This is a genomic window from Georgenia soli (genome assembly GCF_002563695.1).
GTDB lineage: Bacteria > Actinomycetota > Actinomycetes > Actinomycetales > Actinomycetaceae > Georgenia > Georgenia soli.
This window is the reverse complement of sequence record NZ_PDJI01000004.1, coordinates 3,245,208-3,301,882: the sequence shown is the minus strand read 5'-3', so window position 1 is coordinate 3,301,882 and position 56,675 is coordinate 3,245,208. Positions and strand designations below refer to the sequence as shown.

General features: G+C 73.8%; 47 protein-coding genes and 1 tRNA gene (2 of these 48 cut by a window edge). 29 read left to right on the top strand and 19 right to left on the bottom strand.

Annotated elements, in window-relative coordinates:
* From ATJ97_RS16220 to ATJ97_RS16195, 6 genes are all read left to right on the top strand, one after another.
* Nucleotides 1-1,853, top strand: the 3' portion of a protein-coding gene (locus ATJ97_RS16220; protein ID WP_098484620.1) for an ABC transporter ATP-binding protein. Its footprint begins 4 nt before the window's first position; 1,853 of the gene's 1,857 nt are visible here — the last part of the coding sequence; its start codon lies off the left edge, out of view; the stop codon is at nucleotides 1,851-1,853.
* Nucleotides 1,854-1,950: 97 nt separating this feature from the next.
* Nucleotides 1,951-3,204, top strand: a complete 1,254-nt coding sequence (locus tag ATJ97_RS16215; protein ID WP_245862653.1) for a sensor histidine kinase — start codon at nucleotides 1,951-1,953, stop codon at nucleotides 3,202-3,204.
* Entirely contained in the window at nucleotides 3,201-3,893 is a 693-nt protein-coding gene (locus tag ATJ97_RS16210; RefSeq protein WP_098484619.1) for a response regulator, read from the top strand. The genes ATJ97_RS16215 and ATJ97_RS16210 overlap by 4 nt, the downstream gene beginning before the upstream one ends.
* 161 nt (nucleotides 3,894-4,054) lie before the next feature.
* Nucleotides 4,055-4,804, top strand: coding sequence for an ABC transporter ATP-binding protein (locus ATJ97_RS16205; protein WP_098484618.1), 750 nt, complete (start codon nucleotides 4,055-4,057; stop codon nucleotides 4,802-4,804).
* Nucleotides 4,801-7,413, top strand: a complete 2,613-nt coding sequence (locus ATJ97_RS20605; RefSeq protein ID WP_098484617.1) for an FtsX-like permease family protein — start codon at nucleotides 4,801-4,803, stop codon at nucleotides 7,411-7,413. Before ATJ97_RS16205 ends, ATJ97_RS20605 begins: the two co-directional genes overlap by 4 nt.
* An 82-nt stretch (nucleotides 7,414-7,495) precedes the next feature.
* Nucleotides 7,496-11,104 carry a type VII secretion EssC family protein gene (locus ATJ97_RS16195; RefSeq protein ID WP_098484616.1) on the top strand — a complete coding sequence of 1,203 codons (3,609 nt, stop codon included), beginning with the start codon at nucleotides 7,496-7,498 and terminating at the stop codon, nucleotides 11,102-11,104.
* Here the strand turns inward: ATJ97_RS16195 and ATJ97_RS16190 are convergent.
* Complete coding sequence (locus ATJ97_RS16190; protein ID WP_143427050.1) at nucleotides 11,065-11,505, bottom strand: hypothetical protein; 441 nt, start codon at nucleotides 11,503-11,505, stop codon at nucleotides 11,065-11,067. The two genes, ATJ97_RS16195 and ATJ97_RS16190, sit on opposite strands and share 40 nt — an antisense overlap.
* Nucleotides 11,506-11,742: 237 nt before the next feature.
* Between ATJ97_RS16190 and ATJ97_RS16185 the strand changes: the two genes are divergently transcribed.
* Entirely contained in the window at nucleotides 11,743-11,991 is a 249-nt protein-coding gene (locus ATJ97_RS16185; protein WP_098484614.1) for a WhiB family transcriptional regulator, read from the top strand.
* A gap of 103 nt (nucleotides 11,992-12,094) precedes the next feature.
* Here the strand turns inward: ATJ97_RS16185 and ATJ97_RS16180 are convergent, their stop codons facing one another.
* Nucleotides 12,095-13,561, bottom strand: coding sequence for a sensor histidine kinase (locus ATJ97_RS16180; protein ID WP_098485549.1), 1,467 nt, complete (start codon nucleotides 13,559-13,561; stop codon nucleotides 12,095-12,097).
* 142 nt (nucleotides 13,562-13,703) lie between these two features.
* Here ATJ97_RS16180 and ATJ97_RS16175 point away from each other — a divergent pair, with 142 nt between their 5' ends.
* Nucleotides 13,704-14,201, top strand: coding sequence for a DUF2505 domain-containing protein (locus tag ATJ97_RS16175; RefSeq protein ID WP_170037520.1), 498 nt, complete (start codon nucleotides 13,704-13,706; stop codon nucleotides 14,199-14,201).
* Nucleotides 14,202-14,313: 112 nt separating this feature from the next.
* On the opposite strand, the gene ATJ97_RS16170 is transcribed toward ATJ97_RS16175, so the two are convergent.
* Complete coding sequence (locus ATJ97_RS16170; RefSeq protein WP_245862650.1) at nucleotides 14,314-15,750, bottom strand: glucose-6-phosphate dehydrogenase; 1,437 nt, start codon at nucleotides 15,748-15,750, stop codon at nucleotides 14,314-14,316.
* 74 nt (nucleotides 15,751-15,824) lie between these two features.
* Between ATJ97_RS16170 and ATJ97_RS16165 the strand changes: the two genes are divergently transcribed.
* Genes ATJ97_RS16165 through ATJ97_RS16155 form a run of 3 tightly spaced genes read left to right on the top strand, consistent with a single transcriptional unit; the run spans nucleotide 15,825 to nucleotide 17,808 of the window.
* Nucleotides 15,825-16,292 carry an OsmC family protein gene (locus ATJ97_RS16165; RefSeq protein WP_098484613.1) on the top strand — a complete coding sequence of 156 codons (468 nt, stop codon included), beginning with the start codon at nucleotides 15,825-15,827 and terminating at the stop codon, nucleotides 16,290-16,292.
* Entirely contained in the window at nucleotides 16,289-17,026 is a 738-nt protein-coding gene (locus ATJ97_RS16160; RefSeq protein WP_098484612.1) for a hypothetical protein, read from the top strand. The genes ATJ97_RS16165 and ATJ97_RS16160 overlap by 4 nt, the downstream gene beginning before the upstream one ends.
* Nucleotides 17,023-17,808 (top strand): aldo/keto reductase, encoded by a 786-nt coding sequence (locus ATJ97_RS16155; RefSeq protein ID WP_245862648.1) that lies wholly within the window; start codon nucleotides 17,023-17,025, stop codon nucleotides 17,806-17,808. Before ATJ97_RS16160 ends, ATJ97_RS16155 begins: the two co-directional genes overlap by 4 nt.
* A 38-nt stretch (nucleotides 17,809-17,846) precedes the next feature.
* Here ATJ97_RS16155 and ATJ97_RS16150 read toward each other — a convergent pair whose 3' ends face one another.
* Nucleotides 17,847-18,395 carry a flavodoxin domain-containing protein gene (locus ATJ97_RS16150; protein ID WP_170037517.1) on the bottom strand — a complete coding sequence of 183 codons (549 nt, stop codon included), beginning with the start codon at nucleotides 18,393-18,395 and terminating at the stop codon, nucleotides 17,847-17,849.
* A 381-nt stretch (nucleotides 18,396-18,776) separates the two neighbouring features.
* Here ATJ97_RS16150 and ATJ97_RS16145 point away from each other — a divergent pair, with 381 nt between their 5' ends.
* From ATJ97_RS16145 to ATJ97_RS16125, 6 genes are all read left to right on the top strand, one after another.
* Entirely contained in the window at nucleotides 18,777-19,223 is a 447-nt protein-coding gene (locus tag ATJ97_RS16145; RefSeq protein WP_098484610.1) for an Hsp20/alpha crystallin family protein, read from the top strand.
* A gap of 106 nt (nucleotides 19,224-19,329) precedes the next feature.
* Entirely contained in the window at nucleotides 19,330-19,797 is a 468-nt protein-coding gene (locus tag ATJ97_RS16140; RefSeq protein WP_098485545.1) for an Hsp20/alpha crystallin family protein, read from the top strand.
* Between the two features lie 74 nt (nucleotides 19,798-19,871).
* Nucleotides 19,872-20,750: a thymidylate synthase gene (locus tag ATJ97_RS16135; protein ID WP_098484609.1), complete on the top strand. Its 879-nt coding sequence runs from the start codon at nucleotides 19,872-19,874 to the stop codon at nucleotides 20,748-20,750.
* Nucleotides 20,750-21,268: a dihydrofolate reductase gene (locus ATJ97_RS16130; RefSeq protein WP_098484608.1), complete on the top strand. Its 519-nt coding sequence runs from the start codon at nucleotides 20,750-20,752 to the stop codon at nucleotides 21,266-21,268. The genes ATJ97_RS16135 and ATJ97_RS16130 overlap by 1 nt, the downstream gene beginning before the upstream one ends.
* Nucleotides 21,269-21,377: 109 nt before the next feature.
* A complete protein-coding gene (locus ATJ97_RS19890) occupies nucleotides 21,378-22,001 on the top strand; it encodes a hypothetical protein (protein WP_170037514.1) in 624 nt (207 codons plus the stop codon).
* Complete coding sequence (locus ATJ97_RS16125; protein WP_170037511.1) at nucleotides 21,998-22,630, top strand: OmpA family protein; 633 nt, start codon at nucleotides 21,998-22,000, stop codon at nucleotides 22,628-22,630. The genes ATJ97_RS19890 and ATJ97_RS16125 overlap by 4 nt, the downstream gene beginning before the upstream one ends.
* Before the next feature lie 15 nt (nucleotides 22,631-22,645).
* On the opposite strand, the gene ATJ97_RS16120 is transcribed toward ATJ97_RS16125, so the two are convergent.
* From ATJ97_RS16120 to ATJ97_RS16110, 3 genes are all read right to left on the bottom strand, one after another.
* Nucleotides 22,646-23,587, bottom strand: coding sequence for a VOC family protein (locus ATJ97_RS16120; RefSeq protein ID WP_245862644.1), 942 nt, complete (start codon nucleotides 23,585-23,587; stop codon nucleotides 22,646-22,648).
* 372 nt (nucleotides 23,588-23,959) lie between these two features.
* Nucleotides 23,960-24,036 (bottom strand) — tRNA-Met (locus ATJ97_RS16115).
* 431 nt (nucleotides 24,037-24,467) lie between these two features.
* Nucleotides 24,468-27,503, bottom strand: coding sequence for a UPF0182 family membrane protein (locus ATJ97_RS16110; RefSeq protein WP_245862642.1), 3,036 nt, complete (start codon nucleotides 27,501-27,503; stop codon nucleotides 24,468-24,470).
* Between the two features lie 278 nt (nucleotides 27,504-27,781).
* Here ATJ97_RS16110 and ATJ97_RS16105 point away from each other — a divergent pair, with 278 nt between their 5' ends.
* Nucleotides 27,782-28,348, top strand: a complete 567-nt coding sequence (locus ATJ97_RS16105) for a PPA1309 family protein (protein WP_211287268.1) — start codon at nucleotides 27,782-27,784, stop codon at nucleotides 28,346-28,348.
* An 83-nt stretch (nucleotides 28,349-28,431) separates the two neighbouring features.
* On the opposite strand, the gene ATJ97_RS16100 is transcribed toward ATJ97_RS16105, so the two are convergent.
* Nucleotides 28,432-29,661 carry a YlbL family protein gene (locus ATJ97_RS16100; RefSeq protein ID WP_245862638.1) on the bottom strand — a complete coding sequence of 410 codons (1,230 nt, stop codon included), beginning with the start codon at nucleotides 29,659-29,661 and terminating at the stop codon, nucleotides 28,432-28,434.
* Nucleotides 29,662-29,876: 215 nt separating this feature from the next.
* Between ATJ97_RS16100 and ATJ97_RS16095 the strand changes: the two genes are divergently transcribed.
* The gene (locus ATJ97_RS16095; protein ID WP_098484604.1) at nucleotides 29,877-31,415 is read left to right on the top strand and encodes a zinc-dependent metalloprotease; all 1,539 of its coding nucleotides are present in this window, start codon (nucleotides 29,877-29,879) and stop codon (nucleotides 31,413-31,415) included.
* A gap of 182 nt (nucleotides 31,416-31,597) precedes the next feature.
* On the top strand, nucleotides 31,598-32,710 hold the full coding sequence (locus ATJ97_RS16090; protein WP_143427049.1) for a ThiF family adenylyltransferase: 1,113 nt from the start codon (nucleotides 31,598-31,600) through the stop codon (nucleotides 32,708-32,710).
* 248 nt (nucleotides 32,711-32,958) lie between these two features.
* On the opposite strand, the gene ATJ97_RS20600 is transcribed toward ATJ97_RS16090, so the two are convergent.
* The 3 genes from ATJ97_RS20600 to ATJ97_RS16080 form a co-directional block, all read right to left on the bottom strand.
* Entirely contained in the window at nucleotides 32,959-33,339 is a 381-nt protein-coding gene (locus ATJ97_RS20600; RefSeq protein ID WP_281254971.1) for a WhiB family transcriptional regulator, read from the bottom strand.
* Between the two features lie 116 nt (nucleotides 33,340-33,455).
* Nucleotides 33,456-33,611 (bottom strand): hypothetical protein, encoded by a 156-nt coding sequence (locus ATJ97_RS19885; RefSeq protein WP_170037508.1) that lies wholly within the window; start codon nucleotides 33,609-33,611, stop codon nucleotides 33,456-33,458.
* A gap of 184 nt (nucleotides 33,612-33,795) precedes the next feature.
* Nucleotides 33,796-35,838, bottom strand: a complete 2,043-nt coding sequence (locus ATJ97_RS16080; protein ID WP_098484601.1) for an ATP-dependent DNA helicase UvrD2 — start codon at nucleotides 35,836-35,838, stop codon at nucleotides 33,796-33,798.
* A 278-nt stretch (nucleotides 35,839-36,116) separates the two neighbouring features.
* On the opposite strand from ATJ97_RS16080, the gene ATJ97_RS16075 reads away from it, so the two are divergent.
* A complete protein-coding gene (locus ATJ97_RS16075; RefSeq protein ID WP_098484600.1) occupies nucleotides 36,117-36,377 on the top strand; it encodes a mycoredoxin in 261 nt (86 codons plus the stop codon).
* A gap of 105 nt (nucleotides 36,378-36,482) precedes the next feature.
* On the opposite strand, the gene ATJ97_RS16070 is transcribed toward ATJ97_RS16075, so the two are convergent.
* From ATJ97_RS16070 to ATJ97_RS16060, 3 genes are all read right to left on the bottom strand, one after another.
* Nucleotides 36,483-37,067 carry a hypothetical protein gene (locus ATJ97_RS16070; RefSeq protein ID WP_098484599.1) on the bottom strand — a complete coding sequence of 195 codons (585 nt, stop codon included), beginning with the start codon at nucleotides 37,065-37,067 and terminating at the stop codon, nucleotides 36,483-36,485.
* A 106-nt stretch (nucleotides 37,068-37,173) separates the two neighbouring features.
* Nucleotides 37,174-38,142: an NAD(+) diphosphatase gene (gene nudC / locus ATJ97_RS16065; protein ID WP_098484598.1), complete on the bottom strand. Its 969-nt coding sequence runs from the start codon at nucleotides 38,140-38,142 to the stop codon at nucleotides 37,174-37,176.
* A gap of 102 nt (nucleotides 38,143-38,244) precedes the next feature.
* Nucleotides 38,245-39,825 (bottom strand): HNH endonuclease signature motif containing protein, encoded by a 1,581-nt coding sequence (locus tag ATJ97_RS16060; RefSeq protein ID WP_170037505.1) that lies wholly within the window; start codon nucleotides 39,823-39,825, stop codon nucleotides 38,245-38,247.
* A gap of 179 nt (nucleotides 39,826-40,004) precedes the next feature.
* Here ATJ97_RS16060 and ATJ97_RS19560 point away from each other — a divergent pair, with 179 nt between their 5' ends.
* Both ATJ97_RS19560 and ATJ97_RS16055 read left to right on the top strand, forming a co-directional pair.
* Nucleotides 40,005-40,487 (top strand): hypothetical protein, encoded by a 483-nt coding sequence (locus ATJ97_RS19560; RefSeq protein WP_143427048.1) that lies wholly within the window; start codon nucleotides 40,005-40,007, stop codon nucleotides 40,485-40,487.
* Nucleotides 40,488-40,664: 177 nt separating this feature from the next.
* Complete coding sequence (locus tag ATJ97_RS16055) at nucleotides 40,665-41,042, top strand: nuclear transport factor 2 family protein (protein ID WP_245862634.1); 378 nt, start codon at nucleotides 40,665-40,667, stop codon at nucleotides 41,040-41,042.
* A 108-nt stretch (nucleotides 41,043-41,150) separates the two neighbouring features.
* On the opposite strand, the gene mnmA is transcribed toward ATJ97_RS16055, so the two are convergent.
* On the bottom strand, nucleotides 41,151-42,305 hold the full coding sequence (gene mnmA / locus ATJ97_RS16050) for a tRNA 2-thiouridine(34) synthase MnmA (protein WP_098484595.1): 1,155 nt from the start codon (nucleotides 42,303-42,305) through the stop codon (nucleotides 41,151-41,153).
* A complete protein-coding gene (locus ATJ97_RS16045) occupies nucleotides 42,305-43,609 on the bottom strand; it encodes a cysteine desulfurase family protein (protein WP_098484594.1) in 1,305 nt (434 codons plus the stop codon). The genes mnmA and ATJ97_RS16045 overlap by 1 nt, the downstream gene beginning before the upstream one ends.
* Before the next feature lie 111 nt (nucleotides 43,610-43,720).
* Here ATJ97_RS16045 and ATJ97_RS16040 point away from each other — a divergent pair, with 111 nt between their 5' ends.
* Together ATJ97_RS16040 and ATJ97_RS16035 are read left to right on the top strand one after the other, a co-directional pair.
* Entirely contained in the window at nucleotides 43,721-45,307 is a 1,587-nt protein-coding gene (locus ATJ97_RS16040; protein ID WP_098484593.1) for an Hsp70 family protein, read from the top strand.
* 137 nt (nucleotides 45,308-45,444) lie between these two features.
* Nucleotides 45,445-46,053: an NADPH-dependent FMN reductase gene (locus ATJ97_RS16035; RefSeq protein WP_098484592.1), complete on the top strand. Its 609-nt coding sequence runs from the start codon at nucleotides 45,445-45,447 to the stop codon at nucleotides 46,051-46,053.
* Between the two features lie 88 nt (nucleotides 46,054-46,141).
* Here the strand turns inward: ATJ97_RS16035 and ATJ97_RS16030 are convergent, their stop codons facing one another.
* Nucleotides 46,142-47,107, bottom strand: a complete 966-nt coding sequence (locus ATJ97_RS16030) for an electron transfer flavoprotein subunit alpha/FixB family protein (RefSeq protein ID WP_098484591.1) — start codon at nucleotides 47,105-47,107, stop codon at nucleotides 46,142-46,144.
* Between the two features lie 13 nt (nucleotides 47,108-47,120).
* Nucleotides 47,121-47,894, bottom strand: coding sequence for an electron transfer flavoprotein subunit beta/FixA family protein (locus tag ATJ97_RS16025; protein ID WP_098484590.1), 774 nt, complete (start codon nucleotides 47,892-47,894; stop codon nucleotides 47,121-47,123).
* Between the two features lie 316 nt (nucleotides 47,895-48,210).
* On the opposite strand from ATJ97_RS16025, the gene glgX reads away from it, so the two are divergent.
* The 3 genes from glgX to ATJ97_RS16010 all read left to right on the top strand — a co-directional run bounded on the left by glgX (nucleotide 48,211) and on the right by ATJ97_RS16010 (nucleotide 53,452).
* Nucleotides 48,211-50,472, top strand: a complete 2,262-nt coding sequence (gene glgX / locus ATJ97_RS16020) for a glycogen debranching protein GlgX (protein ID WP_098484589.1) — start codon at nucleotides 48,211-48,213, stop codon at nucleotides 50,470-50,472.
* A gap of 310 nt (nucleotides 50,473-50,782) precedes the next feature.
* Entirely contained in the window at nucleotides 50,783-51,895 is a 1,113-nt protein-coding gene (trpS, locus tag ATJ97_RS16015; RefSeq protein ID WP_098484588.1) for a tryptophan--tRNA ligase, read from the top strand.
* Nucleotides 51,896-52,066: 171 nt separating this feature from the next.
* The gene (locus ATJ97_RS16010; protein ID WP_098484587.1) at nucleotides 52,067-53,452 is read left to right on the top strand and encodes an asparagine synthase-related protein; all 1,386 of its coding nucleotides are present in this window, start codon (nucleotides 52,067-52,069) and stop codon (nucleotides 53,450-53,452) included.
* Nucleotides 53,453-53,549: 97 nt separating this feature from the next.
* On the opposite strand, the gene glgP is transcribed toward ATJ97_RS16010, so the two are convergent.
* Nucleotides 53,550-56,138 carry an alpha-glucan family phosphorylase gene (glgP, locus tag ATJ97_RS16005; protein WP_211287267.1) on the bottom strand — a complete coding sequence of 863 codons (2,589 nt, stop codon included), beginning with the start codon at nucleotides 56,136-56,138 and terminating at the stop codon, nucleotides 53,550-53,552.
* Nucleotides 56,139-56,167: 29 nt separating this feature from the next.
* On the opposite strand from glgP, the gene ATJ97_RS16000 reads away from it, so the two are divergent.
* Nucleotides 56,168-56,675 carry the 5' end (the start) of an alpha-1,4-glucan--maltose-1-phosphate maltosyltransferase gene (locus ATJ97_RS16000; protein ID WP_098485542.1) on the top strand. It continues 1,661 nt past the right edge of the window, so only the first 508 of its 2,169 coding nucleotides appear in the window; the start codon lies at nucleotides 56,168-56,170; its stop codon lies off the right edge, out of view.

Below are 56,675 nucleotides of genomic sequence, written 5' to 3'. Positions count from 1 at the left end.
GCGACGTCATCGCCGGGCCGCCCCGAGGCGGCCGCCGCGGGGACTCCCCCGCCCGCAAGGACCCGAAGGACCTCGCCCAGCTCGAGTCCCACCCGGTCAGCCTGCGCCGCATCGGCGGGCTCTTCCGCCCGCACGCCGGCCGCCTGGCCGTCGTCGCCGGGCTCATCGTGGCCGCCTCCGCCGTCGGGCTCGCCATGCCCTTCCTCACCCGCCGCGTCATCGACGAGGCGATCCCCCGCCAGGACGTCCCGCTCCTGATGCTCCTCGTCGCCGGCATGCTCGCGGTCACCGTGGTCGGCTCGGTGCTCGGTGTCGTCCAGACCTGGCTGTCCACCACGGTGGGCCAGCGCGTGATGCACGGCCTGCGCACCGACGTCTTCGTGCACCTGCAGCGCCAGTCCCTCGACTTCTTCACCCGCACGCGCGGCGGCGAGGTCCAGTCACGCCTGACGCACGACATCGGCGCCATGCAGTCCGTGGTGACGACAGCGGCCACGTCGGTCGCGTCCAACGTCACCACGGCCGTCGGGACCGCCGTGGCCATGGCCGCCCTGAGTTGGCGCCTGTCGCTGCTCTCCCTCGTCGTGCTGCCGCCGGCGATCTGGCTCACCCGCCGCGTGGCGCTCATGCGGCGGGCCGTCACGGCGCGGCGCCAGCGCGCGCTCGCCGACCTGCACGGCCAGGTCGAGGAGTCGCTCTCGGTCAGCGGGGTGCTGCTGGGCAAGACCATGGGCACCGGGCCCGTGCTCTCCGACCGGTTCCGCGCCGGGTCGGAGGGCCTGCTGGACCTCGAGGTCCGCGCCGAGCTCGCGGGCCGCTGGCGCATGGCGACGATGAGCGTCATCTTCGCCGCGATCCCCGCGCTCATCTACCTCGCGGCCGGTCTCCCGGCCACCTCGGGCGGGATGACCATCGGCACCCTGGTCGCGTTCACCGCCCTGCAGGCCGGGCTGTTCCGCCCGCTCATGGGCGTGCTCGACGTGGGGGTGCAGGTGACCAGCTCGCTGGCGCTCTTCAGCCGGATCTTCGAGTATCTCGACCTCCCCGTCGACATCGCGGACCCGGCGCAGCCCGTCGAGCTCGACCCGGCCGAGGTCCGCGGCACGGTCCGGTTCGAGGGCGTCAGCCTCACCTACCCCGGCGCCGGGCGGCCCGCGCTCGACCAGGTCGACCTGACGGTCCCCGCCGGCACCCGCCTGGCGCTGGTGGGCGCCACCGGGGCCGGGAAGACGACCCTCGCCTCCCTGGTGGGGCGGCTGCGCGACCCGTCGGCCGGGCGGGTGAGCATCGACGGGGTCGACGTGCGCGACCTGCGGCTGAGCACCCTCGCCGAGATCGTCGGCCTCGTCCCGCAGGAGACCTACCTGCTGCACGCCAGCGTCCGCGAGAACCTGCGGTACGCACGCCCGGACGCCACCGACGCCGAGATCGAGGAGGCCGCCCGCGCGGCGCAGGTGCACGACCTCGTCACCTCCCTGCCGGACGGCTACGACACCCTCGTCGGGGCGCGCGGCCACCGCTTCTCCGGCGGTGAGAAGCAGCGGCTCGCCGTCGCCCGGACCCTGCTGCGCGACCCCCGGGTGCTCGTCCTGGACGAGGCGACCAGTGCGCTGGACACCCGCACCGAGCGCCAGGTGCAGGCCGCCCTGGACGTCGTCAGCCGCGGCCGTACCACCATCACCGTCGCCCACCGCCTCTCCACCGTGCGCGACGCCGACCTCATCGCGGTCCTCGACGGCGGACGCGTCGTCGAGCTCGGTGACCACGAGACCCTCGCGGCGGCGGGCGGCCGCTACGCGGCCCTGCTGGCGGCGTCGGAGGAGCGCCGGCCCGAACCGGCACTGGCCGCCTGAGGGCCGGGCGACCGCGACCGGGGTATGACCCGGGGGCTGCCGGGTCCGCCCCGCGGATGATCCGCCGTCGTCCGCCGAGCTCCTAGGCTCGGGGGCCATGGGAACGATCGCGGGCGTGCGTGAGCGGCTCCGCGACCCTCGCACCCGGCGCATGACCGTCGACTCGCTGCTGGCGCTGGCCGTCCTGTTCCTCCTCGGCCTGCCGTCCGCGGCGACGGCCATGAGCTACGGGACCCCGTCGGTGCCGGCGATCGGGGTCGCGGCGTCGATCCTCATGCCGGCGGCGCTGGCCTGGCAGCGCACCCGGCCGGCGGCGTCGGCGATCGTCGTCTACGCCGCGGCGCTGGTCCACCTGCTCGTCGGGTTCATGATCCTGCCCGTCGACATCCTGGTGCTCGTCTCGCTGTACTCGGTGACCGTCTACGGCCCGCGCTGGGCCCGCCGCGCGGGCCTGCTCGGCGCGCTGGCCGGCGCGCTGCTGCTCGGGGTCGCGTTCGGCGTCTACCTCCCGGGGTACTTCCTGTGGTCCGCCGTCGTCCTGTGGACGCTCGCGGTGGCCGGGATGGTCTTCGCGACCTGGGCGGTCGCCGTGAGCCGCCGCAGCCGGCTCGAGCGGCTCGAGGCACTCATGGAACGGGCCCGGCGCCTCGAGGTCGAGCGCGACCAGGAGGTGCGTCTCGCCACCGCCGCCGAGCGCACGCGCATCGCCCGCGAGATGCACGACGTCGTCGCCCACTCCCTCTCGGTCGTCATCGCCCAGGCCGACGGCGGACGCTACGCCGCCCGGACCGACCCCGAGGCGGCCGAGCGCGCCCTGCGCACGATCTCCGACATGGGACGAGGCGCCCTGGCGGACATGCGCCGGATCCTCGGGGTCCTGCGCACCGAGGACGCGACCGAGCGACTCCCCCAGCCCGACGACGCCGACCTGGACCGCCTCGTCGAGCAGGTGCGCGCGACCGGGCTGGCGGTCTCCGTGGTGCGCACCGGCGGCGGCGGCCCGCTGCCGCCCGGTGCCGGGCTGAGCGTGTACCGGATCGTCCAGGAGGCGCTGACCAACGTCCTCAAGCACGGCGGGCCGGAGGCCCGGGTGACCGTCGCCCTGCACCGCTCGCCCCAGCTCCTGCGCGTCCAGGTGGACGACGACGGCCGCGGCGCCGCCGCCACCTCCGACGGCCGCGGGCAGGGCCTGGTGGGCATGCGCGAGCGTGCCGCCCTGTTCGGCGGGACCCTCGACGCGGGCCCGCGTCCGGGCGGCGGATACCGTGTGCGTGCCGAGATCCCGCTGCCCGGCCCCGGCGGGCCGCGGCCGGCCCACGCCCCGTCCAGCACCTCCGGAGACCGCCCATGACCACGACCGAGACCGCCACCATCCGCGTCGCCCTGGTGGACGACCAGCAGCTGGTCCGGGCCGGGTTCGCCATGGTGATCGGCTCGCAGCCGGACATGGACGTGGTGGTCGAGGCCGGCGACGGCGCCCAGGCGCTGCGGCTGCTGGGCTCCCACCCGGTGGACGTGGTGCTGATGGACGTGCGCATGCCGGCCATGGACGGCCTCGCCGCCACCGCGGAGCTGACCGGCGCGCCCGGGCCGGCCGGCGTGGCGCCGAAGGTCATCATCCTCACCACCTTCGACCTGGACGAGTACGTGCTCCAGGCGATCAAGGCCGGCGCCAGCGGGTTCCTCCTCAAGGACGCCCCGCCCGAGGAGATGCTCGCCGCCATCCGCACCGTCCACCGCGGCGACGCCGTCATCGCGCCCTCGTCCACCCGCCGGCTCATCGAGCACCTCGCCGACGTGCTCCCCGACGAGCAGCGGACCCCGCCCGCGGTCCTGGAGTCGCTCACCGACCGCGAGCGCGAGGTGCTCGTGCTCATGGCGCGCGGGCGGTCCAACACCGAGATCGCCGGCGAGCTCTTCGTCGCGGAGGCGACGGTCAAGACGCACGTGGGCCGCGTGCTGGCCAAGCTCGGCGCCCGGGACCGGGTCCAGGCCGTCGTCGTCGCGTACGAGACGGGACTGGTCACCCCCGGGTCCTGAGGCGGACGACGGCGCCGGCGGGTCCGACCACGGCATGACGTCAGGACCAGCCCCCGGCCCGACGACGGCGCCGCGGGCCGTCCGTAGCGTCGTCGGTGCCGGGGACGCTCCCGGCCGCGCGGCCTCCCGTGCCGCGCGCACCCGCCGTCAAGGAGCCGCACATGAGCCCGCTTCCAGCCGTCCGCGCCACAGGTCTGACGAAGGTCTACGGACGCGGCGACGTCGCCGTCCACGCGCTGCGCGGCGTCGACGTCGCCTTCGAGGCAGGTGCCTTCACCGCGATCATGGGGCCGTCCGGCTCGGGCAAGTCCACGCTCATGCACCTGCTGGCAGGCCTGGACGAGCCCAGCGGCGGGCGCGTCCACCTCGGCGAGACGGACCTGGGGGCGCTCGACGACCGGCGGCTGACCCTGCTGCGCCGCGAGCGCGTCGGCTTCGTCTTCCAGTCCTTCAACCTGCTGCCGATGTACACCGCCGAGCAGAACATCACGCTGCCGTGCGAGCTGGCCGGGCGGGCGCCGGACCGGGAGTGGATGGCCACCCTCGTCGACATCCTCGGGCTGCGTGAGCGGCTGAGCCACCGCCCCGCCGAGCTCTCGGGCGGCCAGCAGCAGCGGGTGGCCATCGCCCGGGCGCTCGTCACCCGCCCGGACGTGGTCTTCGCCGACGAGCCGACCGGCAACCTCGACTCCCGGGCCGGCGCCGAGGTGCTGTCCTTCCTGCGCACCTGCGTGCGCGAGCTCGGCCAGACGGTGGTCATGGTCACGCACGACCCGGCCGCCGCCTCCTACGCGCAGCGCGTCGTCCTCATCGCCGACGGGCGCCTGGCCGGGGAGATCACCGACCCCACCCCCGAGTCCGTCCTCACCGGCCTCGAGGCGCTGCGCCCCGTCGAGGCGGTCGCCCGATGATCCGGCTGACGATCTCCCAGATGCGCACCGGCGCGCGGCGCCTCGCCGCGGCCGGGGTGGCCGTCGTCGTCGCCACGGCCTTCGTCGCCGCGACGCTGCTGGCCGGCGTCCTCGCGCGCGACACCACCTACCGCACCGTCACCGCGTCGCTGGCGGACGCGGCGGTCGTCGCGCGCGGCACGGACGACCGTCCCCTCGGTCCCGAGGACGTCGCCTCCGTCGCCGGGCTGGCGGAGGTCGCCGCGGCCGACGGCGTGCTGCAGCTCTACGCGCAGGTGCGCGCCGGCGGCGAGCAGGACGCGGCGCTCGTCACCCCGGTCGCCTCGCACGAGGCGCTGCAGGTCTTCGACCCGGTCGAGGGGGGCCTTCCCGGAGCCGCCGGCGAGGCCGCGCTGACGTCGTCGACGGCGGAACGCCTCGGCGTCGGGGTCGGGGACGTGGTCCGGCTCGAGCACGAGGAGCTCGCCCCCGCGACGACGACCGGCACGTCCGACGGCGGCCCCAGCGACGCTTCCGGGTCCTCGTCCGAGGGCACCTGGGAGGTGGTCTCGGACGAGCTGACCGTCACGGGCCTCGTCCGTGACCCGCAGGCCATCCTCGGCTCGGCCTCCACCGTCCTCGTCCCCCGCGGGCAGGCGGAGGCGTGGGCCGCGGCGGCCACGCCGGAGGGTGAGCTGCGCTACGCGGAGGTGCTCGTGGCGGGCGCCGCCGGCAGCAGCGACGAGCAGGTGGCCGCGGCGGTGCGGGCGGCGCTGCCGCAGGCCGACGTGCGCACCACCGTCGAGGAGGCCGAGGCGAAGACGGCGGAGCTGACCGGGCAGGCGCAGACCCTGACGTACTTCGTGCTCGCCTTCGCGGCGGTGGCCATGTTCGTCGCCGCCCTCGTCATCGCGAACACGTTCCAGGTGCTCGTGGCGCAGCGGGCCCGCACCCTCGCGCTGCTGCGCTGCGTCGGCGCCACCAAGGCGCAGGTGCACCGCTCGGTGCTCCTGGAGGCGGGCGTGCTCGGCGTCGTCGCGTCCGCGGCCGGGCTGCTCCTCGGCCTGGCGCTCGGTCAGGGCGCCCTGTGGTTCCTCCAGGGTGCCGACCTGGGGGTGGAGGTGGCCCCGACCGTCCCGCTGACCCTGCCGGTGCTGGCGGTCCCGCTGCTGACCGGCACCGCCGTCACCGTGCTCGCCGCGCTCGCACCGGCGCGGACGGCGACGCGGGTGGCGCCCCTCTCCGCGCTGCGCCCGGCGCCCGACCCGGCGTCCCGGGCGGGCGGCGGCCGGGTGCGCCGGTGGTCCGCCGTCGTCCTCGGCACGCTCGGCGCCCTCCTCCTCGGCGGCGCCAGCACGGCCATGCTCGTCCTGGACGACGCCGGCGACCTCATGGGCGTCGCGCTCCTGGTCGGCGTCGCCGGCGGGATCATGTCCTTCGCCGGGGTCATGGTCGGCGCGGTCTTCCTCGTCCCCCGTGCCGTCGCCGTCGTCGGCCGGGCGCTGACCGCCCTCGCCGGCCGGCACCGCGCCACGGCGCAGCTCGCCACCGTGAATTCGACGCGCAACCCGCGCCGGACCTCGGCGACGGCGTCCGCGCTGGTCATCGGCGTCGCGCTGGTGGTCATGATGGCCACGGGCGCCGCCACCGCACGCACCAGCCTGGACCGCGCCCTCGCCGAGACCTTCCCCGTCGACGTCCTCGTGGAGGGCGAGACGGTCACCGCCGCCCACCTCACCGCGGTGCGCGACGTCGAGGACGTGTCCGTCGCGACACCGGTGACGAGGGCCTTGGTGCAGCTCGGCACCGGCGCCACGGCCACCGAGCTGGAGGTGCTCGGCATCGACCCGGCCCGCGCCGTCGAGGTCGTGCGCGACCCGGCCCTCTTCTCAGAGCTCGACGACGACACGCTCCTCCTCGGGGACAGGGTCGCCGAGACCGCCGGGCTCACGACCGGGAAGGACGTCGTCGTCGGCACCGGCCAGGCCCGGGTGACCCGGACCGTCATCGTCGTCCCCGCCGGCACGCTGGCCGTCGTGGCGGCACCCACGCTCCAGGAGCTGGCACCCGGCGCACCCGTCGTGGGGGTGTGGGCCCGCCTCGCCGACGACGCACCGGCCGCCGAGCGGGTGCGCGACGTGCAGGACGCCGTGGTGGAGGCGAGCGACGGCGTGGTCCCGTACGTGACCGGGCTCGCCGCCGAGCGGCAGATCTACACGGAGGTCATCGACACGCTCCTGGCGATCGTGGTCGGCCTCCTCGGCGTGGCGGTGCTGATCGCGCTGGTGGGCGTCGCGAACACGCTGTCGCTGTCCGTGATCGAGCGGCGCCACGAGCACGCCCTGCTGCGGGCGGTGGGCCTGACCCGGTCGCAGCTGCGCGGGACGCTGATGGTCGAGGGCGCGCTGATCGCCCTCGTCGGCACGTCCCTCGGCGCGGTGCTCGGGACGCTGTACGGGTGGGCCGGGTCCGCGGTGCTCCTGGGGGCCACCGGCGACGTCACCCTCGCGGTGCCGTGGCTGCACCTCAGCGCGGTGGCCGTCGTGGCGCTGGTCGCCGGGCTCGGCGCCTCGGTGCTCCCGGCACGCTCGGCGGTGCGCACGCCGCCGGTCGCGGCGCTGGCCGCCTGAACCGTTTCCACAGCGCTCCCCCGGGCGGCCGGTGTCCACAGGGCGCCGGCCGCCCGGCCGACCCACCGGCCACCCTGGCGCCATGACGCACCACCCCGACCCGCGGACCGCCCTGCGCTCGCCCTGGCACCTCGCGGTGGTGGCGGGCCCGGACACCGGGTGGTGCCTCGGGCTGGGACCCGAGCCTGCGGAGGTGGGGCGCGGCGCGGCTGACCTGCCGCTGACCGACCCGCTCGTCTCCCGCCGCCATCTCGAGGTCCGCGAGCGCCGGGGACGGTTCGAGGCGCGGGACCACGGCTCCGCCAACGGCACCCGGTGGCGTGCCCCCTCGCGCCTGGGCCGACGGCGCACCCACCCGTCGCGCGCGCGGCCGCAGCCCCGCGTTCTCCTGTCACTCACCCGCAGGCTCCCGCCCGCGCTCTCCCGCGCCCTCCTGCGGGCGCGGACCCGTCCCCTCCCGCCGCGGTGGCGCGAGCTGCCGGAGGGGACAAACCTGCGGCTGGGGGCGACGGTGCTCCAGGTCCGCCGTCGGCCCGAGGACCTGCGGGCGCCGGCCGCACCGGAACCGTCCCGGGCGCCGGAGGGGCGGGACTGGGTCAGGATGGCGCTGCCGCTGCTCGCGTGCCTGACCATGGTGCCGCTGCTGGTCTCCAGCGGGGCCGGACCGTGGCGGTGGGCGATCCTCGCGGTGCCGGTGGTCCTCCTCGCGGCCACCGTGGTGGCCGTCCGGCGTCCCCGCGCCCCGGAGCTGCCCGACCCTGCCGCGCTCCTCCTGCACGCCGCGGCGGCCGTGGCCCGGCTGCCGGCCGGCGAGGAGCTGCGGGCCACGGTCTCGGCGAGCCGTCCCGGCGCGGGCCTCGTCCTGGGCGACGGCGACCGGGTCGCTCTGGTCGGGCGGCCGGGGCACGTCACCGCGGCGGCCTGGTGGCTGGCGTGCCAGCTGGCCACCTGGCACGGGGACCTGCGCGTCGACCTTCCCTCGTTACCCGGCGGCGGCCCGCGGCGGCTCGGACCGGCCGGGGCACCGCGGCGGCTCACGGTCCTCGTGGCGCCGGGACCCGCGGATGCTCCCCGGTCCGCGGACCCGTCCCGGACGGCGGACACCCCCGCCGAGGGACCGCCGGCCACGGGCGACGCCCAGGCCTCGGTGCACGTGGTGCTCGCCAGGTCCGTGCAGGAGGTCCCCGCCTGGTGCACGCGCGTGGTCACCGTCGACCGGCCCGGCATCTCGCCAGCGTGGGCGGCCGCCGCGGCCGGCCTGCTCGCCCGGGGGGCGACCGCGTCCACGACCGCACTGCCGCGGCAGGTCCACCTGGCCGACCTGCTCGGGGAAGGACCTGCGGACGACCCTGCCGTCGTCCGCCGGCAGTGGGCCGTGCCGCACCCCGGTCTCGCGGCACCCCTCGGGGTGGACGAGGCGGGGACCGTCGAGATCGACCTGGTGGTGCACGGCCCGCACGCCCTTCTCGCCGGCACCACCGGATCGGGGAAGTCCGAGCTGCTCCTGGCCTGGCTGCTGGCCCTGGCGCTGCGTCACCCGCCGGACCGGCTCCAGCTCGTCCTCGTCGACTACAAGGGTGGCGCGACGTTCGCCGGGCTGGCAGGGCTGCCGCACACCGCGGGCGTGCTGACCGACCTCGAGCCGGCCGCCACCGTCCGCGCGCTGGCCAGCCTGCGCGCGGAGGTCAGGAGGCGCGAGCGGCTGCTCGCCGACGCCGGCGCCAAGGACCTGGCCGCCTACCTGGCCGCCCGCCCGGCCGAGCCGCTGCCCCGCCTGGTGGTCGTGGTCGACGAGTTCCGGGCGCTGGCCGACAGCCACCCCGACCTGCTCGACGCCCTCGTCCGGCTCGCGGCCCAGGGACGCTCGCTCGGCATCCACCTGGTCCTCGCCACGCAGCGCCCCGGGGGCGCCGTATCTGCCGACGTGCGCGCCAACCTCACGGTGCGGATCTGCCTGCGGGTGCTCGAGGCTGCGGAGTCCCAGGATGTCGTGGGCACCTCGGGCGCCGCGGACCTCCCGCCGGTGCCGGGCCGGGCGCTCGTGCGGACCGACACGCTGCGCACCGTCCAGGCGCCGTGGTGCGGCGACGACGGCTGGGCCGGGAGGGCCGTCCGTGCCGCTCGCGAGGCGTGGGAGTCCGCGTGGGACTCCGCGGGCGCGGAGGTGCGGGAGGTCCCCGGGCGCCCCTGGGCGCCCGCCCTGCCCCGCCGGGTGGAGCTGGCCGGCCTGGAGGCGGACGCTGCCGGGCCGGCGGGTCCGGACAGTGCCCGGCCCTCCCGCCCTCACGCCGACGGTGCCGGGACCGCCGACCCGCGGTCCGGGCTCGTGCTCGGCGTCAGCGACCTGCCCGACGAGCAGCGCCTCGGCGTGTGGGTGTGGCGGCCGTCGGCCCTCCTGGTGGTCGGTGGCCCTGGCACCGGGCGGACCGAGACGCTGCGCAGCGTCGTCGCCTCCGCCCTGCGCGCCAGGGCGGTGGTCCACGTCCTCGCCGCGGGGCCGCACCGCTTCGCGGACCTCGCCGGCCCAACCCTCGGGACCGTCACCGGGAGCGACGACCCGCGGCGTGCCGCCCGCCTGCTCGAGCGGCTGGAGGCGGAGACGGCCCCGCAGCTGCTCGTCGTCGACGACGCCGAGGCGGTCGCCGAGCGGCTCGACCAGGTCGCCGGCCCCGGGCAGGGGCTGCAGCTGCTCGCCCGGGCGCTGCGCGACGGCAGGCGGGCCGGCGTCGCCACGGCGCTGTCCGGGCCGCCGTCGCTGCTCGCCGCCCGGTGGACGGAGTCGGTACGGACGCGCGTGGTCCTGGCACCCAGGGACGAGACGGAAGCGCTGCTCGCGGGCGTCCCGCGCGACCTGCACGGAGGGGATCCTGTCCCCGGACGGGGCGTGCTGCTGGAACCGGGCCGCGCGACCGCCGTGCAGGTCGCCGTCACCGGAGCCGTCGACCTCGGGCCCGCCGAACCTGGGATCCTGCGGGTGGCCCCGCTTCCCGAGCGTGTCTCGCTCGCCGAGCTCTCACGGGACGGGCTTCCGCCGGGTGAGCTGCCGCCCGGCGAGCCGGTGCCGGACGAGGTGCCGCAGGCCGAGCCACCGCACGGCGCCACCGTCCTGCTGGGGCGCGGCGGGGACGACGGCGGACCCGTCGGCCTCCGTTGCGAACCGGGCGAGGTGCTGCTCGTCGTCGGGCCGCCGGGCAGCGGCCGGACGACCACCCTGTCGCTGCTGCGGCAGCAGCTGGGCGGCCGGGCCGTCGCCGTCGGGCAGCCCGGCGACCTTCCGGCGGGACCCGCCGTGCTGGTCGTGGACGACGTCGACCGGTGGGCCTCCCCCGCGCTCGAGGAGCTCGGGCAGCGGCTCGCCTCCCGCCGGGACCTCGTGGTGGTGGCCGCGGCGCGGCCGGAGCCGGTGGTCGGTGCCTACCGGGGCCCGCTGGCCACGTGGCGCTCGACCGCGACCCTGCTGCTGCTGCGCCCGTCGCACCCGGCCACGACCCAGCTCACCGACGTGGACCTCTCGACCGCGGCGGACCCCGCGAGGCCGCTGCACCCGGGCCGGGGCGTCCTCGTCACCCGCGGGCGAGCGCTGGCGCTGCAGGTGGCGACGCCGGCCGACGCGCCCGCGCCACCGGCCCCGGCGCTTCAGACGACGGCGCTTCAGACGACGGCGCCGGGGGCCCGGGTCCCGGAGGCGTAGTCGCGCGCACTCGGCCACAGCACGCCGGCGACCGCTGCCGCGGCGACCAGGACGGCGAGGACGACGAGCGCGGTCTGGACCCCGGTGAGCGTCAGGGCGCTGGCCGCCTGCAGGACCTGCCACGTGATGACCGGACCTCGGCCCCAGCGCTGACCGCGCCACAGTGCCCGGACCGACCCGGCCAGCATCGCGGCGAAGCCGACGAAGAAGACGGCGAGGGCCAGGGCCGAGAAGACGTCCGGGGCCACCCCCCTTACCACATCCGTGACGAGAACGACGGCCATACCGACGAGGACGAGCGCCTCGACCAGCACCAGGGCACCCGCTGCGCGCAGCGGCCACGGGACGCGACGGCCGCCCTTCTCAGCCTGGAGACGTCCGGAAAGTGGTTCGTTGGTCACAGATCCGAGCGTACGCACCGACGCAGAGGCTCTGACGAGGCGGCGACCGGGTCGCCGCGAGGGGCTCGTCACAGTGTGACGAAAGCCACGCGGTTTACCGGCCAGCCATTTTCCGGAAACCTCTTGTCGCCGGTGGTACCGCGTGTCAGGGTTGGGTGCAGCAGTTGAACCCGTCGCGTCGGACCGCTGCTTCCCTTGCAGATCTCGTGGTTCGACGCATGCGCTAAGGAGACCCGTATGGATTGGCGTCACCGCGCCGCCTGCCTCACCGAAGACCCCGAGCTGTTCTTCCCCATCGGGAACACGGGCCCGGCCTTGGTGCAGATCGAGGAGGCAAAGGCCGTGTGCCAGAAGTGCACCGTCGTCGACACGTGCCTGAAGTGGGCGCTGGAGACGGGGCAGGACTCCGGGGTCTGGGGCGGCCTGAGCGAGGACGAGCGCCGCTCGCTCAAGCGCCGTACCGCACGCGCACGCCGCGCAGGCTGACCTCACGCACAGCCGAGACTGAACGACGCCGCCGGGAGACCGGCGGCGTCGTCGTCTTTCCGGGGTCGACTTTCCGGGCCCCGTCCGGCCTACCGCCGCCGGCCTACCGCCGCTGACCTGCCGTCGCGTCGAGGGTGGCTGTGCCCAGCCGCGCGTGCAGGTCGACCACCGTGCCTCCCTCGGGGCGGCGCCGCCAGTCGATGGACCCGCGCAGCTCGCCGGTCACCAGCGTCTCGACGATCTGGGTGCCCAGGCCGGCGAGCACGCGGCCGTCCTCGATGCCCAGACCGTCGTCGCACACCCGCACGTCGAGCTCGGCGCCCGAGCGCGACGCGGTGACGGAGACCGTCCCGGACCGGCCCGCCAGCCCGTGCTCGACGGCGTTGGAGACCAGCTCGGTGAGCACCACGGCCAGCGAGGTGGCGGCCTCGGCGCCGACCGCCCCGAAGGTCCCGTCCACCACGGTGCGGACCGAGGAGTCGGGAGACGCGACGTCGGCGGCCAGGCGCAGCAGCCGGCCGAACACCTCGTCGAAGTCGACCACCTCGTCGATGTTCTGCGAGAGGGTCTCGTGCACCAGCGCTATCGTCGAGACGCGCCGCTCCGCCTCGTCCAGCGCCGCCTTCGTCTCCGGGTTGCCGCTGCGCCGGGCCTGCAGCCGCAGCAGCGCCGAGACTGTCTGGAGGTTGTTCTTCACCCGGTGGTGGATCTCCCGGATGGTGGCGTCCTTCGTCATGAGCTCGCGCTCGCGCCGGCGGACCTCGGAGACGTCGCGGCAGAGCAGGAGCGCCCCCCGCCGTTCGCCGTGGTCGGTGAGCGGGACGGCCCGGAGCGAGAGGGTCACCCCTCGCGCCTCGATCTCGGTGCGCCAGGCCGCGCGGCCCATCACGACCACGGCCATCGTCTCCTCGACCGCCGTGTGGTCCTCGATGAGCTCGGTGACCACCTCGGCCAGCACCTGGCCCTTGAGCTCACCGATGACCCCGAGCCGGTGGAAGTTGCTCAGCGCGTTCGGGCTGGCGTAGACCACCCGGCCCTCGGGGTCCAGACGCAGCAGGCCGTCGCCGACGCGGGGCGCGCCCCGCCGGGCGCTGGTGGGGGCGCCCTCCTGCGGGAACTCCCCGCGGCTGATCATCCCGCACAGGACGTCCGCGATCTCGATGTAGGACACGTCGAGCCGGGACGGCACACGGGAGGTGGGGAGAGCCACCTCGCGGGTGAGCACGCCGAGGACGCGGTCCTCGTGGACCACCGGGAGCACCACCTCGCGCATGGCGTCGGACCCCCGGCCGTGCGGGTCCGCCCGGACGTGGATGCCGCGGTCGAGCACGGTCTGGCGCATCAGGTCCCGCCGCACCGGCGACGGGCGCTGCCCGACGATGTCCTCGTAGTGGACCGTGGCGGCGGTGGAGGGCCGGCAGTGCGCCGCGACGATGAAGTCGTCGTCATCGGTGGGCAGCCACAGGACAAGGTCGGCGAACGCGAGGTCGGCGATGACCTGCCAGTCGCCGACGAGCTGGTGGAGCCACTCGGCGTCGCGTTCATCGACCTGTCCGGACTGCACGATCATGTTGGCGAGCGTGGTGGGCACGCTCCCCAGACTAGGGCCTGCGAGCTGCCCGCCGGGCCGACCCCGGACCCGCCGCCTGCCGCGGGGCCCACCGCCCTGGTGGCCGCTACGCTGGCGTCGGCCGCCCGAGAAGGAGCTCACCGTGCGCTTCACCGCCACCACCGCCTACCCCGCCGACGTCGAGACCGTGGCGGCGATGCTGTCGACCCGGGAGTTCGTCGAGCGCAAGATGACCGAGGCGGGGGCCCTGAGCACGACGTGCGAGGTGGTCCGTGACGGCGCGGCCTTCACCGTGACCACGCGGGCCGAGCTTCCGACGGCGTCGGTGCCGACCGCGCTGCGCTCCCTGGTGGGCGACTCCCTCGAGGTCCGTCTGGTCGAGGCGTGGCAGGCCCCGGCCGCGGACGGCAGCCGCACCGCGACGATGTCCGTCGACATCCAGGGCGTGCCGGCGCGGATCTCCGGCACCCAGCGGCTCGCTCCGACGATGGCCGGGTGCGAGCAGACCTACGACGGCGACGTGTCGGCCTCCGTGCCGCTGTTCGGCGAGCCGATCGAGAAGGCGGCGGTGGGGACCGTGGACCAGGTCGTCGCCGTCGAGCGCCGTCTCGGTCTCGAGCATCTCGCGGCCCGTCACTGACCGGTCAGGACTGACCGGTCAAGGCGCCTGGCTCGCCGTTGAGCCAGGTGCGGGCCCCACCGTACCCGACGCGTGACGTGCGCCACGTCAGGACGCGCTACTCGTCGAGCACCTACTCCCCCAGCATCCACCGGTGCGGCTGGGCGAGCCGGCGGGCCTCCTCGGGACCCCACGAGCCCGGCTCGTACGGGAGCGGGTCGGGACGTTCCGGGCCCTGGAGCGGGGCGAAGGCGGTGAAGGCGGCCCGCAGCCCCTCCGCCGTCGTGAACAAGGAACGGTCCCCGATGAGGGCGTCGTGGATCAGCGAGGCGTACGGCGAGATCGGCTCCCCGCCCGGCACGTCGTCCAGCTCGAGCACGGCCTTGCCGGAGGAGTAGCTCAGGTCCGGCCCGGGCGTCTTCACGGTGATGCCCAGCTGGATCTCGCCGTCGCCGCTGAAACAGATCTCGATGGTGTTCGGGGTGTCCAGCTCCCTGGCGAGCGGCCCGAACGGCGGCTTGAGCACCAGGGTGATCCGCTGCGTCCGGCGGGCCATGCGCTTGCCCGTGCGCAGCAGGAACGGCACGCCGCGCCAGCGCTCGGTGTCCACCCACAGCCGCACGGCCGCGAAGGTGTCCTGCCTCGAGTCGGGCGCGGCGCCGTCGATGTCCCGGTAGCCGTCGAACTGGCCGAGGACCACGTCCTGCGTCGGGTCCAGCGGGCGGAACGCGCGGAGCACCGTCTCGCGGGCGTCCAGCACGGAGGTGGGGTCGCGCAGGTCGGCAGGAGGCTCCATCGCCACCTGCCCGGCCACCTGGAAGAGGTGGGTGACGATCATGTCGAGCGCGGCACCGGTGGCCTCGTAGAAGCCGATGCGGTTGGCGACGTCCAGGTCCTCGGGCACGTCGATCTGGACCTGGTCGACGCTCGCCCGCGACCACTCCGAGCCGAAGAGCTGGTTGGCGAAACGCAGGACGTAGATGGTCTGCACGCCCTCCTTGCCGAGGAAGTGGTCGATGCGGAAGATCTGGTCCTCCTGGAGCACCTCCTTCACCGCGGCGTCGAGGCTCTCGAACGACTCCAGCGACGTGCCGAAGGGCTTCTCGAAGACGACGCGTGCCCCCTCCGCCAGGCCGTGGGCCCCGAGCCCGCGGGCGATCGACCGGAAGGCGACGGGGGGCACCGCGAGGAAGTGCAGGACGAGCGGCTCGCTGCCGCTCTCCCGGGCGAGCTCGTCACGGACCTCGCCGAGGATGCGGGGCAGCTCGCCGGGGTCGTCGGGGCCGAACTCCCCGGCCGCGTAGCGGATCTGCGGGCGCACCGTGGCCCAGTCGGAGGGCCTGCCGACGTCGCTGCGGTCCAGGACCTCCTCGACGCGGTCGCGGAAGGCCTCCTCGTCCAGGGCCTCGGCCGCGCAGCCGACGAGGCGCCAGTGCTCCGGCATGAGGCCGCGCTCGTGGACCTCGTGGACGGCCGGGAGCACCATGCGCCCCGCCAGGTCCCCGGTTGCTCCGAAGAGGACGATGACGACGGAGTCCGGAAGCGTGTGGGGGCCGGTGGATGTGCTCACGGGGCCAACGTACGCGGGCGGCGCAGAGGCGTCGCGGCGGGCGACGGGCGCACCGCCGTGCCACGATCGTCCTCATGAGCGAGGTCGAGCTGGACACCGCGGGATCCGCGGACACGACGGAGGAACCCCCCACCCGGGCGCTGTGGGCCGAGCGGACCGGGACGCGCGCGTACGCCGGACGGAACGCGCGCGGCGCGGAGGTGCGCGTGGGCGACGGCGAGGGTGAGTTCACCCCGGGCGAGCTGCTGCAGCTGGCGCTGGCCACGTGCAGCGGGCTCTCGGCGGACCACCGCCTCTCGCACGCGCTCGGGGCCGAGTTCGCCGCCGTCATCGGGGTGGCGAACGAGAAGAACCAGGAGGAGAACCGCTACAGCTCGCTGACCGTCGAGATCGTCACAGACCTCTCCGGCCTGGACGAGAGCACCCGGACGAGGACGCTCGAGCGTGCCGAGCTCGCCATCGAGCGGCAGTGCACCGTGGGGCGGACGCTGGACGCGGGTGCACCCCACACGATCATCTTCACCGACGAGGTGGCCGGATGAGCGCCCTGCGCCACCGGCGCCACGAGGCCGAGCCGCCCACCACGGACGTCGCCGTCGGGACGACCGCCGACGAGCAGGAGGCCGCCCGCCACGGACTGGTCGAGCGCTTCGTGGACCTCGGTGTCAGGCGCGCGTCCCGTGCCGACGACCTCGTCCACGAGCTCCGCCGCGAGGACCCCGAGCTGACCCCGGCCGCCCTGCTCCAACGCCTCGAGAAGCGGTACCTCCGCCGCGCCGCGCTCCTCGGTGCGGCGGTCGGCTCCGTCGCCACCGTCCCGGGGGTGGGGACCGTCAGTGCCCTCGGACTGACCACGGTCCAGACCGTCGCCTTCCTCTCGGCCTCGGCGCGCTACGTCATGGCGGTGGCGTCGGTCCACGGTGTCGCCGTGGACGACCTCGAACGACGGCGCACCCTCCTGATGGCGGCTCTCCTCGGCGAGGAGGGCGCGGAGGCCATCTCCGGTCAGCTGGGCCTGGGCACCCTGTACTGGGCGAAGGCCGCGATCACCAAGCTGCCGATCGGCACCGTCAAGGCCGTCAACAAGGCGCTCACCCGGCGCCTGGTCCGGTACGGCGCCGCCCGCGGCGGGGCGCTGGTGCTGGGCCGCCTCGCGCCGTTCGGCGTCGGCGTCGTCATCGGGTACACCGGCACGAGGAGGATCGCGCGGAACGTCGTGGAGGGGACGACCGACGCCTTCGGTCCCGCGCCCGCGACGTTCGGGGACTCGCTGTGAGCGCCGTGCCGACGGCGCCGATCGCCGCCCGCGACGGCTCCGCGACGATCCCGCTGCTGGGGCTGGGCACGTGGCAGGCACGTGGCGACGAGGTGTACCGCGCCGTCCGCACGGCGCTGGACCTCGGGTACCGGCACGTCGACACGGCCACGATGTACGGCAACGAGGCGGACATCGGCCGCGCCCTGGCCGACTCCGGCGTCCGGGACGAGGTCTTCGTCACCACCAAGTGCCCGCCCGACAGGCTCGGGCGTGAGGACGAGACGCTCGAGGAGTCGCTGCGCCAGCTCGGTCTCGAGCGGGTGGACCTGTGGCTCGTGCACTGGCCGCCCCACGGCGAGTCGGGGAGCCTGCGCATGTGGGAGCGCCTCGTGGCCGCCCGCGAGGCCGGCCGTGCGGCGTCGATCGGCGTCTCCAACTACTCCCCGGAGCTGATCGACGAGCTCACGCAGGCCACCGGCGTCACCCCGGCGATCGACCAGATCCCGTGGAGCCCCTCGGACCATGACCCGGCGCTGGTGGCGGAGCTGGAGCGCCGAGGTGTCCTCCTCGAGGGCTACAGCGCCTTCAAACGCACAGACATGGCAGACCCTGTGCTCGACCGGGTCGCCCGGGCGCACGGCGCCACGCCGCAGCAGGTGGTCCTCGCCTGGCACCTCCGGCGGGGATTCGTGGTCATCCCGAAGTCGGTCCGCCGGGAACGGCTCGAGGCCAACCTCGCCGCCGTCGACCTGCGGCTGACCGACGACGAGGTCTCGGCGATCGACGCGCTCGGCCGCTGACCGAGGGCGCCGCAGCCGACCGAGGGCGGGCGCAGGCGTCAGGCCGCCGCCACCCCGCCGGTGCGCGGCCGGGCCGTCCGCTGCCCTGCCGCCGTCCGCGGCCGGCGCCCCAGCTGGGCGTGGATGTGGTCCGCCCACGCCTCGACGGCGCGCAGGTCGCGGAAGTCGCCCACCGGGGCGTGCAGGGCCCGCACCATGAGCCGCTCGCTGTACATCAGCCGGCACAGGTCGAGCGCGCCGGGGAACGTGCGATGCTCCAGGGCGCCGGTCGCCTCGACGTAGCCCGCGACGTCGGGCTCCTGGCCCGTGACGGGCGGGTCGCCGAGAGGACCCGACGAGAAGAGCCAGGTGGGTCTGAGCCGCAGCTGCGGCGCCAGCCGGTCGACGGCCTCCCTGGCCGCCTTGAGCCACAGGCCGGCGTAGACGGCGCTGCCGAGGACGACGGCCTCCGCCTCGCCCACGTCCACGACCTCCTCGGGCGGGCGCAGGTCGACGTCGTGCCCCAGGCTTGCGAGCCGGTCGCCGAGCGCCGCTGCGATACCTGCGGTCGCCCCGTGGCGGCTGGCCGCCGTGACAAGAATCCTCATGGCGACTCCTTCGTCCTGCCAAGGATGCGCCACGAACGCCCCGATAGCCATAGGAATGCTTGAACCACCTGGGCGGCGCGGGAGAGGAGGACCGGCAGGACGGTCGTTCGAGAACGGCCTGGTCGCGATGGTCGCGAGACCTGGACGGGCGTCGACGGCTGCGACGGGGACCGCGACGGCCGCTTCGGCCAGGCCCAGTCGTCGGTCGTCTCACGGCTGTGACCTGGGACGACGTGCAATGTTGAGTCTCTGGCGCTCAGGTTTTCGCCGTGAGCGATCAGCGTTAGCACTCGGCTGGGGCGAGTGCTAAAAATGAAGCACCGGCCGGAGCTCGGTCGGGACGATCCGGACCGTCCGGACCGAACACGTGGAGGTGGACCCATGGCTAACCGTTACGACCCGTTCCGCGACATGGACCGCTGGCTCACCAACGCGATGCGCCAGGTCCCGTCCTCGCCCGGGATGCCGCTCGACCTCTTTCGCCGCGGCGAGAAGTTCGTGGCGCTGATGGACCTGCCCGGCGTCGACCCGTCGTCGATCGACATCGATGTCGAGGACCGCACGCTGACGGTGCGGGCCGAGCGTCGCTCCGCCGTCGAGGACGACGTCCAGTGGCTCTCGCACGAGCGCCCAACCGGCACGTTCGCCCGCCAGCTCTCGCTGGGCAACGGCCTGGCCCTCGACCGCATCGAGGCGTCGTACTCCGACGGCGTGCTGCAGCTGACGATCCCGGTGGCCGAGGAGGCCAGGCCGCGCAAGATCCAGGTGAGCCACGCCTCGGGCGACCAGCAGGCCGCCGTCGGGCAGAAGGACAGCGCGTCCGCCTGAGTTCTTCTACAGCGTCCTGCCCGGCCGCGCGGCCGGGCAGGCACACAGGTCAGACAGTTCGACCGGCCTCGGAGCCGGGGCCGGTGCACCAGTGGAGGTGATGGAGATGGTTCTTCGTTCCGATCCGTTCCGTGAGCTCGACCGGTGGCTGGACACCGCTCTGCGCCAGGTCCCGACGGCCAGCCCGATGCCGATGGACCTGTACCGCCAGGGGCACCAGTTCGTCGCGAGGATCGACCTGCCGGGCGTCCGGCCCGAGTCGATCGACATCGACGTCGAGGACCGCACGCTGACCATCAGGGCCGAGCGCGCGGCCATGGCCGAGGACGACGTCCAGTGGCTCTCCCGGGAGCGGCCGGTCGGCACGTTCGCCCGCCAGCTCACGCTGGGCCAGCACGTCGACGTCGACAACGTCGACGCCGCCTACTCCGACGGCGTGCTCACGCTGACGCTCCCGCTCGCCGAGGAGGCACGCCCCCGCAAGATCACCGTGGCCCGCGAGGAGTCGCACCGCACGATCGAGCAGGGCGAGCACCGCACGATCGAGCAGGAGCCGTCCGGGACGAGCTCCTGACGACCCCGACGACGCCCGCGCCACCGGCGCGGGCGTCAGCCGCGCCGCGGCTCGCCTCCGCCTAAGATGCACGGATGACCCAGTCCCCCGCCGCCAGCCCGGACCAGCACACCATCGCCCCGGCGGCGCCGACAGGCGCCGAGCGCGCCGGCCGGACGGTCAGCACCGCGTACGAGGACCTCCTGCGCCACGTCCTCGAGCACGGCACCCCCAAGGCCGACCGAACCGGCACGGGGACGCGCAGCGTGTTCGGCCACCAGATGCGGTTCGACCTCACCCAGGGCTTCCCCCTGGTGACCACGAAGAAGGTGCACCTGCACTCGGTGGTCGGCGAGCTGCTGTGGTTCCTGCGCGGCGACTCCAACGTCCGGTGGCTCCAGGACCACGGCATCCGGATCTGGAACGAGTGGGCGGCCGAGGACGGCGAGCTCGGCCCGGTCTACGGCGTGCAGTGGCGGACCTGGCCCACCCCCGACGGCGGGCACATCGACCAGCTCCAGCAGGTGCTCGACACGTTGCGCACCAACCCGGACTCCCGCCGGATCATCGTCTCCGCCTGGAACGTGGCCGACCTGGACAAGATGGCGCTGATGCCCTGCCACGCCTTCTTCCAGTTCTACGTGGCCGACGGCCGGCTCTCCTGCCAGCTCTACCAGCGCAGCGCCGACCTCCTCCTCGGCGTGCCCTTCAACATCGCCTCCTACGCCCTGCTCACGCACATGGTCGCCCAGCAGGCCGGCCTCGAGGTGGGCGACTTCATCTGGACGGGCGGCGACTGCCACATCTACGACAACCACGTCGAGCAGGTGCGCGAGCAGCTCTCGCGCGAGCCGTACCCCTTCCCCACCCTGAAGCTGCGGCAGGCGCCGTCGTTGTTCGAGTACGGCTTCGACGACGTCGAGGTGCTCGGCTACCAGCACCACCCGGCCATCAAGGCCCCGGTCGCCGTCTAGTGCTCGGGCTGATCTGGGCGCAGGCCCACGACCGCGTCATCGGCGCGGGTGGCACGATGCCGTGGCACCTGCCGGAGGACCTCAGGCACTTCCGCACCACGACGGCGGGCGCGACCGTGGTCATGGGACGAGCCACCTGGGACTCCCTCGACCCGCGGTACCGACCGCTGCCCGGCCGGCGGAACATCGTCCTCTCCCACCGGGCCGACCTCACCCTCGACGGCGCCGAGCGGGCCTCCGGCCTCGACGACGCCCTGGAGCTGGCGGGCGGGGGCGACGTCTGGGTCATCGGTGGCGGGCAGGTGTACGCCGAGGCGCTCCCCCGCGCCGACGTCCTGGTCGTCACGGACATCGACCTCGCCGTCGACGGCGACACCCGGGCGCCCGCGGTGGACGACCGCCGGTGGGCGGTCGCCTCGGCCGACCCGGACCGCGGCTGGCACGTGTCGGCCACGGGCCTGCGGTACCGCTTCACCACCTTCCGTCGCCAGGACCGGCAGCCCGGCGCCGAGGCCTGAGGCCTGACCCGGCCGTTCGCGGCCGTTCCTGGCCGTCTTTCGGGCAGGAACCCCAACCTTCGGGCGGTGTCCGATAATGTCCGCGCCACCTCGTCCGAAGGAGAAGCTCATGAAGCGCCGCGCCCCGATCGCCGTCGCCACCGCTGTGGTGGTGGCCCTGCTGACCTCGTGCTCGGCGAGCGGCGGGGGTGACACCGCCGCGGGCACGTCGGGGACGAGCGCCGGCAAGGAGGGGGTCAGCAAGGCGGGGCAGGACCCCTCCGCCGGAGGCGGCGGTGAGGACTCGGCCGGCGGCACGAGCGCCGGCGTGGCGGACGTCGACCCCGCCGACGTCCTGGTGGAGCAGGCCTACACCGTTCCCGGCAGCGAGGACACCGCCACCATCGGGGTGCACTCGCTCGTCGTCGACGGGGACGTCATGACGCTCCGGCTCGTCCTCACACCGGAGTTCTCCTCGGTGAGCGACACGGAGGCGGTGAGCGTCCACGACATCGTCGGTCATGCCGGTCGCTTCGCGCCGATGCTCGTCGACCGGGAGCACCTCAAGGAGTACGACATCGTGGGCGGCGGCCCGACGGAATGGACCTCGGACAACGTCTACACCAAGGTCACCAACGGGGAACCGATGGTCTGGTGGGGCGTCTACGCGGCCCCGCAGGACGACATCGACACCGTGGACGTCCGCGTGCTCGACGAGCTCCCGGAGTTCACCGACGTCCCGATCACCCGATGAGCGCCCGCCGCGCCACAGCCTCCGGCACACCGGCGACGGTCGCCGTCGCGGCCGCCGTCGGCGCGGCCGCACTCGTCGCGTCCGCCGTCGTGCTGGCGCCTGCCGCGGACGCGGCCCCGAGCGGGCCGGAGGACCTCCCCGAGCCGACGGCGGAGCAGCTCGCGGCATCGGTGCGGGTGTGGGACCCCAGCGGCTCGGTCCATGTGTGGGACCCCAGCGGCTCGGTCCACGTCTGGGACCCGAGAGGGTCCGTGCGCCCGCTCGAGACGGTCGAGAACGACGGCGGCGAGACCACGATCAGCCTCGCGACCGACATCCTCTTCACCCCGGACAGCGCCGACGTCCCGCCGAACGCCGCAGAACGGATCGCCGCGCTGATCTCGGACATCCCTGACGGCGCGTCGGTCACCGTCGGTGGGCACACGGACTCGGTCCGCGGCGCCGTGGACAACCAGCAGCTCTCGACGGACCGCGCCACCGCGGTCGCCGACGTGCTCCGCCGGGTACGCCCGGACCTGGTCCTCGAGGTCGCCGGGTTCGCCGACACCCGGCCGGCGGTCCAGGAGGACGCCGACGACCCGTCGACCCGTGCGGCCAACCGCCGCGTGGAGATCGTCTACGCCGGCTGAGCCGGCGCGCGCAGCTCAGGCGGCGGCGCGGATCTCGATGAGGTTGTTCCACGGGTCGTTGACCCGCAGCACCGCGCCGTCGTGGCGGGTGGCCACGCCCTGTCCGGCGAGGCGGGCGTTGACCGCGGCCACCTGCTCGGTGGTGGGCAGGACGATGTCCACGACGCCCAGACCGAGAGCCGGCACACGGGGACCCGCACCGGCGCTGTTCCAGGTGTTCATCGCCATGTGGTGGTGGTAGCCGCCGGCGGAGACGAACAGGGCCTGGTTGCCCAGCGACGTCGTCTCCTCGAAACCGAGCTTGTCGACGTAGAACTCGCGCGCGGTGGGGACGTCGCCGACCTGCAGGTGGACGTGGCCGAGGAGGGCGCCCGCGAGGTCCGCCGCACCGGTCTCCGGCTTGTCCTTGGTGGCGATGAGCTCCTTCGCGGAGTCCGTGAGGTTCTCTGCGAGGAAGCGGTTGGGGTCGAGCCACTTGGTCCCCATCTTCACCTGCCCGCCGACCCACTCCCAGGTGCTGCGCGGGCGGTCGTAGTACAGCTCGATGCCGTTGCCCTCGGGGTCGGTGAAGTAGAACGCCTCAGAGACGTCGTGGTCGCCCGAGCCGACGTAGGTGCCCGGGGCGTGCACCGCGAGCGAGGCGAGGACCGTGGCCAGCGACGCCCGGTCCTCGAAGAGGATGGCGGTGTGGAACAGGCCCGCGCTGCGCGGGGAGCCGGCCGGGAGGCTCGGGTCGTGGCGGAGCACGACGATCTCGAGGCCGTTGCGGCCGAGCGCGACCTCGTTGCCCTCGGCGCGCAGGACGGTGAGCATGACGTAGTCGCGGTAGTAGCGCGTCATGAGGTCCAGGTCTCCGACGAGCAGGGTCACGGTGCCCATCGCGGTCGCGGCGGGGAGGAGCTCCTCCGCCGGACGGTTGCTGACGGGGGCCGGCTGCGTGAAGGTGCTGGCGTTCATGTGTCTCCCTGGTTCGGTCGGCTGCGTTTCCACGGTACAAGTAGTTGACAGTTCAACTCAATGGCAGGGCGGGACATTCCCGCGTGAGTCACGTCTCCCCCTCGAGGTCCGCCACCATCTCCTCTTACGACGGCGCCTGCCGAGCTGCGGCGAGCGGCGCCGGCGGCCGAGCGGCGGCCAGCGGCACCGGCCAAGCTGCGGCGAGCGGCGCCGGCGGCCGAGCAGCAGGGAGCAGCGGTTAGGAGGGAAGCCTCTCGGCGGAGACGGTGCGGGCGGAGACGTCCGCGCCCGACAGACCGGCGGGCCAGATCCTGACCGAATGTACAGAAGGCCCGTACGCGTGGCGTACGGGCCTTCTGGTCAACTACTTCGTGGTAGCGGGGGCAGGATTTGAACCTGCGACCTCCGGGTTATGAGCCCGGCGAGCTACCGAACTGCTCCACCCCGCGTCGACATGTTTAGGTTACGTCGCCGTGAACCTTCGGGGCAAATCGTCCGAGCGTGCCCTCGGTCACAGCGAGATGCAGGCGCATCTCGGGCGCCCCCAGGTGCCACGCCGGACCGCACCTTGCCGGCCCGACCGCAGCGTGTCAGCCCTGCGTCATGTCGCCGTGACGCGCGGACCCTCCCGACCCGCCCCCCGGTACCCGTGAGTCCCAAGAGTCCCCGGGCCCCGAGGCTCCGAGGACCCCGGGGGCCCTGAGGGCCGCAGGCCCCGAGGGCCCGAGCCACAGGGCCCCGAGCCCCCAGGCGCCCGAGCCCGTCCCCGACACCCCCAGCCCCGAGTCCCCGACACCCCCAGCCCCGAGTCCCCGACGCCCCGTGTCCGAGGACGACGAAGGGGCCGCCCGCTGCTGCGGACGGCCCCTTCCGGATGTGCTCAGTTGCCGGTGGACTGCTCGGTGGCGCCGTCGCTCGGTGCCGGGGTGGCCGCGCCGTCAGGCACCTCGCCGCCCGCCTTGGCGATCTCCGCCTCGGCCGCCATGGCGTCCGAGATCGCCGAGCTGAGCCGCTTCTGAGCCTCGCCGTAGGCGGCCCAGTCACCCTGCGACATCGCGGAGTTGCTGTCGCTGAGCGCCTGCTGAGCCTTGCCGAGCGCATCGGTCAGGCGCTGCTGCGCGGCGGCCGGCACCTGCGCGGTCCCGCCGGGCTGGTCGCCGCCGTCGGTCGGCTGGTCGCTCGGCTGGACGCCGGCGTCGCCGGCCGTGGCCCCGGAGTCGCCGCCGAACACGGCGTCGAGCGCCTCGTCCAGCGTGGAGGCGAAGCCGATCTCGTCACCGAAGGCGACGAGCACGCGCTGGAGCAACGGGTACGACGTGCCCGCGGCGGACTGCACGTACACCGGCTGGACGTACAGCAGGCCACCACCGACCGGGAGGGTCAGCAGGTTGCCGAGCTGGACGGTCGAGTTGCCCTGCCGCAGCAGGTTCAGCTCGGTGTTGACGGCCGGGTTGGAGTTGAAGTTGTTCTGCACCTGCCCGGGGCCGGGAACGGTCACGTCGGACGGGAGCTCCAGGAGGCGCATCTTGCCGTAGCCCTCGCGCACCTTCCCGGCGGTGTCACCCGTCTCGGAGTCCACGGCGAGGAACCCCGTGAGGATGTTGCGGTCGGTGTTACCACCGGGGATGAAGCTCGAGGTGAGCGAGAACCGGGCGTCCTCCTGCCCGGGCATCTGCATGGTCAGGTAGAACGGCGGCTGCTGGACGCCCGTGGCGACCGTGGGGTCGGTCGGGATGTTCCAGAAGTTGGAGCCGGAGTAGAACGAGGCCGCGTCCGTGACGTGGTACTCGGTGAGCAGCGTGCGCTGGACCTTGAAGAGGTCCTCCGGGTAGCGCAGGTGGCTCATGAGGTCACCGCTGATCTCCGACATCGGCGTGATGTGACCCGGGAAGATGTTCTCCCACGTCTTCAGGACCGGGTCCTGGTCGTCCCACTCGAAGAGGGTGACGTCGCCGTCGTACGCGTTCACCACGGCCTTGACCGAGTTGCGGATGTAGTTGACCTTCTCCGGCATGGCGCCGACGGTGACGGGCTGCCCGTTGGCGTCGACGACGGAGTCGGTCGTCGCCTCCTCGAGCGACTCGCGCGCCGAGTAGGGGTAGTCGTTCGTCGTGGTGTAGCCGTCGACGATCCAGACCAGCTGCTTCGGGGTGTCCGGGTTGCCGTCCATGTCGACCACCGCGGGGTAGGCACGGTTGTCGAGCGTGAGGTACGGGGCCACCTTGGCCACACGCTTGTGCGGGTCGCGGTCGAACAGGATCTGCGACTCCGGGGTGACGCGGTCCGAGAACAGGATCTGCATGTCGCCGAACTTCAGCGCGTAGAGCAGCTTGTCGAAGAACGAGCCCACGGACGGGCCGCCGTCGCCGGTGTAGGTGTTGTTGACGGCACTGTTCGGGGCGTCGTCGTCCGGGTAGTCGAGCTCCCAGGGGTCGGTGCCCTCGGGGGCGCCGACGATCGAGTAGTCCGGGCTGTTCTGACCGAAGTAGACCCGCGGCTCGTAGTCGCCGAGCTCACCGACGCTCGGGATGCCCTGCTGGAAGAAGGCGGGCCGCCCGTCGGAGCTCGTCGTGTTGCCGTAGGCGGCCACCACACCGAACCCGTGGGTGTAGACCGTGTGGTCGTTGATCCAGGTGCGCTGGTCGGCGCCGAGCCCGTCCTGGTTGAGCTCGCGGACGGCGATCACCGTGTCGCGCTTCTCGCCGTTGATCTCGTACCGGTCCACCGACAGCGCCTTGGGGAACCCGTAGTACTGGCGGTTCTGCTGCAGCTGGTTGAACGTCGGGGAGACGATGTTCGGGTCCAGGAGCCGGATGGACGCGGTGGACTGGCTGTCCTTCCGCAGCTGGCCGGCCTCGGCCTCGGTGGTGGCCGAGTACGTCTCGACATCGATGTCGTCCAGGCCGTAGGCGGCGAGCGTGGCGTCGATGTTGCGCTGGATGAAGGGCTGCTCGACCGTCTGGGCGTTCGGCTCCACCTGGAACCGCTGGACGATGGCCGGGTAGGCGGTGCCGACCACCAGCGCGGAGACGATCATGACCGCGATGCCGGCGACCGGCAGGGTCCAGGAGCCGCGGAAGGCGGAGACGACGAAGAGGACGACGACGACGAGCGCGATCCCGGCAAGGATCGCCTTGGCGGGCAGGGTGGCGTGGATGTCCGTGTAGGAGGCGCCGGAGAAACGGTCGTTCTCGCCCACCAGCATCGAGTACCGGTCCAGCCAGTAGCTCACGGCGATGAGCGCGACGAAGATCGCGGCCAGCACGGAGAGGTGGACCCGGGCGGCCGGGGAGACCTTCTGCTGGCGCGGCGCGAGGGAGATCCCGCCGTAGAGGTAGTGGGTGATGAGGGCGGCCACGGCGGAGAGGAAGACGACCGTCATGAGGAAGGAGACGATCGACCGCACGACCGGGAGCGTGAAGACGAAGAACGAGATGTCCAGACCGAACTGCGGGTCGTTCTTGCCGAAGCTCTCCTGGTTCAGGAGCGTCAGGACCGGACGCCACATGCCGCTGAGGGAGGAGCCGGCGAAGAGCCCGAGCACCACCGGCGCCCCGATCATGATGAGCCGGCGCAGGGGCTCGATGCTCTCGCGGTAGCGGTCGAGGTTGCGCTCCTCCGGCGTCGTCGGCGGGTAGATCTGCCGGCGCGAGTAGGCGAGGTGGAGGTTGAGCCACACCGCCGCCGCCATGACGGCGAACCCGATGACGAACAGGATGGCGCGGGTGACCCACTCACGGACGAGGACGTCCGTGAAGCCGAGGTGGCTGTACCACTGGACCTCGGTCCAGACCTGGGCGAAGGCCATGACCGCGGCGGCCAGCACGGCCAGCACGACAAGTGTCGGTACGAAGGCGCCGCGGCGGCGAGGGGCCGAGTCCGGACCGGGACGACGGGGGGCGGATGCGAACGTCACTGAGCACCTTCGGGTAGGTCGTGCAACTGTCTTGCGTGGTGGGCCTTGCCCTGGCGGGCCCGGAGGCATCCACGTGCCATACGCACAACGCCGGGGCCCTGTCCAAGGTTCCCACACCTGCCTCCCACAAGGACAAACGGTCCGTTCGCGGCGGCCCCTGGCGGCCCGAGCCGTCGGGCTCTCGGCTTTCGCTCCGGCCCCCTGCCCGCGGGCTTTCGCTCCTGTCCCCTGCTCGCGGGCTTTCGCTCCTGTCCCCTGCTCGCGCAATGATGTCCGGCATGAGCGACGAGCAGCCCGGCCCCACCTCCCCCACCGCCCGCGAGCGCGCGCTACGCCTGGCCGTGGACGACATCGAGCGGCACGTCGCCACCCTCGGCTGGGACGCGCCGGTGTTCGTGTTCGCGCTGGTCCGCACGGCAGGCGCCGTCGCCGCCACGCCGTCGCTCGCCGATGAGCTGCCGCCGGAGGCGGTGCGCGCGGCCCAGGAGGATCCCGAGCACCTGACGAGCATCGAGCAGGACGGGCTGCCCGAGGCGTCGACCATCGAGGAGCTGCTCGGTCAGCTCGCCTGGCCGGAGGAGGTCGACGGCGCCGCCATCGTCGTCGAGCGCATGGTGGTCCCGCCCGAGGCGGAGCAGGACATGCCGCGGGACCCGGAGGCGGCCGTCGAGTACCTCATGGCGCACCCGGACCGGCAGGACGTCCGGATGGCCGCGGGGGTCCTGCGCACCGGGGAGTCGTGGTGCGCGCTGCGCAGCCGCAGCCACGACTTCGACGACGCGGTCGCCGGGTCTCCGGACGCCGTGCCGGGTCTGGTGGAGGCGCTCCGCGCCACGTTCGCCTGACGGCGGGCGAGGCCGGTACCGGAGCCCCCCCTCGACGGCGGGCGTGACGGCGCGGCCCCGTCAGCCGGCGGCGGCCTCGCGGGTCAGCGGGCGGAGGCCTCGCACGTCGGCATCGACCCGCCGTCGCCGGCCGCGATGGCGTCCACCGCGTGACGCGCCTCGCCCAGCGTGCCGACCCGCACGACGCGCAGCCCGTCGGGGACGTGGCCGACCACCTCGCTGCAGTTGCCCTCGGGCGCGAGGAACCAGTCCGCGCCCGCCCGCTGCGCGCCGACGAGCTTCTGCCGGATGCCGCCGATGGGCCCGACGTGCCCGGCGAGGTCCATCGTGCCGGTGCCGGCGATCTTCTCCCCGCCCGTCATCTCGCCGGGCGTCAGGGTGTCGATGATGCCCAGCGCGAACATCGTGCCCGCGCTCGGGCCGCCGATGTTCTCGATGTCGAAGTCGACGTCGACGGGCATCTCGACCTGCGGGTCGAGCAGCACCCCCAGCAGGGAGCCGGGCGGCGTCTCGGCCGGCCCCAGGGCGGTGTCCGGGTGGCCCATGGTGGCGAAGCTCAGGTCGGTCTCGCTGCCGTCGCGCACGACCCCGAGCGTCACCTGTGTGCCGGCGGGTGTACGGGCGAGGACTGCGGAGAGGTCGGAGAAGCTCCTGATCTGCGTCCGCTCCTCCCCCTCGGGCTGGATGGAGGAGATGACGTCGCCGCGCTCCACGACGCCGTCCGCCCCGGACCCGGGGGCGACGCCGCTCACCGTCAGGACCATCGGGACGTCGTAACCCAGCTCCTGGAGGGCGGCGACGGTGGCGTTGTCCTGCGAGGAGGTCATCTGCGCCGTCGACTGTTCGTCGATCTGCTCTCGCGTGGTGCCGTCGGGGAAGACAGCCTCCACCGGGAGCACGACCTCGTCCTCGGCCAGCCAGCCGGCCAGGACGTCGGCAGCTGTCACGGGGTACCCGGGACCTCCCACCACCGAGACGGTGGTGAGCCGCAGCTCGCCCGAGGTCGGGTACGTCTTCGCGCCGTCGACCTCGATGAGCGGCTTCCCGTCGACCTTGCCGAGGGTGTTGACCGTCGGGCCCGGTCGCTGGACCGCATAGGGCAGCGGCACCAGCATGATGACGAGGAGCATGGCCGAGAGCAGGGCCCCCGAGAGCACCATCGTCACCGCACGGCGGGAGACCTGGGGCTCGTCGTCGGGACCGTGCGGGTCGAGGAGCGCCGTGTCGCCGGCGGGCTGCGGGGTGCCGTCGGCGGGCTGGTCGGGCGTGGGTCGTCGGTCGTGCCCGGCCCGGCCGGCGTCCTGCTCGTTCACCGGGTCATCATGCCGCACGATGCTGGATGTCCCCTGGGCGGGCCGCCGAGGAAGCCTGCTCAAGGTGTTGTGGGTCGTCTTCTCGGCTTGCCCCGAGCCGTCCGCGGCGCGGCGCGCTGCGCCGTGAGCGAACCACCGCGTGGCCTCCGGCGCCGCCGCTGCAGACGCTCGCCGCTGCCGGTTACCGTGGAGGCCCACCACCGTCAGGAGCTGCCATGAGCCAGGACCCCACCCGCCCCGAGGGCGGCGAGCCCCACAGCTGGGAGGAGCTGCTGCGCTCGATGATGGGGCCCGAGGCCGCCGAGGAGGCCATGCGAGCCATGCGTGCCTCCGGCCTCGACCCCGAGGCGATGTCGCGCGCGGCCGGCCTGCCCGCGGACCGCAACCAGCTGATGATGATGATCGGGCAGATGCAGCAGCTGCTCGCCTCCGGCGGCGGCGATCCGGTGAACTGGCGCCTCGCCCACGACCTCGCCCGGCAGACGGCGCACACGGGCGGCGACCCGTCGGTCACCGCCGCCGAGGCGGAGCGAGTCAGGTCGGCGCTGTCCGTGGCAGACCTGTGGCTGGACGCCGCGACGGACCTGGGGCCCGCCGGCGGCCGGTACGAGGCGTGGAGCCGCGCGGACTGGGTCGAGCGCACGCTGCCCACCTGGAAGCGGCTCTCCGAGCCGGTCGCGACGTCGGTCTCGCAGGCGCTCGTCGAGACCATCGAGGCCCAGGCCGAGCACCTGCCGCCGGAGTTCCGGGCGATGGCGTCGCAGATGGGCCCCGTCGAGGGCATGCTGCGCCAGCTCGGCGGCGCCGTGTTCGGCATGCAGGTCGGGCAGGCGGTGGGGACGCTCGCGCGGGAGGCGTTCGGCCCCGCGGACACCGGCCTGCCGCTGGTGGAGGAGCCGGCGACGGCGCTTGTCCCGGCCAACGTCGCCGACTTCACCGAGGGGCTCGACGCGCCCGCCGAGGAGGTCCGCCTCTTCCTCGCGGTGCGCGAGGTCGCGCACGCGCGGCTCTTCGCCCACGTGCCGTGGCTGCGGGCGCACCTGCTGGGCATCGTCGAGGCGTACGCCCGGGAGATCACGATCGACACCGAGGCGATGGAGGAGGCGGTCCGCGGGATCGACCCCACCGACCCGGAGCAGCTGCGGGAGGCGTTCTCGGGTGGCGTGTTCGCCCTCGAGCAGTCCCCCGCGCAGAAGGCCGCGCTCGTCCGGCTGGAGACCGCCCTCGCGCTCGTCGAGGGCTGGGTGGAGGAGGTCACCGCCCAGGCGGTCGCGCCGCACCTGCCGCACGCCGTCCCCCTGCGCGAGATGCTGCGCCGACGCCGGGCGACCGGCGGACCGGCCGAGCAGACGTTCGCCACGCTCGTCGGCCTCGAGCTGCGACCGCGTCGCCTCCGGGAGGCAGCGACGCTGTGGGCGTCCCTGGGCGCGGAGCGCGGCACCGCCGAGCGGGACGCGCTGTGGTCGCACCCTGACCTCATGCCGACGCCGGAGGAGCTGGACGACCCGAAGAGCTTCGTCGCCACCCGGCGTGCCGCCCGGGCCGCCGAGGAGGACGTCGACGCGGCGCTCGCCGCCCTGCTGGGGGGCACGCTCCCCGAGGCCGCCGGTGCGCCTGGCTCGGAGACGCCCGGTACGGACGCGCCGGGCTCGGAGACGCCTGGTATGGACAGGCCGGGTACTGACACGCCGGGCACGGACGTGGATCCGGAGACCGACGACCCCACGGACGAGGGCGATCAGCCGGCTCGCTGAGCAGACGGCTCGACTGAGCAGACGGCTCGAGCAGATGTCTCGGGCACCGGCCGTCCGCCGCCCTCTGGGTGGCGGCCGCCGGTCGTGTGTCTCTCCGGTCCCGAGCCTGTGGATGGACCGCGCGAGGTCGGGGCTGACCGTGCCAGAGTCCGTCGCACCAACTGGCGACGACGGAGGGCGAGATGCGGCTACGTCCGGGACTGCGAGTGCTGTGGCGGCGCAAGGGCGAGAGCCAGGTAGGTGTCGACCCGAGGTGCGCCGTCGTCCTGGAGAACCTCACGCCGGGCGAGCAGAACGTCCTCGACTACCTGCGGCACGACCCGACGGAGGCGGACCTGGTACGGGTGGGCCGGACGTCCGGGGTGCCGGTGGCACGGGTGCGCGAGCTGGTCACGCTGCTCGAGAGGTCCGGGGTGCTCGACCCGGCCCCTCGCACGCGCCCTCCGGGGTCCGCGGAGTCGCCGGACGAGGCCTACTGGTCCCGCCTCCTCCCCGACGGTGACGGCGCCGGCCTCATGGCACGCCGCGCGTCGGCCACGGTAGCCGTCGTCGGGCTGGGCCAGGTAGGGATGCGCATCGCCACGCATCTCGCCGAGGCAGGCATCGGGACGATCCTGCTCGAGGACGACTCCGCCGTGCGGGAGCGGGACGTCGGGCCCTACCACCCGCGCGACGTCGGCGGACGGCGGCGGGAGCGCTCCGAGGCACAGCTGCGGTCGCTGTTCCCGCAGCTCCGGACCGATGCACCCACCGGTACGCGCCCTGACGTCGTCGTCGCGGTCTCCGCCGGGGTGGCAGATCCCGTGAAGCTCCTGCCGCTGCTGCGCGAGGACGTCGTTCATCTGCCGGTCGTCGCGGGGGACGTGGACGTGGCCGTGGGCCCGCTCGTGGTTCCCGGCCGCAGTCCCTGCACCCGCTGCCTCGACCTGCACCGCACGGACGCGGACCCGGCATGGCCGGCGCTCGCGACGCAGCTGCGGGCCTCGCCCTCCCCTCCCGTGTCGAGCCACCTCGCGCAGCTCGGCTCCGCCGTCGCGGCGAACCAGGTCCTGGCGCAGGTGGACGGACGTGAGCTCGTGGCGGACGGGACGAGCATCGAGGTAGGTGGGCTGAGCCCTCTGCCGCTGGTCCGCCCCTGGACCGTGCATCCCGCCTGCGGGTGCTCGGGGGTGGGTCAGGAGGACATCGCCCGGCCGCAGCCGGCGCCATCGCGTCCGGGCGCCGCCGGCGCTTCCTCCACCGAGCGAGAGCCCTCGACCGAGGAGCGGGAGCTCGCCGCCATCGGCACGTCCTAGAGGGGGCACGCTCGGTCCGCAGTGGGCAGGCTCGCACGCAGACCCGCACGAGTGCAGGTGGTCAGCGGCCGGACAGGCGCGAGGCCCCGCCGACCGCCGACCCGCACGACTGCACGTGGCCGGCGGCCGGACGGGGCGCGAGGTCTCGCCGACGCCCACCCGCACGACTGCACGTGGCCGGCGGCCGGACGGGGCGCGAGGTCCCGCCCGATCGCCGGCAGGTCACCGGGGAGTGTCGCCGTCGGCGCTCACGCGGCCGCCTCGTCCTTCCGCGGACGACCCCGGCCACGCTTACGGGCGACGACGACCCCGTCGACGAACACCTCGCCACCCCAGACGCCCCAGGGCTCCTGACGCTGGAGCGCACCGGCCAGGCACGCCTCGCGCACCGGGCACTCCCGGCACAGGGCCTTCGCCATCTCCACGTCGGCCGTGCGCTCGGCGAACCACAGGTCGGAGTCCTCGGCGGACTGGCACGGGGTCGCGGCCGCGCCCGTGCTGGAAGGGGTGGAGAGAACTCCCCAGCCGGCCTCACCGACGAAGGGTGCTGCGGTGGACCTGGCCGGGGTCGCGGGCCAGGAGACGGATGATCCCTGGCTGATCTGGTCGAGTAGAGCCGTGAGCTGCACAGCTGCTCCTGTTGGGTCGTTCTGTGTCCGGGGCTTGGGGCCACGGGACGTCATCTACGACGACGGCCGCGGTCCCGATCGGGATCGCGGCCGGAGCAGGCAGCTCAGGTGGTGAGCTACGTCCGGGTGCTGATCCCCAGGGTGGTGCCGAGGAGCCGGGCGCGACGACGCGCCACGGCCGGGTCGGTGCCGAGGGCAGACTTCTGCCCGGGCACGACGAACGTGGACGCCATCAGGCTGACGGCGATCACGGCGATGACGTTCTTGATCACTTCCAGGCACCTCCCTCGGCTGCGGGGACCCCTTGTGCTGGCTAGGCGGGATCCGGTCGATTCGGACAGCAAGGAGCCTAGACCCGCCCGTCTCGGGCGGGCAATCCTTTTTGTGGGGGATCTTTTCGGGCGCGGACTCATCCTTCAGGAGGAGTGACGTCGGGCGCCCAGGGGGAGACAGGCGTCAGCGCGCGAGCCACTCCTGGACGTCCACGTCCTCGCCCCGGACGACGGCGAGAACCTGCCCGCCGTACGCCTCGAGCTTCGTCGCGCCGATGCCCCGGAGGACCGCCAGCTGGCGCAGGTCCTTCGGCTTCGCGGTCGCGATCGCCTGCAGCGTGGTGTCGTGGAGCACCGTGTAGGCCCGCTTGCTGATCGCCTTCGCCACCTGGCCGCGCCACGACCGGAGCCGCTCGAAGAGCTCGGCGTCGGCGGGGTTCTCCTCGAAGAACGTCTCGGTGCGCGACCTGGCAGCGGCCCGACGGGAGAGACCGCCGCGGCGGGCGGCGGCTGCGTCGTCGGGCCAGATGCCGTCGAGGAAGCGCGACCGCTTGCGGGAGGCGCGGCCCCCCACGGTGCGTGCGCGGGCGAAGGAGAGCTGAAGGTGCTCACGTGCGCGGGTGACTCCCACGTAGAGCAGCCGGCGCTCCTCCTCCACGGCGGCGTCGCCCTCGGCGAGCGAGATGGGGAGCAGCCCCTCGGAGACGCCGACGAGGAAGACGGCGTCCCACTCCAGCCCCTTGGCGGCATGGAGGCTCGCGAGCGTGACCCCTGAGACGGTGGGTGCGTGCTGCGCCGACATGCGCTCGTCCAGCTCCGCGACCAGGCCGGCCATGTCCGCCTCGCGCGTCCGGTGCAGCTCGTCCGCCAGGCTCACCAGCGAGTTCAGGGACTCCCACCTCTCGCGCGCGGCCCCGCGCGCGGCGGGCGGGGCGGGTGCCCAGCCGACGGACGAGAGCACGTCGCGGACCGCCTCGGGCATCGGCTGCCCGGCGCTCGCGCGCACGGCGCCGCGCAGCATCACAATCGCCTCGCGCACCTCGCGCCGGGAGAAGAAGCGCTCCCCGCCGCGCACGAGGTAGCCGATCCCGGCGTCGGCGAGCGCCTGCTCGAGCGCCTCGGACTGCCCGTTGGTGCGGTAGAGGATGGCGATCTCGCTGAGCGGCACTCCCTCCTTCTCCAGGGCCGCGATGCGCTCGGCGACGCCGCGGGCCTCCGCGAGGTCGTCGTCGTACGTCTCGAACCGCACCGGCACCGAGGAGGGCCGCTGAGCCACGAGCTCGACGGCGGCCGCGTTGCGGTGGCGCCCGGCCCGGGAGAGCACCTTGTTCGCGAGGTCCACCACCTGCGGAGTCGACCGGTAGTCACGGACCAGGCGCACCACCGGCGCCCCCTCGAACCGCCGTGGGAAGTCGGTGAGGAACCGCGGCGTCGCACCCGTGAAGGAGTAGATCGTCTGGGAGACGTCGCCGACGACGCAGAGCTCGCGGCGACCACCGAGCCAGAGGTCCAGCAGCCGCTGCTGGAGCGGGGAGACGTCCTGGTACTCGTCGACGACGAAGTGGCGGTACTGGGTCCGGACCTGGGCCGCGATGTCCTCGCGCTCGAGCAGGATGCCGACCAGGAGGAGCAGCACGTCCTCGAAGTCGATGACGCCGCGCTCGTTCTTGACGTCCTCGTAGACGCTCAGGAGCCGGGCGATGGTGGCGTGGTCGTGACCTGCGACCGCCTCACGGCCGGCTCGGGCCGCCTTGGCCGCGTAGTCGTCGGCCGTGACGAGCGAGACCTTCGCCCACTCGACCTCGCCGGACAGGTCACGGATGGCGGTGCGGTCGGCGCCGAGGCCGAGCCGGCCCGACGCCTCGGCGACGAGCGAGGCCTTGTGCTCCGCGATCCGCGGAAGCTGCCCGCCGACCGCCGTCGGCCAGAAGAAGGAGAGCTGCCTCAGGGCCGCCGCGTGGAAGGTGCGTGCCTGGACACCGCCGACGCCGAGGTCGCGCAGGCGGGACCGCATCTCCCCCGCGGCGCGAGCCGTGAACGTCACCGCGAGCACCGTCTGGGGGTTGTACACACCGGACAGCACCCCGTTCGCGATCCGGTAGGTGATGGCCCGGGTCTTGCCGGTCCCTGCGCCGGCAAGGACGCAGAGGGGGCCGGTGAGGTGCTCGGCGACGGCCCTCTGGTCGTCGTCGAGCATGTCCAGCAGTTCTTCGGTGCTCGTACTCATCCCGGCCAGTCTCTCAGCCGCCGCCGACACTGACGGCGCACGGTCCCCAACGTGTGCGGTCCCACTGCGAGGCCGTCCCGCGTACCTGCGCGCCGCCCATGGTCCGATGCGCGTGCGCGGTCCCACTCGCCGGGTCTCGGGGCCGCGGGAAGAATCAGAACGGTCCGGACGTTCTCGGAAACAGAGGGCGTCCCGCGCCCCGACGAGAACGACGAGGGCCCTGCGGGGCCTGCGACACCGACAAGGGCCCGCGGCGCCCGACGACGAGAGGAGCAGCTATGACGGCTCAGGCACCCGAGGCCGGCACCATCACCATGTACTCCACCACCTGGTGCGGCTACTGCCGGCGGCTCAAGACGCAGCTCGACCGTGAGGGCATCCCCTACAACGAGGTGAACATCGAGGAGGACGAGACGTCCGCGTCGTTCGTCGAGTCGGTCAACGGCGGCAACCAGGTCGTTCCGACGGTCGTCTTCCCCGACGGGTCTGCTGCCACGAACCCCTCGCTGGCCGACGTCGTCGAGCGCCTCAAGAGCTGAGCACCCCCGCCCTACCAGGCGCCGCGGGCCCTGTCGCACCGAGCCGGTGCACGGGGCCCGCTGCCGTCTCCGGCTCCGTGAGCGTTCAGGCGTGCGACCCGCTGTTCACAGCAGGCCGAGCAGACTCCCGGGAACCGCGATGCCGAGGAGTGTCCAGCTCACGACGGCGACGGCGATCTGCAGATGGACGAGCGTCACGGTTGTGCCGATGAGCGGGGGCAGGAACCAGCGGAGCCGCTGGAGCGAGTCGACGTGGTCGTCGATGCGTGACGGGAACGAGACCAGCTTCCAGAAGCCACGGATCCTCGACATGACGCGTAGACCGCCTCGCGCGATGACGGACCGGAGCGCCTCTCCCAGGTCAGCGTCGAGGTCCGCGAGGTCGGTGAGGGCAACGAGGTCCTCGGCGAGTGCGCCGACGTCCTGCGTCGCCCGGAGGTAGCGGGCGCGCCGAACGAGGAAGAAGACGACGGCGGCACCGCCCAGCGCTGCGACCACCAGACCGATCTGCCGCGCTGGGGAGTCCCACCCCGACGCGAGCCAGGTCAGCACCACGAGCGGCAGCACAGGAAGCAGCCCGAGCAGCAGGGACGGCAGCCGCAGCACGCGGACAGCGAGGGCAAGGACCGGCGCCAGCTGGGCGAACTGCTCGCGGAGGCTCGGGTCGACGACAGGCTCTGAGGTCTGCACCGGGACGTCGTGGCCTTTCACGTCCAGTTCCGGACTGCTTTCGTTCACGCGCGGATCTTCTCACCGGCGTCGCGCTCGGTGAGAGTGACCCGCCCAGAGGTGAAGCTCAGGCTGTGGTCGGCGTCGGCAGCGGACCGCCGAACCACTCCTCGATGAGGGCCCGCGCGATGGACGACCGCATCGGGAGCAGCACCTCTCCTGTGCGTGCCGCCGAGGCAAGCTCGCCGCGGGTGAAGAACCGGGCCTCGGTGATCTCGACGCCGTCGACCCTGACCCGGCCGTCCGAGCTGTCCGCGAGGCGTCCACGGAAGCCGAGCATCAGCGAGGCAGGGAACGGCCAGGGCTGCGACGCGACGAACTCGACCGAGCCGACCTCAAGGCCCGCCTCCTCCATCACCTCGCGGGCGACGGCAGCCTCGATGGACTCGCCAGGTTCGACGTAGCCGGCGAGCGTGGAGAAGCGCCGCGCCGGCCAGTGGGCAGCGTGCCCGAGGAGGATGCGGTCGTGCTTGTCGGTGATCGCCATGATCACGGCGGGGTCGGTTCGCGGGTAGTGGAGCGATCCGTCGGCGGTGCACCGGCGCACCCAGCCCGCGTCGATGACCTCGGTCGGCTCGCCGCACCGTGGGCAACGGGGGTGGCGGACGTGCCAGGCGCTGACGGCGACGGCCGTGGTCGCCAGGCCGGCGTCCCTGTCTGGCAGTGCGTCGCCGATGTCTCGCAGGTGGCGGAAGTCGAGCGTGGCCACGACGTCCACGAGGCCGGCGTCCTCTACGACGGGCACGCCGTCGAGGTCGCGCTCCTCTCCCAGGTGCTCCGGGAGCGTGAGGGCGAGGTAGGCACCGTCGTCGTCGCGCCCGAGGTACACGACGTTGTCGGCGCCCCACACGTTGCCCGGGACCTCAGCGGGTGAGCGCAGGTCGAGGGTCGACCCGCGCGTCGCCACGAGCCCGCGCTGCACGAGCACGACCTGGGTCGTGGCGTCGGCCACGAGGCGACTGACGAGTCCCTCGACCGGACGGGAGACGGCATCTGGATCGACGGTGGACCGGGCCAGCGGGAGGACGTCGTGCACGGGGCAACCGTACGGTGTGGAACGCCTGCGGACCGGCGCCTCGGCGCGACGGGCGCTGCCGCGCCGCTGCGATGCTGCTCCTGAACCACAGGAGGTGCGCCCTCAGTGTCGGGGTGTGGTGTGTCGGGGGTGTTCGATCTCGGTGCCGTCGCGGCGGTAGAACTTCCAGCGGGTGTGTCGGCGTTCGATGCTGATGCGGCGTTGGTGGACGTGTTCGTGGTGGTGCCAGCACAGCAGGACGCCGAGCTTGGTGTCGGTGCGGCCGTGGTGGTCGTGCCACCAGATGGAGTGGTGGATCTCGCCCTCGCCGGGCGGGGCGTCGCAGCCGGGGTAGCGGCAGTTCTTGTCGCGGGCGATGATCGCGCGGGTCTGGGCGGTGGTGAAGAGGCGTTCCTCGCGGCCGACGTCCAGGGCCTCGGAGTCGGGGCCGAAGACGACGCGGTGGAAGCCGCCGTCGCAGGCGAGGCGGGCCAGCAGGGTCGGGGCCAGGGCGGTGCCGTTGGGCAGGGTCGCCGGGGCGAGGTCGGTCAGGGCGGCGGGGTCGAGGTCGGCGGTGATGACGGCCTCGGGCAGGTCCTGCCCGCACCCGCACACCCCGCCCCCGCCCTGTCCTGCCGTGCCGGGGTGCGTGGCACCGGCGGCGACCGCGCCTGCGGCCCGGTCCGTGCCCGCGGGGCGCGGATCGTCGGCGGCGGGAGGGGCGGGGAGGCCGAACGCGGCTCCGGCGTGCCCGGCCGGTCCCGCCCCGGCGGCTCCGGCGTGCCCGGCCGCGTCGTGCCCGGTCGGTGCAGGGGCGTCGGGGAGGGGGCAGGTGGGGTGGCGGCGGGCGGGCCGGGTCGCGGCGATCAGGCGCTGGAGGGTGTCGAAGGGGACGTGGACGGAGAGGTGCGGGCGGATCCGGGCCCCGGGGCGCAGGGTCCCGGAGTCCAGCCCGAGCCGGGCCAGCCCGGTCAGGTTGGCCGCGTTGCGCTGGCGCGGGGTCCGGCGGTCGTCCCGGGCGGGGACCCCGCCGCGGGCGGCCAGCGCGGTCAGCACCAGCTGCCCGCTGGCGCGGGAGAGCCACCCGCCGGGCACGTACCCCTCGGTGGTCTCCGCGAGGTAGAACTCCTCCCGGCCGGACTCGGCCACGTAGGCCCGGTCCGCGGCGTCGGGGTCGGCGCGCTGGGCCCAGTGCTCCACCGCGGTGGCGAACGCCGAGGCGTCCAGCTCCCGGGCGTGGCCCAGCAGGAACTCCTCCCCCACCGCCTCGTCCCGCAGCGTGGCCCGCCGCGCGTCGGTGCCGGTGGTGTGGCGCACCAGGGCGCTGACGTGGTCGGCGGAGATCTCCCCGGCGGCCAGCGCCTGCGCGGTGGCGGGCAGGTGGTCGCGCAGCGCCCGCGCCTGGCGCACCTCCCGCGCCGCCGACGCCCGGTGCTTCCCCGTGCGGGTGCGGTACCACGCGGCCATCGACCGCGCCCCGTCCAGCGCCCACAGCCCGTCCGCCTCCACCGTGGCCAGCGCCTTCGCGTTCAGCGCCTCCAGCCGGCGCCGGACCTCCTCGACCCGGTCCAGCACCCCCAGGGTCACCTCGCCCGGCACGGTGTGCAGGTCGATCCCGGCCAGCTCCTCCACCATCTCCCGCACCCGGTCCAGCCCCACGGTCACGGCCGCGGCCGGGCTCCCGGCCCCCTCCACCAGCGACATCCCCACCACCCCTCCCCCCGCGGTCCGTCCCGGAACGAATTCCTTCCCACCAACGCTATCGAACGCCTGTTCGGACGTAAAGGCGTGACGGCCCATTCCGAGGAATTTGTGGAAACGCTGGCAGCCCGGCCACCTGTGCATCACCACCGCCCGCGGAAACGCCGGCACCCCTGCCGCCCGTGGACCATCAGACGCTGTGGAAACGTCGGCATCTCGGCAGCCTGTGGACAACCACGAATCGGAAGCACTGGCAGTTGAAAGTCCGCGAATACTTCCTGCATAAGAAGGGCCTTGTCGCGTGCAAGTGCCACTGGCTCACGACGTTGTCGCCTGCCTCGCGGGCAATCTCGACAGGGGAAAAAAACGGGGAGTCGGCTTTCAGCACCGCGTTCTCCAGAAATCATCTGTGTCGGTGCCGCATCATTGGACCCCGAATGATGGCGCAGTTCGGCCCGGACATTAATCGCCGTGCAAGGGGCAATAAAGATCTGACGCGAAGCAGACGTGCTCACCCGTTGGCGGCAGCGAGCGAACGTTCGAGCGCCAAGGTGCCGCCCTCCCTGGCCTTGGCAGAAGACCCGGCCAGTGTCTTGGCAGGAGATCCTGCCAGCAGCAAAATGGCAGGCACTGGTAACCCGGATTCGCTGCCCATCCAGCGCTGAATCGGAAGCGTCATGCCCAGACAGAGACGAGCAAAGGACGACCCCGAGCACCTCGACGGTCCACCCGTGATTGACGCGCTCACAGCTCACTCAGCCCACGACCACGCAGATCGCGGTGCCGGCGCAACCGGCACCGGTGACGGGGGTGCTGCTGAGGAGAACACGAACGCGGCTGAGGTGAGCCGCACCCGCATCGAGGAGCTCGCGTCATGGATCGACGGCTACATCCGCGCCTGGAACAGCAACGACCCCGACGACATCGCCTCGCTCTTCACCGTGGACGCCGAGTACCGCACCGAGCCCTTCGCCGACCCCGTCGAAGGTCGCGACGCGATCGTGGCCTACTGGCTGGCCAACAGCGACGAACCGGGACGCACCACGTTCGCCTGGACCCCCGTGGTGGTGACGTCCAACGTCGCCGTCGTCGAAGGAACCACCGACTACCGGGACGACCCGCCGCGGACGTACAGCAATCTCTGGGTCCTCCGCCTGGACGGGAGCGGCCGATGCACGTCGTTCACAGAGTGGTGGATGCAGCACCCCACCGAGATCTGACTTGCGCCGGGTCGGCCGCCCGGCAGAGGACGAGCACGGCGGTCCACCAGGCGGCGATAGGTCGGTCTACCAGGCGGCGACCGACCGACGCGACGACCTGACCGCGGCTCAGACTGCTCGGAGAGCAGCACCCCGCCGGGCGGAGACGATCGTGGACTGCCCCAGCACCCGTGTGCCGGCGTAGACCACCAACGACTGCCCGGGCGCGATCCCGCGCAGCGGCACTGACAGCCGGGCCTCCAGAGCCCCCTCCGCCCCGCCGTCCGTCCCGTCAGTGCGGCCAGACCGAGCACGTCGCACCGAGGCCGCGACCGGCTCCCCGTGGGCGCGGACCTGCACCTCGGCGTCGACCCACTCCCCCGCGGGGACGTCGTCGGCGAGCCACACCGTCTGGTCCGCGTGCAGCTCGTCCACCGTCAGCAGCTCACTGGGCCCGACGACGACCTGGTTCGTCTGCGGCCGCACCTCCAGCACGTAGCGGGGGCGCCCGTCGGCCGCGGGGCGCGTCAGCCCGAGGCCCTTGCGCTGCCCCACCGTGTAGGAGTACGCGCCGTCGTGCTGCCCGAGCACACGCCCGTCGGCGTCCACCACCTCGCCCGGCCGGGCGCCAAGACGGTCCCGGAGGAAGCCCTGGGTGTCGCCGTCGGCCACGAAGCAGATGTCGTACGAGTCCGGCTTCGCGGACACGCTCAGACCTCGGGTGGCCGCCTCGGCGCGCACCGCCTCCTTCGACGGGGCGGCCCCGAGGGGGAACATCGACCGTGCGAGCCGGTGGGCGCCCATCACCGCGAGCACGTAGGACTGGTCCTTCGCCGGGTCGGCGGCCCGGTGCAGCTCTCTTCGGGTCCCGCCGGCGCCGTCGGGAACCTCCACGATCTGGGCGTAGTGCCCGGTGACCACCGCGTCGAAGCCGAGCGCGAGACCACGGTCGAGCAGCGCGGAGAACTTGATGTGCTCGTTGCAGCGCACGCACGGGTTGGGCGTGCGGCCCGCCTCGTACTCCGAGAGGAAGTCCGCGACGACCGTCTCCTCGAACTCCTCCGACAGGTCCCACACGTAGTACGGGATGCCGAGGACGTCGGCCGCACGGCGTGCGTCACCCGCGTCCTCGATGGAGCAGCAGCCGCGCGAGCCGTTGCGGTGCTGCGCCCTCGAGCGGGAGAGCGCCATGTGGACCCCCACCACCTCGTGACCGGCGTCCACCGCTCGCGCCGCCGCCACCGCGGAGTCGACCCCGCCGGACATCGCTGCCAGCACGCGCATCAGGCCGCTCCCCCCTGCGCGACGACGGAGCCGCGTGCCGCGGCGTCGTCCGGGACGCCGGGCCTGCGCGCCGGCCGGTGCCGCGCCGCGTGCGCCCGGCGGGCGTTCTCGACGACGCCGGGCAGGGCCGCCACGACGGCGTCGACGTCCTCCTCGGTCGTGGTCCGGCCGAGGGAGAAGCGCAGCGCCGAGCGTGCCAGCTCCTCGTCACGGCCCATGGCGACCAGCACGTGCGAAGCCTGCTGCACGCCCGCATGGCAGGCCGAGCCGCTCGACGCGGCGATCCCCGCCATGTCCAGACCGAGCAGCAGCGCGTCGGCGTCCGCCCCCTCGATGGTGAGGTGGGCGATGCCCGGGTGCCGCCCCTGCCCCATGGGAACCGCGGACGCGGGTCCCGCGGGCACGGGTCCCGTGCGCCCGGATCCCGTGAGCGCTGGTCCAGTGAGCGCAACCCGGTCGACCTTCTCCCGGACCGCAGTGACGAGCCGGTCCCTGAGGCGGCTCAGCCGCGCCTCCTCGGCCTCCTGCTCGGCGACCGCCAGCTCCACGGCGAGCGCCAGGGCGCGCGCCCCGGCCACCGCCAGCGTGCCCGACCGCACCCCGCGCTCCTGCCCGCCCCCGTGCTCGACCGGCGTGAGGGCGAACGAGCGGCGCGCGACCAACGCCCCCGTCCCGACCGGAGCGCCGAGCTTGTGCCCGGAGAGGCTCATCGCGTCGAGCCCGGACAGGGCGAAGTGCACGGTCACGTGCCCGACCGCCTGCACGGCGTCGGAGTGCACCGGCACCCCGGCCGCGTGGGCGAGGTGGACGACCTGCTCCAGGGGCTGGACCACGCCGATCTCGTTGTTGGTCCACATGACCGAGACGACGGCGACGCCTCCGCGGCCGAGGAGCGCCTCGAGGTGGCCCAGATCCAGCACGCCGTCAGAGTCGACGCGCAGCCGGACGAGGTCGGCGCCGTCGTGCGCCGCGAGCCACTCGGCGGTCTCCAGGACGGCAGGGTGCTCGATCGCGGAGACGGCGACCGTGCGCAGCCCGTCGTCCGCGCCTCGCCTCGCCCAGTAGCCGCCCTTCACCGCGAGGTTGTCCGCCTCGGTGCCGCCGGAGGTGAAGATGACCTCGGCCGGCTCCGCCCCGACGGCGGCGGCCAGCTGCTCACGAGCCTCCTCGAGCCGGCGGCGGGCGTCGCGCCCCGCGGTGTGGAGGGAGGAGGGGTTGCCGACCCGGGAGAGCTCCTCGGCGTAGCGCTCCGCCACTTCGGGGCGCACGGGCGTGGTCGCCGCGTGGTCGAGGTAAACGGTCACGCCGACCAGTGTAGGGACCGTGCCCCGGCGCAGGGGCGACCTCTCCCGGGCGCGGACCGACACGGCCGAGGCTCCGGCGCGGACGCCGGACGGGGCAGGTAGTCTCACGCCATGCACCTCGGCGTCGACCTGGGCACCACCCGCACCATCGTCGCCCTCGCCGACCGGGGGAACTATCCCGTCGTGTCGTTCCTCGACGAGGACGGCGACGCCCACGAGAACTTCCCCAGCGTCGTCGCCGCCGAGGACGGCGAGCTCGTGCACGGGTTCGAGGCGCTCGCCGCGGCCCGCCGGGGCGCGCCGCTGCTCCGGTCGTTCAAGCGCGCGCTCGCCGACCCCGACGTCGGTGCCGGCACCCTGCTCACCGTCGGCGACCTCGAGGTGCCCCTGCTGGACCTCCTCACCGGCTACCTCTCCGCGGTACGCACGGCGCTGCGCACCCGGTCCAACCTCTCCGACGCCGTGGACGCGGTGGCCCTGGACGACGGCGTGCCGCTGCGCGCCGTCGTCGCCGTCCCCGCGCACGCCCACGGCGCCCAGCGCTTCCTCACCCTGGAGGCGTTCCGTCGGGCCGGGTTCGAGGTCCTCGCGCTCGTCAACGAGCCGTCGGCGGCCGGGTTCGAGTACACCCACCACCGCGGCGGCACGATCAGCTCGCGCCGCACCCGCGTCGTCGTCTACGACCTCGGCGGGGGCACGTTCGACGCCTCCCTGGTGGACGTGGAGGGGCACCGCCACGCCGTGCTCGGCTCCAACGGCCTGAACCGCCTCGGCGGCGACGACTTCGACGAGGTGCTGGCACGGTGCGTGCTCGAGACGGCGGCCCCAGGCGCGGCCGCCGCGCGCAGCCTCGAGGATCTCGGACGGCTCGAGCGTGACGACCTGCTCGACCGGTGCCGCGAGGCGAAGGAGCGCATCGCGCCGCAGTCGCGGCGGGTGGTCGTCGAGGTCGGCGACACGGATGTCAGCGTCCCCGTCGACACCTTCTACGCCCGGGCCACCCCCCTCGTGGAGGCCACGGTCGAGGCCATGCGTCCCCTGCTCGGCGGCCTCGACGACGCCGCGGGCCTGACCGACGTCGCCGGCATCTACCTGGTGGGCGGCGCGTCGGGGCTGCCGCTGGTCCCCCGCCTCCTGCGCGAGCGGTTCGGCCGCCGCGTCCACCGGTCCCCGCACCCCTCCGCCTCCACGGCGATCGGTCTGGCGATCGCGGCCGACGACGAGGCCGGCTTCACGCTGTCCGACCGGCTCTCCCGTGGATTCGGTGTCTTTCGCGAGCGCAGCGGCGGCGCCGCGGTGAGCTTCGACCCGATCCTTGGCGCCGACACCGCGCTGCCCGAGCGGGAGGGCGTGGTGGCCGTCCGCCGCTACCGCGCGGCGCACAACCTGGGCTGGTACCGGTTCGTCGAGTGCGCGGGGATCGACGACGACGGCGAACCGCGCGGTGACGTCGTGCCGTTCGCGGACGTCCTCTTCCCGTTCGACCCGGCGCTGCGGGACGGCCGGGACCTGCGCGACGTGACCGTCGAGCGGCGCGAGGGCTGCCTGGTCGAGGAGCGGTACCTCGTCGACGCGAACGGCATGGTCGAGGTGCAGATCACCGACCTGGACACCCGGTACACCCAGCGCCACGCCATCGGCACCTCGGCGTCCCGCCGTGCCTGGGCCGCGGCGCGCCCCTGGTCGCGCCGGGGCTGAAAGACGCCGGCGACGAAACTCCCGCCGTGCCGACGCGGCCGCGCGCGACGAGGATGGCTCGTGCGGTACCCGCCGCAGCGGCATCAGCCACAGCGCGGGGCCGGCCGCTGCGGCCGGCGGCGCGGGAAGGATCGACGATGGCCACGTTCAAGGTCGGCTACTTCGTGGGGAGCCTCGCGAAGGACTCCATCAACCGCAAGCTCTCCCAGGCGCTCATCAAGGTCGCCCCCGACACGCTCGAGTTCACGGAGATCCCCATCAAGGACCTTCCGCTGTACAGCTACGACTACGACGCGGACTACCCGCCGGAGGGCCGGGCGCTGAAGGACGCGATCGCCGCGTCGGACGCCATCCTCTACGTCAGCCCGGAGTACAACCGCTCGATCCCCGGCGCGCTGAAGAACGCCATCGACTGGGGCTCGCGGCCGTGGGGCCAGAACGCGTTCGCGCGCAAGCCGTCCGCCATCATCGGCGCCTCGATCGGCGGGATCGGCACCGCGGTGATGCAGTCGAGCATGCGCAGCGTGCTGTCGTTCCTCGACTCCCCGCAGCTCAACGCCCCGGAGGCGTACATCCACTTCAGGCCGGAGGACTACGGGCCCGACGGGGAGTGCACGAACCCCTCGACGCGGGAGTTCCTCGCCACGTTCATGCGGGAGTTCGAGGCCTTCATCCAGCGCGTCCACGCCTCGGCGCCCGGGCACATCGGACAACACCCCGACACCGACCACGCCGAGCGCGGCTGAGCCGCCGGCCCAACAACGCCGCCGGCCCGGCCGACCGGCCGACTCAGCTACGCAGCCGGCGCGGCCCCGCCGGCCCGGCCCAGCCGGCTCAGCCCCGTAGCCGGCGCAGCTCCTCGATCGCCTGGGGCAGCACGTCGTTGAGGTCGCCGACGATTCCCAGGTCCGCCATCTCGAAGATCGGCGCCTCGGGGTCGGAGTTCACCGCGACCACGGTCTGCGCCGCCTGCATGCCGGCGGTGTGGTGGATCGCGCCCGAGACACCGACGCCGATGTACAGCCGCGGCGAGATCGTCACGCCCGTCTGCCCCACCTGGGCGGCGTGCTCGATCCAGCCCTCGTCGGTGGCCACGCGGGTGGCACCGACGGCGGCCCCGAGCTCGTCGGCCAGCTCGGTGACGAGGGAGAAGTCGCCCTCCACGCCGCGCCCACCGACGACGACGGTGCGCGCCTCGCCCAGCGGCGCACGCTCGCGGGGGTGCTCGGTGCGGGAGAGGACCCGAACCGCGCGCGCCGCGTCCGAGAACTCGACGGGGACCGCGACGACCTCCGGCTCGGCGCCGTCCACCGCGACGGCCTCGACGACGGTGGGCTTGACGGCGATGACGGGCACGCCGCGGGTGACCTCGCACGTGGTCTCCCAGGTGCCCTGCAGCACGACCTTCGAGGCCACCAGCGCGCCGTCCTCCACCGTGACGCCGGTGGCGTCGACCACCGCGCCGGAGTCGAGGGCGACCGCGAGGCGGGCCGCGAGCTCCTTGCCGGCAAAGCTCGACACCAGCAGGACCGCGGCCGGGTCGGCCTGCCGTACGGCGGCGAGCACAGCCTCCGCGGCGACGGCCGAGACCGTGGGCGCGAGGCCGCCGAGCTCCGGCGCGTAGACGGTGGCGACGCCGTAGCGTCCGAGCGCCGCGGTGTCCGGGGACTCCAGCACGACGGCGGAGACGGGGCCGGTGGTCAGCGAACGGGCGAGGGTGAGCACCTCCGCGGCCGGGTGGGTCAGGGCGCCGTCGACGTGGTCGGCGACGACGAGCAGGGGACGGTCGAGCTCGGGCATGTTCTCTCCTGCCTCAGACAAGCTTGTTCTCGACGAGGTACGCGGCGAGCTGGGCGCCGGCGTCCCCGGTGTCGGTGAGGATGCGCCCGGCCTCGCGCGGGGGCCGCGCGGCCGCGGAGCGGACGGTCGTGCCGGCGCCCGCGGTCGCGACGTCGGGCAGGTCGTCCAGGGACCAGGTGGTCACCGGCTTCTTCTTGGCCGCCATGATCGCCTTGAAGTTCGGGTAGCGCGGCTCGTTCGCCTGGTCGGTCACCGACAGCACCAGGGGCAGGTCGGCGCTCTGCCGCTCGTCGGCGTCGCCGATGCTGCGGGTGATCGTCACGGCGGAGCCCTCGAGCGTCACCTCGCTCGCGAGCGTGAGCGCCGGCAGGTCCAGCGCGGCCGCGAGCGCCGCGGGGACCATCGACGTCAGGCCGTCCATGGTGGCCATCCCGGTCACGACCAGGTCCACCGGCGTCTCGGCGCCGAGCGCCCGCACGGCGCCCGCCAGGACCTTCGCGGTCCCGACCACGTCGAAGCCGGCGATCCGGTCGTCGACCACGTGGACGGCCGAGTCGGCACCCATCTGCAGCGCCCGCCGCACCGCGTCGACGGCGTCGTCCGGGCCGACGGTCAGCGCGACCACCTCGGCGCCGTGCTCCTCGGCGAGGGCGACCGCGGCCTCCACGGCGTTCTCGTCGAGCTCGTTGAGGACGTCGTCCTCACCGCGCACGAGATGGCCGTCCTGGTCGAGGGAGCGGTCGGACTGCAGGTCCGGGACGTGCTTGACGCACACGACGATCCTCATGGGACCAAGATTGCCATCTGGCGCGCCCGGGCGCGGAATCGCCCGGTTCGCCCGCCTTCGCCGTGCACTCACCAGGCGGTCACCCTGCGCCGGCCGCCCGCTGTCGCCGCGCGGGGCGCGGCGCCGCCGGCCCGCGAGGGCGACGTGGCGTCCCGCGAGGGCGACGTGGCGTGCCGCGAGGGTGACGTGGCGTCCCGGTGGTCGCGGCAGCCGTCCTGGAAGCGGACCCGGCTGTCCCGGCGAGCGTGGCGCGCAGCAGGGACGGCCGCACGGGCAACGGCACGGACACCGAGGTTCCGTGAGGTTCAATGAGGAGATGAGCACGACGCTGCCCCTTGCCGCCTCGCGGCGCGCGGAGCCGTACACCGACACCGGCGCCGAGCTGGTCCCGGGCCACGCGGCCAACCCCCGGCGGCTCGGCGCGCACCTGGCCGGGGACGGCATCGACGTCGCGGTCCACGCCTCGCACGCCACCCGCGTCGACCTCTGCCTGGTCGACGTGGCGCCGGACGGCACGCTGAGCGAACGGCGGTTTCGCCTGCGCGGGCCGGTGGACGGCATCTGGCACGGCCACCTCCCCGGCGTCCGGTCCGGCCAGCGCTACGGGTTCCGGGTGCACGGCCGCTGGGACCCCGACGCGGGCCTGCTGCACAACCCCGCCAAGCTGCTGCTCGACCCCTACGCCCGCGCCCTGGCCGGGGGCGTGGAGCTGGTGCCGGCGATCCACACGCACACGGTCGGTGAGGACCTCGTCCCTGTCGGCGGCGAGATGGTCATCGACCCGCACGACTCCGCACCGTTCGTGGCGCACGGCGTGGTCGTCGACGACAGGTTCGACGGGGCGGTCGAGGGCCCGCGCGTCCCGTGGGCGGAGACCGTCGTGTACGAGGCGCACGTGCGGGGCCTGACGATGCGGCTGCCGGAGGTGCCCCCGGAGCTGCGCGGCACGTACGCCGGGCTCGCTCACCCCGCCACCATCGCCCACCTCAGGCAGCTGGGCGTCACCACGGTGGAGCTGCTGCCGATCCACGCGAAGTTCCCGGAGCCGTTCCTCACGAGGAAGGGGCTGACGAACTACTGGGGCTACAACACCCTCGGGTTCTTCGCGCCCGAGCCGACGTACGCCACGCGCGCCGCCCAGGAGGCCGGCCCGGAGGCGGTGCTGGCCGAGGTCAAGGGCATGGTCTCCCTGCTCCACGCCGCCGGCCTGGAGGTCCTCCTCGACGTCGTCTACAACCACACCTGCGAGGGCGGCGTGCACGGCCCGACGCTGAGCCTGCGCGGCCTGGACAACACCGGCTACTACCTCCACGACGGCACGGTGCCGGCCCGTCTCGTGGACATGACCGGCTGCGGCAACACCCTCGACTTCCGTCGCACCCGCGTGGTGCAGCTGGCCCTGGACTCCCTGCGCTACTGGGCGGGCGAGGTCGGCGTGGACGGTTTCCGGTTCGACCTCGCCGTCACGCTCGGCCGCGACGGCGCCGGCTTCACGCCGTCGCACCCCTTCCTCGTCGCCCTCGCCACCGACCCGCTCCTGTCCACCACCAAGCTCGTCAGCGAGCCGTGGGACCTCGGCCCCGGCGGCTGGCGGACCGGCCAGTTCCCGGCGCCGATGGCCGACTGGAACGACCGGTTCCGCAACACGGTCCGCACCTTCTGGCTGGCCGACCCGGCCGCCGCCGCCAAGGGCTACGCCGGGCACGACCTGCGGGACCTCGCCACGCGGCTCTCCGGCTCCGCCGACCTGTTCGGTGCCGGGGAGGTGCCCGGCGGGCGTGGCCCCCTCGCCTCGGTGAACTTCATCACCGCCCACGACGGCTTCACCCTCGCCGACCTGGTCTCCTACGAGCACAAGCACAACGAGGCCAACCTCGAGGGCAACCGCGACGGCACGGACGACAACCGCTCCTGGCACCACGGCGTCGAGGGGCCGCTCCCCCAGGACTCGCCGGCGGCACAGATCCTGCCGCTGCGCCGTCGTTCGATGCGGAACCTCCTCGGCACGCTGCTCGTCGCGGCGGGCACCCCGATGCTCACGGCCGGCGACGAGATCGGGCGCAGCCAGGGCGGCAACAACAACCCGTACTGCCAGGACAACGAGATCTCCTGGATCGGGTGGCGCCGCGACGACTGGCACGGCGACCTGCTCGAGACCGTCTCGTCGCTCCTGCGGCTGCGCCGCGAGCATCCCGTGCTGCGCCCGAGCCGTTTCGCGGCGGGGCGCCCGCGCACCGCGGACGACGTCCTGCCCGACCTGTCCTGGTTCGACGGCAACGGCGAGGCGATGGAGCCGGACGGCTGGCACGACCCGCACCAGCGCGTCCTGCAGATGCTCCGCTCCGGCCAGCCCGTCGGGGACGCTGACGCACTCGTGGTCCTCAACGGCTCCCTCGACCAGCAGCTGGTCACCCTGCCCGAGGGGCGGGGCCGGGACTACGAGCTCGTGTGGGACTCCGCGTGGGAACGGCCGGAGGGCGTGCAGCAGGCCGAGACCGAGCCGCTCGACCTGCTCGCCTCGCCCGGGGAGGCGGTGGACCTCGAGTCGCTCAGCATGCGCATCTACCTGGCCCGCTGACTCCTCGAGACTCCCGCGGCGCCGTCTCGACGCTCGGCAACGCCGACGCCGCATGCTCGACGACGACGACGCCCCGTCCCCGACGACGCCGCCGCCTCCCGTCGTCGGACGCCGCATCCCGACACCGCCGCCTCCCGTCGTCGGACGCCTCGCCGGCCCCCCGCGCGACGGCGCTAGGCTGGGACCCGTGCCGATCCGCGTGCGTCTGTGGTGGCCGTCCTGACGGACGGCTCCCCCGCGCACCCTTCCCCCCGGCCGTCCCGCGAGGCGGCCCGGCACGCCCCGCGGCGGCCCCAGACCTGAGGACCTCATGACCGAGCAGACCGACGTCGCCACCGACCTGGCGGACTCCACCAACGACGCGTCCCTCGAGCGCACCCGACGCCGCAGCGACGAGATCGAGGCGCAGATCGAGAAGGACCCGAGCGGGTTCCGCGTGCTCACCGGCGACCGGCCCACGGGCAACCTGCACCTGGGCCACTACTTCGGCAGCCTGCTCAACCGCGTGCGCCTCCAGCGGGCCGGGGTCGAGACGTGGGTCCTCGTCGCCGACTACCAGGTCATCACCGACCGCGACGGCGTCGGCCCCATCCGCGAGCGGGTCCTCTCCCTGGTCGCGGACTACCTCGCGGTGGGCATCGACCCGGACGCGAGCACGATCTTCGCCCACTCCGCCGTGCCGGCCCTCAACCAGCTGATGCTGCCGTTCCTGTCGGTGGTCACCGACGCCGAGCTGCGCCGCAACCCCACCGTGAAGGCGGAGCTGGACGCCACGGGCGACCGGCCCATGTCGGGGCTCATGCTGACCTACCCGGTCCACCAGACCGCGGACATCCTCTTCTGCAAGGCCAACCTCGTCCCCGTCGGCAAGGACCAGCTGCCCCACCTGGAGCAGGCCCGCGTGATCGCCCGCCGGTTCGACGAGCGCTACGGCCGCGCGGGCGACGGCTCCCGGCCGGTCTTCCCGCGGCCCGAGGCGCTGCTCTCCGACGCCGCCAGCGTCCTCGGCACGGACGGGCAGAAGATGAGCAAGTCGCGCGGGAACACCATCGAGCTCGGGATGGACGCCGACGCCACCGCGAAGATGCTCAAGCGGGCGGTGACGGACGCCGACCGCCACATCACCTACGACCCCGTGAACCGCCCCGAGGTCTCCAACCTCGTCCTGCTGACGGCGCTCTCGACCGGACGTGACCCGCACGAGGTGGCCGCGGAGATCGGCGACGGCGGGGCCGCGACCCTCAAGAAGGCCGCGACCGAGGCCGTGAACGAGATGCTCGCCCCGGTCCGCGCCCGCCGGGCGGAGCTGGCGGCGGACCCCGGCTACCTGCTGCAGGTGCTGCGCACGGGCAACGACCGGGCCAACGCCGTCGCCGAGGCGACGCTCGCGGAGGTCCGCGAGGCCATGCAGATGGTGTACTGACCGGCCCTCGTTCCCCTCCGGAGGCGACCGCCCCGGCAGTACGCTCCCCGCACGCGGACGAGGTTCGCCCGGCGGAGCGGCCGGGGCCACGGACCGACGCCGCCGGGCCGGTGACGCGGACGTCGCGACACCGCCCCGCAGGTGCCGACCGTCGCTGCTCGAGGAGATCCGATGCCCCCCACCCTCGAGCCCCGGTTCGCCGAGGACCGTGCCGGCATCCAGGACTTCCTGGCGTTCGGCTTCGTCCCGCGGCTCGCGCCCGGTGAGGCGCCGCTCGCCCTGCTCGCCGAGTGGGGGCGCCAGCCCCGGCGCCACCGGCCCGACGTCTCGGAGGACCAGCTCGTGCGCGAGGGGGTGCGTGCGCTGCGCGAGGCGTTCGAGCTCTGCGCGTCGCGCTCGCCGGCCGCCGGTGACCAGGTCGTCTTCCTCAGCGGCGGGCTGGACTCGCGGACCATCCTCGGCGCGCTGCTCGACCTGTTCGGCCCCGGGTCCGTCGTCGCGGCCACCTTCGGCATGCCGGGCGAGCAGGACTACGACTTCGCCGCCCAGGTCGCCCGGCGCGCCGGGGTGCGCCACGAACGGCTGGAGTCCTTCTCCGCGCCCTGGTCGACCGGTGCACTCGTGGACTCGGTGCTGGCGCGACGGGTGCCCCTTCCCTACCCGTTCGGCCAGCGGTACCTCAGCTACGTGCTCCACGAGCGCATCGGACGCGAGAACGTGTTCTGGGACGGCCTGTGCGGCGACGCCGTCAGCGGTGACTGGGCTCCCGGGGAGGACGAGCACTGGACGTGGGAGGCGGCCGTCGACGAGTTCTACCGCGAGCACCGGATCGCCGGCAGCGACGCGGTGCTCGACCCGGGCCTGGACCCCCGTGCCAGCATGCCGGCGGCACCGGTGCTCGACCCGTCCCTGCTCTCCTTCCCCGACCAGCTGGACTTCGGCGTGCGGCAGCAGCGGTACACCGGCACCCGGATCCCGTCCGGGTACACCGTGCACACGCCGTTCCTCACGGGGCCCTGGCTCGACTACATGTTCGGCGTCCCGGTCCGCCTCCGTCACCGGCAGCACCTCTACATGGAGATCCAGCGGCGGGCCTACCCTCGGCTGTTCTCGCTGCCGACCACGACGTTCGACGGCCAGTCGATGATGACCTCGGCCCTGGCGCGCCGTGCCCACCGGCTCGGCCGGCGGCTCCGTGACCGGGCGGCGCGTCTCGGGCTGCCGCTCCCTCCGGACGCACCGACCGGCGCGAACGACGCGCTCCGCCGGTTCGACCGCCCGCCGATGCGCGACATCCTGGTGGAGAACCTCGACGACCTCCGCCTCCGGGGCGTGCTGCACGAGCGCGCCGAGGGGGTGCTCTGGGACGCCAGGGAGGGCAGGCTCAGCGCCTCGATGACGAGCGTGCTCCTGGGCCTGGAGCTGAACCTCAAGGCGAGCGAGCGGGACGAGCCGGCCGCCCGGGACCCCGCCAGCGCCGTCGGGAGGACACCAAGCGCCGTCGGGAGGACGACCGACGCCGTCGGGGGGCCCGAGACGGGAGCGACCACCAGCTGAGGGCCGCGAACGATCCGCATCCCGGCGCAAGGACCACGGCAGAGGACCGGCCCCCGCGCCTGGTGGCGCGGGGGCCGGTCCTCTCACCGCAGGAGGCTCAGTGCTCCGCGGACGCCGCCAGGCCGAGCTCGGTCGGCGCGGCCAGCATCGGGTTGTCCGGCACCACGCGCACGGTGTACCCGAAGGGGCCGGTGGCGTCGAGCACGCGGGACCCGGCGAACGCGTGCCGCCCGCCCTCGTAGCTCTCGGTGTGCTCGAGCGGGAAGACCCGCAGGTTGCTGAGCGTGTCGTTGTCGTCCACGAGGCCGCCGACGACCTGCACCTGCACGTCCTCGGGGCGCAGGTCCCCGAGGTTGACGTAGGCGGTCACGCGGATCTCGTCCCCGACGTTGACCACGTCCGAGACACCGTCCGACTCCACGTGGTCCACGCGGACCCCGTGCCAGCCGGACCGCACCCGGGCCTTCCAGCCGGCGAGCTCGCGCGCGCCCGCCAGGCCGTCGCCCGCGATCTGCCGCGAGCTGCGGGCGACCGGCGTGTACAGCGTGGTGACGTACTCCCGGACCATGCGGGTGGCCTGGACCTTCGGCCCCAGGGTCGCCAGCGTGTGGCGCACCATCTCCATCCAGTGGCGCGGGACGCCGTCGGCGTCGCGGTCGTAGAACCGGGGCACCACGGTGTCCTCGAGCAGCTCGTAGAGGGCCGAGGCCTCCAGCCGGTCACGCTCGGCCTGGTCCTGGACGCCGTCGGCGGTGGGGATGGCCCAGCCGTTGCGGCCGTCGTACCACTCGTCCCACCAGCCGTCGAGGATGGAGAGGTTGAGGGCCCCGTTGAGGGCGCACTTCATCCCCGAGGTGCCGGAGGCCTCCAGGGGCCGCAGCGGGTTGTTGAGCCACACGTCGCAGCCGGGCATCAGCGTCTGGGCCATGGCGATGTCGTAGTTCGGCAGGAAGACGATGCGCTCGCGCACGCCGGCGCCGTCGGCGAACTGGACGAGCTTCTGGATGAGCCCGACGCCCTGCTCGTCGTCCGGGTGCGACTTGCCGGCGACGACGATCTGGATCGGCCGCTCCGGGTCGGTCAGGAGGCGGGTCAGGCGCTCCGGGTCGGACAGCATGAGGGTGAGCCGCTTGTACGTCGGCACGCGGCGCGCGAACCCGATCGTCAGGACGTCGGGGTCCAGCACGTCGTCGGTCCACCCGAGCTCGGCCGGCGAGGCGCCGCGGTCGAGCCAGGACTTGCGCACCCGGCGCCGGGCCTCCGTGACGAGGTTCTTGCGCAGGGTCGCGCGCATCTGCCACAGCTCGGCGTCGGAGAGGCCGCCCTGCTCGGGCGCGAGCAGGAAGCCCTCGCCGGACTCGACCTGCTCCGGGGCCAGCTTGCTGCCGATGAGCTCGGCGAAGGCCGGGTCGAGCCAGGTGGGGCCGTGGACACCGTTGGTGATGGAGGTGATGGGCACCTCGGTGGTGTCGAACCCGGGCCACAGCTGGTGGAACATGCCGCGGGAGACCTTGCCGTGCAGCTTCGCCACGCCGTTCGCGCGGCGGGCGCTGCGCAGCCCCATGATCGCCATGTTGAACACGCCCGGGTTGCCGCCCTCGAAGTCCTCGGCGCCGAGCGCGAGCACCTTGTCCAGCGGGATCCCGTCGATCTCGGCGCTGCCGCCGAAGTACTCGGCGACCAGGTCGGTGCCGTAGCGGCTGATGCCGGCCGGCACCGGGGTGTGGGTGGTGAAGACGGTGCCCGCCTTGACGGCCTCGAGCGCCTCCTCGAAGGACAGGCCCTCGCCCTGCACGAGCTCGCGGACGCGCTCGACGGAGAGGAAGCCGGCGTGGCCCTCGTTGCAGTGGTAGACCTGCGGCGCGGGCGCCCCGGTCAGCCGGGAGTGGGTACGGACCGCCTTGACGCCGCCCATGCCCAGCAGGAGCTCCTGGCGGAGCCGGTGGTCGGCCGAGCCGCCGTACAGGCGGTCTGTGACCCGGCGGGCCTGGTCGTCGTTCTCGGCGATGTTCGAGTCGAGCAGCAGCAGCGGCACGCGGCCCACCTGCGCCACCCAGATCTGGGCGTGGAGGGCCCGCCCGCCCGGGAGGTCGAGCGTGACGCGCGCGGGGGTGCCGTCCTCCTCGCGCAGCAGGTTCAGCGGCAGGTTGTCCGGGTCGAGCAGCGGGTACGTCTCGTGCTGCCAGCCGTCCCGGGTGAGGGACTGCTTGAAGTAGCCCGCCCCGTAGAGCAGGCCCACGCCGACGATCGGCACGCCGAGGTCGGAGGCCGACTTGAGGTGGTCGCCCGCGAGAATGCCCAGACCCCCGGAGTACTGGGGCAGCGCGGCGGTGATGCCGTACTCGGCCGAGAAGTAGGCGATGGCGTCCGGCTTGTCCGGGTCGGTCAGCTCCTGCTGGTACCAGCGCGGTTCGGCGAGGTAGGTGCTCAGATCCTCGTCGAGACGCCGGACCTCCGCGATGAGCGTCTGGTCGGCAGCGAGAGTCTCGAGGCGCCTGGGGCTCAGGGACCCCAGCAGCGCGACGGGGTCGCCGTGGACGCGCCGCCACAGCTCCGGGTCGAGCGAGGCGAAGAGGTCGCGCGTGGGCGTGTGCCACGACCAGCGCAGGTTCTGGGCGAGACGGTCGAGGGGGGCGAGCGCCTCGGGGAGGACGTTGCGGACGGTGAAACGACGGATGGCTCTCACCCGCACGAGTCTAGACGTCAAAAGTGAAAATGTTGCAGGCCCTTTCACACGCTTTTGCAAGCCGTCCGGGCCGGGACGCCCCGCGGGCCAAACTGCCATGTCGGCCGGACCTCGATAGGTTCTTCGCTGTGAGCACCACCCAGCCGAAGGACCGTGCCCGCGCAACGGGCACGACCCCGTCCGTGCCCCGTCCCGCCCCGTTCGCGCCGATCGGCCGTATTCCCGTCGTGGAGGTCTCTCCCGTGCTGGAGGACGGTCGCTGGCCCGCCAAGGCCACCGAGCGCGAGGCCTTCCCCGTGCGCGCCACCGTCTTCCGCGAGGGTCACGACGCCGTCGCGGCCACCGCCGTGCTGGTGGCCCCGGACGGCACCGACCACTCGTGGGCGCGCATGTACGACATCGCGCCCGGCCTGGACCGCTACGAGGCGTGGCTGGTCCCCGACGCCCCGGGCGACTGGGGCTTCCGGGTCGAGGGCTGGTCGGACCCGTACGCCACCTGGGCCCACGACGCGCGGCTGAAGATCGACGCGGGCGTCG

Bases quoted from the DNA above. Each gene is read 5' to 3' on its own strand.
- ATJ97_RS16215 (WP_245862653.1), top strand. From the start codon at position 1,951: ATGGGAACGATCGCGGGCGTGCGTGAGCGGCTCCGCGACCCTCGCACC.
- ATJ97_RS16210 (WP_098484619.1), top strand. From the start codon at position 3,201: ATGACCACGACCGAGACCGCCACCATCCGCGTCGCCCTGGTGGACGAC.
- ATJ97_RS16205 (WP_098484618.1), top strand. From the start codon at position 4,055: ATGAGCCCGCTTCCAGCCGTCCGCGCCACAGGTCTGACGAAGGTCTAC.
- ATJ97_RS20605 (WP_098484617.1), top strand. From the start codon at position 4,801: ATGATCCGGCTGACGATCTCCCAGATGCGCACCGGCGCGCGGCGCCTC.
- ATJ97_RS16195 (WP_098484616.1), top strand. From the start codon at position 7,496: ATGACGCACCACCCCGACCCGCGGACCGCCCTGCGCTCGCCCTGGCAC.
- ATJ97_RS16185 (WP_098484614.1), top strand. From the start codon at position 11,743: ATGGATTGGCGTCACCGCGCCGCCTGCCTCACCGAAGACCCCGAGCTG.
- ATJ97_RS16180 (WP_098485549.1), bottom strand. From the start codon at position 13,561: ATGATCGTGCAGTCCGGACAGGTCGATGAACGCGACGCCGAGTGGCTC.
- ATJ97_RS16165 (WP_098484613.1), top strand. From the start codon at position 15,825: ATGAGCGAGGTCGAGCTGGACACCGCGGGATCCGCGGACACGACGGAG.
- ATJ97_RS16160 (WP_098484612.1), top strand. From the start codon at position 16,289: ATGAGCGCCCTGCGCCACCGGCGCCACGAGGCCGAGCCGCCCACCACG.
- ATJ97_RS16150 (WP_170037517.1), bottom strand. From the start codon at position 18,395: ATGAGGATTCTTGTCACGGCGGCCAGCCGCCACGGGGCGACCGCAGGT.
- ATJ97_RS16145 (WP_098484610.1), top strand. From the start codon at position 18,777: ATGGCTAACCGTTACGACCCGTTCCGCGACATGGACCGCTGGCTCACC.
- ATJ97_RS16140 (WP_098485545.1), top strand. From the start codon at position 19,330: ATGGTTCTTCGTTCCGATCCGTTCCGTGAGCTCGACCGGTGGCTGGAC.
- ATJ97_RS16135 (WP_098484609.1), top strand. From the start codon at position 19,872: ATGACCCAGTCCCCCGCCGCCAGCCCGGACCAGCACACCATCGCCCCG.
- ATJ97_RS19890 (WP_170037514.1), top strand. From the start codon at position 21,378: ATGAAGCGCCGCGCCCCGATCGCCGTCGCCACCGCTGTGGTGGTGGCC.
- ATJ97_RS16125 (WP_170037511.1), top strand. From the start codon at position 21,998: ATGAGCGCCCGCCGCGCCACAGCCTCCGGCACACCGGCGACGGTCGCC.
- ATJ97_RS16120 (WP_245862644.1), bottom strand. From the start codon at position 23,587: ATGAACGCCAGCACCTTCACGCAGCCGGCCCCCGTCAGCAACCGTCCG.
- ATJ97_RS16105 (WP_211287268.1), top strand. From the start codon at position 27,782: ATGAGCGACGAGCAGCCCGGCCCCACCTCCCCCACCGCCCGCGAGCGC.
- ATJ97_RS16095 (WP_098484604.1), top strand. From the start codon at position 29,877: ATGAGCCAGGACCCCACCCGCCCCGAGGGCGGCGAGCCCCACAGCTGG.
- ATJ97_RS16090 (WP_143427049.1), top strand. From the start codon at position 31,598: ATGCGGCTACGTCCGGGACTGCGAGTGCTGTGGCGGCGCAAGGGCGAG.
- ATJ97_RS16080 (WP_098484601.1), bottom strand. From the start codon at position 35,838: ATGAGTACGAGCACCGAAGAACTGCTGGACATGCTCGACGACGACCAG.
- ATJ97_RS16075 (WP_098484600.1), top strand. From the start codon at position 36,117: ATGACGGCTCAGGCACCCGAGGCCGGCACCATCACCATGTACTCCACC.
- ATJ97_RS16060 (WP_170037505.1), bottom strand. From the start codon at position 39,825: ATGTCGCTGGTGGAGGGGGCCGGGAGCCCGGCCGCGGCCGTGACCGTG.
- mnmA (WP_098484595.1), bottom strand. From the start codon at position 42,305: ATGCGCGTGCTGGCAGCGATGTCCGGCGGGGTCGACTCCGCGGTGGCG.
- ATJ97_RS16040 (WP_098484593.1), top strand. From the start codon at position 43,721: ATGCACCTCGGCGTCGACCTGGGCACCACCCGCACCATCGTCGCCCTC.
- ATJ97_RS16035 (WP_098484592.1), top strand. From the start codon at position 45,445: ATGGCCACGTTCAAGGTCGGCTACTTCGTGGGGAGCCTCGCGAAGGAC.
- ATJ97_RS16030 (WP_098484591.1), bottom strand. From the start codon at position 47,107: ATGCCCGAGCTCGACCGTCCCCTGCTCGTCGTCGCCGACCACGTCGAC.
- ATJ97_RS16025 (WP_098484590.1), bottom strand. From the start codon at position 47,894: ATGAGGATCGTCGTGTGCGTCAAGCACGTCCCGGACCTGCAGTCCGAC.
- glgX (WP_098484589.1), top strand. From the start codon at position 48,211: ATGAGCACGACGCTGCCCCTTGCCGCCTCGCGGCGCGCGGAGCCGTAC.
- trpS (WP_098484588.1), top strand. From the start codon at position 50,783: ATGACCGAGCAGACCGACGTCGCCACCGACCTGGCGGACTCCACCAAC.
- ATJ97_RS16010 (WP_098484587.1), top strand. From the start codon at position 52,067: ATGCCCCCCACCCTCGAGCCCCGGTTCGCCGAGGACCGTGCCGGCATC.